Origin of the sequence: Clostridium sp. 1001271st1 H5, assembly GCF_005845215.1 — a bacterium.
Taxonomy (GTDB): Bacteria; Bacillota; Clostridia; order Lachnospirales; family Lachnospiraceae; genus Enterocloster.
On the sequence record NZ_SPHO01000024.1, the window covers coordinates 1 to 57,671 of the forward strand.

The 57,671-nt window shown below is 49.0% G+C and carries 51 protein-coding genes, 2 pseudogenes and 1 riboswitch (1 of these 54 running past the window's edge); of the genes and pseudogenes, 4 read left to right on the plus strand and 49 right to left on the minus strand.

Annotation, left to right across the window (positions count from 1 at the left end):
- Nucleotides 1–211: 211 nt before the first annotated feature.
- From FGS84_RS31670 to FGS84_RS25795, 35 genes and pseudogenes are all read right to left on the minus strand, one after another.
- Nucleotides 212–400, minus strand: a pseudogene (locus tag FGS84_RS31670) (DUF4241 domain-containing protein); the annotation flags it as partial.
- Nucleotides 401–636: 236 nt separating this feature from the next.
- Entirely contained in the window at nucleotides 637–1,044 is a 408-nt protein-coding gene (locus tag FGS84_RS25625) for an ASCH domain-containing protein (protein ID WP_138311071.1), read from the minus strand.
- A 68-nt stretch (nucleotides 1,045–1,112) separates the two neighbouring features.
- On the minus strand, nucleotides 1,113–1,760 hold the full coding sequence (locus tag FGS84_RS25630; protein ID WP_138311072.1) for a phosphatase PAP2 family protein: 648 nt from the start codon (nucleotides 1,758–1,760) through the stop codon (nucleotides 1,113–1,115).
- A 109-nt stretch (nucleotides 1,761–1,869) separates the two neighbouring features.
- The gene (locus FGS84_RS25635; protein ID WP_138311073.1) at nucleotides 1,870–2,475 is read right to left on the minus strand and encodes a helix-turn-helix transcriptional regulator; all 606 of its coding nucleotides are present in this window, start codon (nucleotides 2,473–2,475) and stop codon (nucleotides 1,870–1,872) included.
- 53 nt (nucleotides 2,476–2,528) lie between these two features.
- Nucleotides 2,529–2,747 carry a DUF6199 family natural product biosynthesis protein gene (locus FGS84_RS32025; protein WP_240305483.1) on the minus strand — a complete coding sequence of 73 codons (219 nt, stop codon included), beginning with the start codon at nucleotides 2,745–2,747 and terminating at the stop codon, nucleotides 2,529–2,531.
- A gap of 53 nt (nucleotides 2,748–2,800) precedes the next feature.
- Complete coding sequence (locus tag FGS84_RS25645; protein WP_138311075.1) at nucleotides 2,801–3,295, minus strand: AAA family ATPase; 495 nt, start codon at nucleotides 3,293–3,295, stop codon at nucleotides 2,801–2,803.
- Between the two features lie 45 nt (nucleotides 3,296–3,340).
- Complete coding sequence (locus tag FGS84_RS25650) at nucleotides 3,341–4,057, minus strand: GNAT family N-acetyltransferase (RefSeq protein WP_243130081.1); 717 nt, start codon at nucleotides 4,055–4,057, stop codon at nucleotides 3,341–3,343.
- Nucleotides 3,987–5,024 (minus strand): GGDEF domain-containing protein, encoded by a 1,038-nt coding sequence (locus FGS84_RS25655; RefSeq protein ID WP_138311076.1) that lies wholly within the window; start codon nucleotides 5,022–5,024, stop codon nucleotides 3,987–3,989. The genes FGS84_RS25650 and FGS84_RS25655 overlap by 71 nt, the downstream gene beginning before the upstream one ends.
- 78 nt (nucleotides 5,025–5,102) lie before the next feature.
- Nucleotides 5,103–5,622 (minus strand): annotated as a pseudogene (locus FGS84_RS25660) (MBL fold metallo-hydrolase); the annotation flags it as partial.
- A 7-nt stretch (nucleotides 5,623–5,629) separates the two neighbouring features.
- Nucleotides 5,630–6,214, minus strand: a complete 585-nt coding sequence (locus FGS84_RS25665) for a flavodoxin family protein (protein WP_138311077.1) — start codon at nucleotides 6,212–6,214, stop codon at nucleotides 5,630–5,632.
- Between the two features lie 77 nt (nucleotides 6,215–6,291).
- Entirely contained in the window at nucleotides 6,292–6,840 is a 549-nt protein-coding gene (locus FGS84_RS25670; protein ID WP_138311078.1) for a CD3072 family TudS-related putative desulfidase, read from the minus strand.
- Nucleotides 6,841–7,077: 237 nt separating this feature from the next.
- Nucleotides 7,078–7,545 (minus strand): immunity 22 family protein, encoded by a 468-nt coding sequence (locus FGS84_RS25675; RefSeq protein ID WP_138311079.1) that lies wholly within the window; start codon nucleotides 7,543–7,545, stop codon nucleotides 7,078–7,080.
- A 945-nt stretch (nucleotides 7,546–8,490) separates the two neighbouring features.
- Nucleotides 8,491–9,426, minus strand: a complete 936-nt coding sequence (gene tsf, locus FGS84_RS25685; protein WP_138311081.1) for a translation elongation factor Ts — start codon at nucleotides 9,424–9,426, stop codon at nucleotides 8,491–8,493.
- Between the two features lie 29 nt (nucleotides 9,427–9,455).
- The gene (gene rpsB / locus FGS84_RS25690; RefSeq protein ID WP_171042715.1) at nucleotides 9,456–10,208 is read right to left on the minus strand and encodes a 30S ribosomal protein S2; all 753 of its coding nucleotides are present in this window, start codon (nucleotides 10,206–10,208) and stop codon (nucleotides 9,456–9,458) included.
- A gap of 279 nt (nucleotides 10,209–10,487) precedes the next feature.
- Nucleotides 10,488–11,276 carry a GTP-sensing pleiotropic transcriptional regulator CodY gene (gene codY, locus FGS84_RS25695; protein WP_138311083.1) on the minus strand — a complete coding sequence of 263 codons (789 nt, stop codon included), beginning with the start codon at nucleotides 11,274–11,276 and terminating at the stop codon, nucleotides 10,488–10,490.
- 155 nt (nucleotides 11,277–11,431) lie between these two features.
- Nucleotides 11,432–13,519, minus strand: a complete 2,088-nt coding sequence (topA, locus tag FGS84_RS25700; protein ID WP_138311084.1) for a type I DNA topoisomerase — start codon at nucleotides 13,517–13,519, stop codon at nucleotides 11,432–11,434.
- 86 nt (nucleotides 13,520–13,605) lie between these two features.
- Nucleotides 13,606–14,778, minus strand: a complete 1,173-nt coding sequence (gene dprA / locus FGS84_RS25705; RefSeq protein ID WP_138311085.1) for a DNA-processing protein DprA — start codon at nucleotides 14,776–14,778, stop codon at nucleotides 13,606–13,608.
- Complete coding sequence (locus FGS84_RS25710; protein WP_138311086.1) at nucleotides 14,769–16,304, minus strand: YifB family Mg chelatase-like AAA ATPase; 1,536 nt, start codon at nucleotides 16,302–16,304, stop codon at nucleotides 14,769–14,771. The genes dprA and FGS84_RS25710 overlap by 10 nt, the downstream gene beginning before the upstream one ends.
- A gap of 237 nt (nucleotides 16,305–16,541) precedes the next feature.
- Entirely contained in the window at nucleotides 16,542–17,327 is a 786-nt protein-coding gene (locus FGS84_RS25715; protein ID WP_138311087.1) for a TIGR03915 family putative DNA repair protein, read from the minus strand.
- A 19-nt stretch (nucleotides 17,328–17,346) separates the two neighbouring features.
- On the minus strand, nucleotides 17,347–18,894 hold the full coding sequence (locus tag FGS84_RS25720; protein WP_138311088.1) for a putative DNA modification/repair radical SAM protein: 1,548 nt from the start codon (nucleotides 18,892–18,894) through the stop codon (nucleotides 17,347–17,349).
- A gap of 285 nt (nucleotides 18,895–19,179) precedes the next feature.
- Nucleotides 19,180–20,196, minus strand: a complete 1,017-nt coding sequence (galE, locus tag FGS84_RS25725) for a UDP-glucose 4-epimerase GalE (RefSeq protein ID WP_138311089.1) — start codon at nucleotides 20,194–20,196, stop codon at nucleotides 19,180–19,182.
- A gap of 149 nt (nucleotides 20,197–20,345) precedes the next feature.
- Nucleotides 20,346–20,975, minus strand: coding sequence for an RNA polymerase sporulation sigma factor SigK (gene sigK / locus FGS84_RS25730; protein WP_002564498.1), 630 nt, complete (start codon nucleotides 20,973–20,975; stop codon nucleotides 20,346–20,348).
- 70 nt (nucleotides 20,976–21,045) lie between these two features.
- Nucleotides 21,046–22,938, minus strand: coding sequence for an LTA synthase family protein (locus tag FGS84_RS25735; RefSeq protein WP_347563891.1), 1,893 nt, complete (start codon nucleotides 22,936–22,938; stop codon nucleotides 21,046–21,048).
- A 136-nt stretch (nucleotides 22,939–23,074) separates the two neighbouring features.
- On the minus strand, nucleotides 23,075–24,415 hold the full coding sequence (locus FGS84_RS25740) for an MATE family efflux transporter (RefSeq protein WP_138311091.1): 1,341 nt from the start codon (nucleotides 24,413–24,415) through the stop codon (nucleotides 23,075–23,077).
- 185 nt (nucleotides 24,416–24,600) lie between these two features.
- Nucleotides 24,601–25,779, minus strand: a complete 1,179-nt coding sequence (locus FGS84_RS25745; protein ID WP_138311092.1) for a phosphoribosylaminoimidazolecarboxamide formyltransferase — start codon at nucleotides 25,777–25,779, stop codon at nucleotides 24,601–24,603.
- A 16-nt stretch (nucleotides 25,780–25,795) separates the two neighbouring features.
- Nucleotides 25,796–26,509, minus strand: coding sequence for an IMP cyclohydrolase (locus FGS84_RS25750; protein WP_138311093.1), 714 nt, complete (start codon nucleotides 26,507–26,509; stop codon nucleotides 25,796–25,798).
- Nucleotides 26,510–26,579: 70 nt separating this feature from the next.
- Nucleotides 26,580–26,669: riboswitch (ZMP/ZTP riboswitch) on the minus strand.
- Between the two features lie 100 nt (nucleotides 26,670–26,769).
- On the minus strand, nucleotides 26,770–28,158 hold the full coding sequence (locus tag FGS84_RS25755) for an ABC transporter permease (protein ID WP_138311094.1): 1,389 nt from the start codon (nucleotides 28,156–28,158) through the stop codon (nucleotides 26,770–26,772).
- Nucleotides 28,145–29,983 carry a CARDB domain-containing protein gene (locus FGS84_RS25760; RefSeq protein WP_138311095.1) on the minus strand — a complete coding sequence of 613 codons (1,839 nt, stop codon included), beginning with the start codon at nucleotides 29,981–29,983 and terminating at the stop codon, nucleotides 28,145–28,147. Before FGS84_RS25760 ends, FGS84_RS25755 begins: the two co-directional genes overlap by 14 nt.
- Nucleotides 29,970–30,743 carry an ABC transporter ATP-binding protein gene (locus FGS84_RS25765; RefSeq protein ID WP_227146591.1) on the minus strand — a complete coding sequence of 258 codons (774 nt, stop codon included), beginning with the start codon at nucleotides 30,741–30,743 and terminating at the stop codon, nucleotides 29,970–29,972. Before FGS84_RS25765 ends, FGS84_RS25760 begins: the two co-directional genes overlap by 14 nt.
- 291 nt (nucleotides 30,744–31,034) lie before the next feature.
- The gene (locus FGS84_RS25770; RefSeq protein WP_227146594.1) at nucleotides 31,035–32,162 is read right to left on the minus strand and encodes a mandelate racemase/muconate lactonizing enzyme family protein; all 1,128 of its coding nucleotides are present in this window, start codon (nucleotides 32,160–32,162) and stop codon (nucleotides 31,035–31,037) included.
- Entirely contained in the window at nucleotides 32,163–33,563 is a 1,401-nt protein-coding gene (locus FGS84_RS25775; RefSeq protein WP_138311097.1) for an alpha-glucosidase/alpha-galactosidase, read from the minus strand.
- Between the two features lie 30 nt (nucleotides 33,564–33,593).
- A complete protein-coding gene (locus FGS84_RS25780) occupies nucleotides 33,594–34,514 on the minus strand; it encodes an amidohydrolase family protein (protein WP_171042716.1) in 921 nt (306 codons plus the stop codon).
- 5 nt (nucleotides 34,515–34,519) lie between these two features.
- Nucleotides 34,520–35,365 carry a carbohydrate ABC transporter permease gene (locus FGS84_RS25785; RefSeq protein WP_138311099.1) on the minus strand — a complete coding sequence of 282 codons (846 nt, stop codon included), beginning with the start codon at nucleotides 35,363–35,365 and terminating at the stop codon, nucleotides 34,520–34,522.
- 2 nt (nucleotides 35,366–35,367) lie between these two features.
- Nucleotides 35,368–36,261, minus strand: a complete 894-nt coding sequence (locus FGS84_RS25790; RefSeq protein WP_138311100.1) for a sugar ABC transporter permease — start codon at nucleotides 36,259–36,261, stop codon at nucleotides 35,368–35,370.
- A 53-nt stretch (nucleotides 36,262–36,314) separates the two neighbouring features.
- Nucleotides 36,315–37,670: an extracellular solute-binding protein gene (locus tag FGS84_RS25795; RefSeq protein WP_138311101.1), complete on the minus strand. Its 1,356-nt coding sequence runs from the start codon at nucleotides 37,668–37,670 to the stop codon at nucleotides 36,315–36,317.
- A gap of 210 nt (nucleotides 37,671–37,880) precedes the next feature.
- Here FGS84_RS25795 and FGS84_RS25800 point away from each other — a divergent pair, with 210 nt between their 5' ends.
- The 4 genes from FGS84_RS25800 to FGS84_RS25815 all read left to right on the plus strand — a co-directional run bounded on the left by FGS84_RS25800 (nucleotide 37,881) and on the right by FGS84_RS25815 (nucleotide 42,719).
- On the plus strand, nucleotides 37,881–39,653 hold the full coding sequence (locus tag FGS84_RS25800) for a sensor histidine kinase (RefSeq protein ID WP_138311102.1): 1,773 nt from the start codon (nucleotides 37,881–37,883) through the stop codon (nucleotides 39,651–39,653).
- Nucleotides 39,646–41,163, plus strand: a complete 1,518-nt coding sequence (locus FGS84_RS25805; RefSeq protein ID WP_138311103.1) for a response regulator — start codon at nucleotides 39,646–39,648, stop codon at nucleotides 41,161–41,163. Before FGS84_RS25800 ends, FGS84_RS25805 begins: the two co-directional genes overlap by 8 nt.
- 207 nt (nucleotides 41,164–41,370) lie before the next feature.
- On the plus strand, nucleotides 41,371–42,294 hold the full coding sequence (gene pyrB / locus FGS84_RS25810; protein WP_138311104.1) for an aspartate carbamoyltransferase: 924 nt from the start codon (nucleotides 41,371–41,373) through the stop codon (nucleotides 42,292–42,294).
- Nucleotides 42,288–42,719 carry an aspartate carbamoyltransferase regulatory subunit gene (locus FGS84_RS25815; RefSeq protein WP_138311105.1) on the plus strand — a complete coding sequence of 144 codons (432 nt, stop codon included), beginning with the start codon at nucleotides 42,288–42,290 and terminating at the stop codon, nucleotides 42,717–42,719. Before pyrB ends, FGS84_RS25815 begins: the two co-directional genes overlap by 7 nt.
- A gap of 98 nt (nucleotides 42,720–42,817) precedes the next feature.
- Here FGS84_RS25815 and FGS84_RS25820 read toward each other — a convergent pair whose 3' ends face one another.
- The 14 genes from FGS84_RS25820 to FGS84_RS25885 form a co-directional block, all read right to left on the minus strand.
- Nucleotides 42,818–43,192 carry a VOC family protein gene (locus tag FGS84_RS25820; RefSeq protein WP_138311106.1) on the minus strand — a complete coding sequence of 125 codons (375 nt, stop codon included), beginning with the start codon at nucleotides 43,190–43,192 and terminating at the stop codon, nucleotides 42,818–42,820.
- Between the two features lie 67 nt (nucleotides 43,193–43,259).
- Nucleotides 43,260–44,549: a serine--tRNA ligase gene (gene serS, locus FGS84_RS25825; protein WP_138311107.1), complete on the minus strand. Its 1,290-nt coding sequence runs from the start codon at nucleotides 44,547–44,549 to the stop codon at nucleotides 43,260–43,262.
- Nucleotides 44,550–44,612: 63 nt separating this feature from the next.
- The gene (locus tag FGS84_RS25830; RefSeq protein WP_138311108.1) at nucleotides 44,613–46,304 is read right to left on the minus strand and encodes an amidohydrolase; all 1,692 of its coding nucleotides are present in this window, start codon (nucleotides 46,302–46,304) and stop codon (nucleotides 44,613–44,615) included.
- Between the two features lie 46 nt (nucleotides 46,305–46,350).
- Nucleotides 46,351–47,268, minus strand: coding sequence for a hypothetical protein (locus FGS84_RS25835; protein WP_138311109.1), 918 nt, complete (start codon nucleotides 47,266–47,268; stop codon nucleotides 46,351–46,353).
- Between the two features lie 398 nt (nucleotides 47,269–47,666).
- Nucleotides 47,667–48,533 carry a pyridoxamine kinase gene (locus FGS84_RS25840; RefSeq protein ID WP_138311110.1) on the minus strand — a complete coding sequence of 289 codons (867 nt, stop codon included), beginning with the start codon at nucleotides 48,531–48,533 and terminating at the stop codon, nucleotides 47,667–47,669.
- Nucleotides 48,534–48,546: 13 nt separating this feature from the next.
- Nucleotides 48,547–49,170, minus strand: a complete 624-nt coding sequence (locus tag FGS84_RS25845; protein WP_138311111.1) for an ECF transporter S component — start codon at nucleotides 49,168–49,170, stop codon at nucleotides 48,547–48,549.
- 165 nt (nucleotides 49,171–49,335) lie between these two features.
- A complete protein-coding gene (locus FGS84_RS25850) occupies nucleotides 49,336–49,986 on the minus strand; it encodes a thiamine diphosphokinase (protein ID WP_138311112.1) in 651 nt (216 codons plus the stop codon).
- On the minus strand, nucleotides 49,983–50,648 hold the full coding sequence (gene rpe / locus FGS84_RS25855) for a ribulose-phosphate 3-epimerase (protein ID WP_138311113.1): 666 nt from the start codon (nucleotides 50,646–50,648) through the stop codon (nucleotides 49,983–49,985). The genes FGS84_RS25850 and rpe overlap by 4 nt, the downstream gene beginning before the upstream one ends.
- A 2-nt stretch (nucleotides 50,649–50,650) precedes the next feature.
- A complete protein-coding gene (gene rsgA, locus FGS84_RS25860) occupies nucleotides 50,651–51,529 on the minus strand; it encodes a ribosome small subunit-dependent GTPase A (protein ID WP_138311114.1) in 879 nt (292 codons plus the stop codon).
- A gap of 9 nt (nucleotides 51,530–51,538) precedes the next feature.
- Nucleotides 51,539–53,707 carry a Stk1 family PASTA domain-containing Ser/Thr kinase gene (pknB, locus tag FGS84_RS25865; protein WP_138311115.1) on the minus strand — a complete coding sequence of 723 codons (2,169 nt, stop codon included), beginning with the start codon at nucleotides 53,705–53,707 and terminating at the stop codon, nucleotides 51,539–51,541.
- Entirely contained in the window at nucleotides 53,701–54,447 is a 747-nt protein-coding gene (locus FGS84_RS25870) for a Stp1/IreP family PP2C-type Ser/Thr phosphatase (protein ID WP_138311116.1), read from the minus strand. Before FGS84_RS25870 ends, pknB begins: the two co-directional genes overlap by 7 nt.
- Before the next feature lie 2 nt (nucleotides 54,448–54,449).
- Entirely contained in the window at nucleotides 54,450–55,538 is a 1,089-nt protein-coding gene (rlmN, locus tag FGS84_RS25875) for a 23S rRNA (adenine(2503)-C(2))-methyltransferase RlmN (protein ID WP_138311117.1), read from the minus strand.
- Between the two features lie 23 nt (nucleotides 55,539–55,561).
- Nucleotides 55,562–56,929, minus strand: coding sequence for a 16S rRNA (cytosine(967)-C(5))-methyltransferase RsmB (rsmB, locus tag FGS84_RS25880; protein ID WP_138311118.1), 1,368 nt, complete (start codon nucleotides 56,927–56,929; stop codon nucleotides 55,562–55,564).
- Between the two features lie 66 nt (nucleotides 56,930–56,995).
- Nucleotides 56,996–57,671: the 3' portion of a zinc metallopeptidase gene (locus FGS84_RS25885; protein ID WP_330641157.1), read on the minus strand. It continues 26 nt past the right edge of the window; 676 of the gene's 702 nt are visible here — the last part of the coding sequence; its start codon lies off the right edge, out of view — the gene reads right to left on this strand; the stop codon is at nucleotides 56,996–56,998.

Sequence of the window (57,671 nt, forward strand, 5' to 3'; positions counted from 1 at the left end):
GTTTTTTGCATTTTTTCAAGTGTGCCATAAAACTCATCAGAAAGAAAGGCGGATGTTTTGACGTTTACATTTGACGCTTACGTATTGACTCCATAACATAAAAAATAATTCCATATAAGTAAAGGGTGCCAGATAATTAACATCCGGCGCCCTTTTAACTATTTGCCTCTGCAAACTGAAATTTGTCAATTTAATCGTTGTGGTTTAGATACTTTATATATTCACTTTGACTTCCGTCCCAATAACAATATATACATCTCCCATTTTTGAAAGTATGGATACAATTTTGGTAGCCATACAGAACATGCGTACATTTAGGGCACAACGCCGCCATTTTAGAACTTGATTTTATAAATTCACTTCCACATTCGTCACAAATAGAAACAGCATCTTCTCCCACTTCAAATGCTCGAACCGACTTTGCTAGAATATTTAAAACCAAATCATCATTCGCATTAAAAAAAGCCCGCTTCAAGTATAATTCCAATTTTCCAAGCATAAGTTTGTAATTCGTTTTTGACCATATAAACTTTTCTATAAACAACACCTCCTACGCAGATTCAAATTTTTCTACCCGACAACCTGGGAGTTGACATTCCTAAAGGCTTTTGTGCAGAGTGTTACCTCTTTTATTCGTTATAGCACCTCAACAACTTCAAAACGCTCAAACGTAATAGGTGTTTGATTGGTAAAAGTATAACCGCGCCTGGCAGCGTCTCGTGTCCAATAACGTATATTGCCCGACTTCCATTGTTCAAAGTTTTCGTCCTCACCCTCAAGTTTGACCATATTCCAGGTTAAATCGCAAAACTTGACCGTATCAAGATACACCGTCTTTATCACACAGGCTGGATTGCCGCGCCCATCGAGTACAAGCGATAAATCGCCAACACTTGGGGTCTGTTCGTCCTCCAATACAACGGAGACTGTTGCAGTTTTCTTTCCGGTAAGTACCAGCGCCAAAAGTTCATCCGCCATTTCGGGACTATCGCCAAAAGCAAAGCATTCAAAATAGCTTTTATTTGTATTTTCTATCGAATCCATTTCTTATTTAATCTCCCTAAAATTCAAATTTTCTACCTATCAAACTGGGATTTGAGCATTTAGCACCTTTAATGCTTAAATTCCGTAATTAATGTCCTATATAACATAACTAATGATATACTCAATAATATTCCACCAATAATATCGGTCATCCAATGAACCCCTGATATGGTTCTTCCTACCACCATAAATAATGTGAACACCGAAATCACTAAAACTATTATATTTTTAACTACTACACTTTTAATGCGATTTTTTAACTGAAGGATTGCTGTCGGCATTACACAAAGTATTAACAACGTTGTTGATGATGGATAAGAAGACTCTAGCCTGCCTTCGATGATAACTGGTCTATAATTAATAGCAAACTCTTCAAAAACCACATACCCAATTATTACAAGAATATAAAAGACCCCAAGTATTATTATATCTGAATCTACCTTGAACAAATTTCTACGTCTTATCAATTGAATTAATCCTAATACTCCAAATCCAAGTACAAATACAATAGCAACAAGCCCTAACCAATCTGTAACCTCATAAAGCCACAAATGCACCCCAGTCATTTTATGGAATGCATCATTTAATGTTGCAAATCCAACAACAGTTCCTCTTGGTCCAATTGCTTGCAAATCAATTTTTGTGATTGCCACCGTCCATAATACAAATGCAATAAAAGCAGTTAAAGTGATTCGTACATTTTTCTTTGTTTTCATTTTGTTACTTCCTTTTCGTTTTTATTTTGGCTCAGCACCTAAACTAACACTAACAAAAGAAGTTAAAAAACAAAAGAATTGCTTTGTCACATACAAGATACGATTCGTGTCATTCCCATTTTATCAGCATTATCGCCTTTATAATCAAGAAAAGTAATGTGAATCCAGCAGCATATGGCTGCGTACTCATGATAAAGAAAAAAGCTAATACCGTACTTAGTATCAATGATAATTTAGAATTATTCTTAACCCATATCACCTTATTGCAGTTCTGTAACGCCAATGTAAATATTCCTAAAACTACAATAGCAACAATTCCAATTATATAAGGGACTTTTATATATGAATTAACTTCGATAAAATTTAAAAGTGAAACCTCCTGTATCACACCATTTATGTTCTGTCCAAAAAAAGGCAAGAAGAAAAACATAATCAAACTGCAATCCAATGTCCCATAAATAATATCTCTATTTTTCTGTTCCTTTACTTTCTGCTCGTTTTCGGCCACGTCCAGCAGTTCCTCATTGGAAAGCAACTCATCCAATGATACGGAAAAATATTTCGAGATTACCTTCAAAGAATCAATATTCGGATAGCCTTTTCCAGACTCCCATTTTGAAATTGCGGTTCTTGATACATATAAATCGTTTGCAAGTTCTTCTTGCGTCAGTCCTCTATTCTTTCTAAGTTCTTTTAATTTTTCACTAAATTCCAAGTATTTTACTCCTTTACAACTTCCAATTTTTCTGCCCGATAAGCTTGAAGTTGTCACTCCAAAATCAACGGTAGCATAATCATTATGGCTCCTAACAGAGCAAACAAAATACCGCCAAATTTTGTACTTTTTAAATAGATGTCAGACGGTTCATCTGCACGATAAGATTTCCATTCTTCTGTTAATTTCCAAACCAAATGTGGCTTCAAAAAGATAAACATTCCTAACCCAAGGAATATTATTCCGCCACAAACACACTCCAACACATTCACACGCTCCTTTACAAATTCATATTTTTAGTTCTACAACCTGGAAGTTGTCGGTATTAAAGCGCCATTATTTTATCCACTATTTCACGAACGGTTTTATTGCTTGTTTCAATTTTTATCGTATCAAGAACTTGATACATAGAAATTCTTGCAACACTTCTATCAATAACATCAGCGGTGCGAACCTCTCGTGCCACATCTGCCCTTAATCTGTTTTGCAGATTCATTTCATCGACAGTCAGTGAGATTATCTTAACCATGCAATTTTCTGTATCAAGTTCGTTTAAAATGCTGTCAATAATAGATTGCTCGTGCATTACCCAACAAAAAATGACATTTTCATAAACAGAACAGTGAATAAAACTATTCAGCAAATAACAAATATTGCGTACTACCATCGCTTTAGTTTCATCGGTCACTTGAAATGGACTGGCATCCCAACACCAATCACCATCAAGGAATACGCTTTTATTCAAATCTCTTTTTAACTGTTGGCTTACTGTTGTTTTGCCAACTCCCATCGTTCCGCCAATTAAATAAAGTGTTTTCATAGATAGCCTCACAAATTCAAATTTTTCTACCCGACAAGCTGGGATTTAATGCATGGCATAATTTATCTTTACCATGTGGATATGGTCTTCCCAAACGCCATTGATATTTAAATAATATCTTGAAATTCCCTCGTTGATAAAATTATTTTTTTCCAACACGCTTAAAGAGGCTTTATTTTTCGGCATCACATTTGCTTCTATTCGATGTAAGCCCAATTCTTCAAAGGCATATTTTGTCAACATTTCTACCGCAATAGACATATATCCCTTGTTGACAAAATCCTTGTCTAATTTATATCCCAGGAAAGCAGAACAAAAGGCTCCCCATACCACGTTGTTCAATCCAATGATACCTATAACTTTTACGGGTTGTTCCACAGGCATAATATAAAAGCGAAAAGATGTTCTTTCCTCATATTCAGACATTTCCTTTTTTAATACTGCCTGCTGATATTCGAGAGAGAAAAACTCCTCGTTTCGTGTAGGCTCAAAGGCTTCTAAAAACGTCCGGTTTCTCTTATAATAATCAACCACTTGTTCCGCAAGAGATATATTTGTTGGAACAAGCTGTATATATTGGTTTTTCATGATACATTCACCTCTGCAACTTCCAATTTTTCTACCTGACAAGCTGGAATTCGCTTTGTTCAACCTCAAAACTACCCATTGGGCACGACTGTCTGCCATAGCATTATCTAGCGTGTTTATCCATTTGTGGTTCATAAAAACTGCAGCCACTTTTTCCGTTTCTTTTTGTTTCATACAACGCACAATCCGCATGATGAAACAGTTCCTTTGAATATCCATGTGTAGAAAAAGCGACTCCTACTGATAATGATACGGGCGGCAGCTTATCAATCGGGTTTTTCAATCTATCGTTTATCTGTTTGATTTTTCTTGTTATGAAGTCTTTCTTATCGTATGTTAAATTATTCAATATTATGGCAAACTCATCTCCTCCGATTCTGGACACGATATCAGATGAACGGAATGAACTGCTTAGAATCTTTGACGTTTTAAATAGTATTTTATCTCCGATTTCATGTCCATAGGTATCATTAACGGATTTGAAAGAATCCACATCCACAAGAGCAAAGGCCAGCGGAAACTGCTCATTTTCAAGAAGATACGTCACGTTATCAAAGCCGCTTCTATTTAGAACGCCAGTCAGAGCATCGTGTTCTGCTTTATACTTCATCACCTCTCCTGCACGCAAAGATTCAAACAAATTATCATTGAGTTCACTTGCCAATTCTTTATTGAAAATAAGCCCATACACTCGCCCTAGCTTGATTAACGCCTCTTTTTCCTCTTCAGACCATATATGCTTTTTGAATTGCTGAAAACCAATGGAACCATCATATATCTGATTATTGCATCGGACATATCCATAATGGAGTACATTATCTGAAATGGCATACTGCTCTGAATCCTTAACATTATAACCACATACACGCTGATTATCGTACATATGGATTGCATCTTCATATGCGTCCGGAGGAAGCTGAATTACCTGTCCTACCGTATTATATTCTGGTTTACTAACACTCATAAATCGAAATACAAATTCTCTTTCAAGAGAAATCTTCTCTAGTGTATACACAACATCTAACTGAAAACTCTCCCTGATATTATTCAATAATTCCTGAAATGCACTTCCATTTAGTTTATCCTCTTCCATCAATGTACTCATAAATTTCTTTATAAACTCGTCTATTCTAGTCACCATAAGCTCTCCCCCCAATTCATGTTTCCATCTCGGCAAATTCCAATTCAAAAACTTGACCAACAAGGATTTGACTTACAGTCAGATTGACCAATCACCATAGCTGAAAGTTCCGCTACCATGATGAAGTTGTCCGCCTGTCTTGAGTTTTCTAAAAGCGTCTCGTATACGAATTACAATTTCCGGTTGAATGGCAAGCGAATGATGTACGGGGAATATCCGCTTTGCATGTAATTTTGCAATCTTTTCAAGCGATTGCAAATAGGCATTGGGGTCAGTGGACGGAAACCACGCTGTTAGTGTGTCTTTGTTAACCAAATCACCCGTATTGAGATAGCCCTTTTCTTTTCCCCAAAAGCACATATGCCCTGGCGCGTGTCCGGGCGTATGCAATACATCAATCTTCCTACCGCCAATATCTATACATTCATTACCATACAATATTTTAGTAGGTATTCCTTGAAAAAGGTCGTACGTATTTACATCATAGCCGTCTGGCAAATTACAACGGTCAACCACATTACTCCTTTATTGTTTCTAACGGTTGCGGAAAACCGCCAGTAAGCCACTCAAGCTCTGCCTCGTGTGCATAAAAATCGGGAACTATACTATTCCTTATAAATGTTTTTTCCAAAATCGTAGGCCTCTATAAGATGGTTTGTTTTATCAATTTGTGGTTTTCCATTTGTGTCACCACATCCACCAGCAAGTAGCATCCCTTTATCATTAAAACCAATATAATTTATGATTGCAAATTTGTAATACGATACTGCTTGTTCATATGTCCAAAAGAAATTGTCGGCTGATGTCATCAATAAAGCAGCATCTTTTATTGGATATCTTTCATATCTTCCTAAAGGCGGATTAGAATCTTCTTCTGCGATACAATAAAATCTCTCAATAAATGCCTTGATTTTAGAAGATAGTGTCCAAAATAATAATGGAGATGCAAACACAATTAAATCTGCAGATTTAATTTTAGGTACAAGTTCATTGAATCCATCCTTTTGCACACAAGGTTTTCCATAACGACAAGCATTACAACCAATACAACCTTTCACTTCCGTTTTATTAAGGGGAATTTTTTCTACAGAATGTCCAGCTTCTTTTGCCCCTCGAATAAAAGCGTCTACCAATTGACTGGTATTACCATTAGCTCGTCCTCCACCTTGTATAACTAATATATTCTTCATTTTTTATATTTCCTCATCAACTTCAAATTTTTCTGCCCAACAAGTTGGAAGTTGTGCAATATCGCTCTATCCATTTTCTACCATTCTGTAGTCATAAACCGTTGAAGTTTTTCTTGTATATTGTCAGTTCCTTTTATACCTATCATCGGAATAGAAATTTTTTCTTGTAAAAGCTGGTAAGAAATTCTTTCTACAAACAGTCCCATTCCATTGATTTCTGCATTGTTGTCAGATGTTGTTTCTACACCACAATTTGGAGAACGATTTGCTCCAATAATGCCAATAATTTCAAATCCATATTTTTTATATTCTATGATTTGTTGTACTACATAATCAGCCAGCCTTGTTAGTTTTGCATTCGAGCTGTCACTTTTCATTGCCGAACGTATTCGTGTATTCTCTACCACTACAGGACTATCAACGCCATGAATATTCCCCCTATCAAGTCCTAAGCAGCAAAACTCTGGGCAGGGCATTTGGATAATACCAATATTAGCATTTAAGAAAAAATCTATAACATCTCTAAATACTGCCGGATAAACCGCCGTTCCATCAGAAATAGAGTTTTGATTTAAAAAGCAATGTGCGATAAAAATAACTTTTTTACTTCTTCCATCATTAAACATATTACATCCTCACAAAATTCCAATTTAAAAGCTTGACAAACAAGGATTTGACATTTCAATTAAAACTGTCCATAATGATTCTCCTTGAAAACACCTTCATCGCAGCTTCAAACTTTCCAGCACCACCAACCTATCGTTTTTCGGGGTCATTCGAGCCGCTGCAAAATTTTTTATTCAAGTATAGCTGAAACACGTTGTTTAGGCCTATGTATCCTTTTGTAATGTGATGTCGTAAAGTCACATAGGACAAGGAGCTTCTAAAACGCCGCCATCATATTTGAAATTATATAAAGCAACTGCCGTATTACACTCCAAAAAACGGCAGCTCGCCAAGCCTTTTACTTTATCCTGGAACAATTCACAATCAGAAAATCCGTCAAATAATTTTTCAAAATCCTTTGTGTCGTAGTCCAGGACGCACGCTTCTCGAAAATCTTCATCAAATGATAATCCAAAATCGTATTCAAATTGATTAAAAAACTCATAATTAAACAGTTCCTTCCGTTCATTTTCACAATCTCTATGCCGATTGGCAGGAATAAACAGATTCTTCCATATATCACTCTGTTCTGCTCTTTCCATGTCCCCATTAAAGTCATCGTCAAAATATACCGTTGACAGGTATTCATCAACCATATTGTAATTTTTACATTTACCTATCCAAAGCGAAACATACCCCTCCTTTTCACTGTAATCATAAATCATAAGTCAGTCTCCTTTACTACTTTGATTTGTTTTCCAGCATTTTATATAGACGCACAAAAAGATTATCCCGACTTTTAGAGGAACTGGAGATAACCACTGTTTTTATGCCTATATTCTACCATAAAGCCAATCCCCCGTCTATCTCATTGCCTGCCAGTCATGTTTTCCTTCATAATAGTCTTATGAATATACTACAAACGATTTTTACTGACCATTTCGAAGAAATGATTTATCTCCAACACCCTCGTGACTCTGTTATCGAGAATGTAGAAAAAATGATTCTCTGCGGTAATCCTGCCTTTGGTGGTGCCATGTATACCTGTCCTTTCTGTGGGAATTTCAAATATGTTCCTTTTCGATGCCATTCCCGCTTCTGCCCTTCCTGCGGTAACATGTATTCCATTGACAAGACTACTTCTATGTCCTTTAAAATCATTGATGTCCCGCACCGGCACTGCGTCTTTACAATCGCCTGTGAACTACGCCCCCTTTTCCTTCAAGACCGTACTCTTTTAAACTGCCTGTTTTCTTCTGTCAACAGCGTCATCACTCGCTTGTTTCATAAAGATAATAAATCAGAACGTTTTACTCCCGGCTTCATTTGTGTCCTCCATACTTTTGGCAGGGATTTGAAATGGAATCCTCATATCCATTGCTTAGTCTCGAAAGGCTGCGTTGGTACCTCGCTCCTGTGGCGTCACAAAACGCACTTTAATTACAAGCTCGCATACAATCTATTCAAAATCCTCCGGAAGGGATGACCTCTGATGAAGTTCATGACATGAGTGATGAGGACCTTTTGGATATGGATAACTTTTTACAGTAAAAAAAGACCCAAAGCATGCAAAAAACATACTTTAGGTCTCTATTTTTTCTTTTTATTTCCCAAAAACGGTCTGTTTTACGGGAGAATCAGTCGATTTCCAATGGGAGAACAACAACAGATTACATTCCCATCTGCTTAGCTACCTCAGCAGCAAAGTCTTCGTTCTTCTTCTCTAAACCTTCGCCGGTCTCGAAACGTACGAACTTCTTTACCTTGATGGAAGCGCCGTTAGCCTTAGCCACAGATGCAACGTACTGTGCAACGCTCTGCTTGCCGTCTTCTGCCTTTACATATACCTGGTCTAACAGACAGGTTTCCTTCAGCTCTTTGTTGATACGGCCCTTTACCATTCCCTCGATAATCTTATCATTGGCATCCGGCTTCTCATTCTTAGCTGCAGCGGTAAGGATTTCAGTCTCCTTTGCAATGTAATCAGCGCTTACTTCGTCTCTGCTGGTGAACATTGGCTTTAAGGCTGCTGCCTGCATAGCCACGTTCTTAGCCATATCCTTGATATCGTCATTGACAACATCGGTCTCTACGTCTACCAGTACGCCAATCTTTCCGCCTGCATGGATATAGGATGCAACAAAGCCGTTTGCCTCCACAACCTGCTCAAAGCGGCGGATGTTCATGTTCTCGCCGATGATTGCAATCTGGGAAGCAAGAGCTTCCTTTACGGACAATGACTCGTCCTTAGCCCATCTCTCCTCCATGAATGCATCTAAGTCCTTAGCGGAAGTGGCAAGTGCCTGTGCTGCAACGTCTGCAACATAGGTCTGGAACTTCTCGTTCTTGGCAACAAAGTCAGTCTCAGCGTTAACCTCTACGATAACAGCCTTCTTCTCATCATCAGCTAATGCGGTAGCTACGATGCCTTCAGCTGCAATACGTCCGGCCTTCTTGGCTGCTCCGGCAAGACCTTTTTCCCTTAAGAACTCTACTGCCTTATCCATATCGCCGTCAGTAGCTGCAAGAGCTTTCTTACAGTCCATCATTCCGGCACCGGTCATCTCTCTTAACTCTTTTACCATTGCTGCGGTTACTGCTGCCATTTCATCTTCCTCCAATTTTAAAGTTTTAATTAAGCCTCAACAGCCTCTGTCTCGAAAGCCTGGGCAGGAATCTCGATTTCCATTGCGCCCTCTAAAACTTCACCCTGCTTTGCCTCGATGACAGCATCAGCCATCTTGGAAACAATCAGCTTAACGGCTCTGATGGCATCATCATTGCCAGGAATTACATAATCCAGTTCTTCCGGGTCACAGTTAGTATCAACAATACCGATTAACGGTATACCCAGTGTGTGAGCTTCCTGTACGCAGATGTGCTCCTTCTTTGGGTCAACGATGAAGATTGCATCAGGCAGTCTCTTCATATCCTTGATTCCGCCAAGGTTTCTCTCTAACTTGTCCCACTCCTTCTTCAGGGCGATTACTTCCTTCTTAGGAAGAACATCGAAGGTTCCGTCCTGAGACATGGTCTCGATTTCTTTCAGTCTGTCGATACGGCTCTGGATGGTCTTGAAGTTGGTCAGCATGCCGCCCAGCCATCTCTCGTTTACATAGTACATTCCGCAGCGCTCTGCCTCAGCCTTGATGGCTTCCTGGGCCTGCTTCTTGGTGCCTACGAACAGGATGGTGCCGCCGTCTGCGGCAATGTCGGATACGGCCTTGTAAGCCTCATCTACCTTGCCTACGGACTTCTGTAAGTCAATGATATAGATACCGTTTCTCTCGGTATAGATGTATGGAGCCATCTTAGGGTTCCATCTCCTTGTCTGGTGACCGAAATGTACACCAGCTTCCAGTAACTGCTTCATAGAAATTACGCTCATGTTATTTACCTCCATTTGGTTTTTAGCCTGCTCCGTCGCGTATGGGAGTTCAGACTCTTCCGCCTGCTTCTGACACTTCCCGGAAGACCTGCCAAACTACTGGTCAGGCACCGTCCCGCAGAATCCACAGACGTGTTTTTTGTCAGCCTTTCAAATATATCACAAAATATGGCAGCTTGCAAGCACTTTTAATAAGTTTTCCTGCAAACTGCCCTATATATTATCTGACATTATCTATACGGCTGCTTTCCGGCCGTCCCTTAGCTGTTTCAGATTTACCTATTTCAGATTTGAGTTGGACGCCTTGATTGTCTTCAGCTCGTCAAACACCACGTCATTCAGGACCTTGATATAGGTTCCCTTCATGCCCGAGGAGCGGGATTCAATGACACCGGCGCTTTCAAACTTGCGGAGCGCATTGACAATCACGGAACGGGTAATGCCCACGCGGTCGGCAATCTTACTGGCTACCAGAATACCCTCGTTTCCGTCCAGTTCCTCAAAGATGTGGATGATGGCCTCCAGTTCGGAGAAGGACAATGTGCTGATGGCTGATTTTACAATCTGCACCTTTCTTGTCTCCTCTGCATTCTCCTCATTGACAGAACGCATCATCTCCAGGCCCACCACAGTGGTTCCGTATTCACTTAAAATGATATCGTCGATATCATACTGGGAATCAGACTTGTAGATGAAGAGCGTGCCCAGTCTCTCTCCCGCTATATCAATAGGGGTAATGATGGCCTGGTACTTCTTCACATTCTCCTCAGCAAAGCCAAGGGTGGCGAGGTTTACGTTCTCCTTGGTGGACAATACGCTTAAAAGACGTTCGTTCAGCATCTTATCCACGTAACCGCCGACCTGGTCTTCGATGAGTTCCTCTATCTCATCTACTCCAGGACAGATGCTCACCCCCAGGACCTTGCCCTTTTTGCTGATTACCAGGATATTGGATAACAATATCTCACTTAGTACTTTACAGATGTCATTAAAAACAACTTTATGAGAATTATTGTTATGCAATAGCTTGTTGATTTTTCTTGTTTTGTCCAACAATTGAACACTCATCTCCGAAAACCTCCTTATCCAAATTGTATATCGCCCAAAAATACTCTACCAATAATAGAATTTTAACACAATTTTTAAGCAATAACAAGAGTTTTTTGAAGTTTTCGATTATTTTAAGATTTTGATAATTTTCCTTTTTGTATTTACAAATTTTTCTATTTTTCAGCCTTATCCATACGGTAGCCGCAGGTCTCGCTGGCGCATAAAAGCTTATTTCCCTTCTCTACCATATAAGAACCGCAGACCGGACATTTCTGGGTGGAAGGTTTCTGCCAGGACATAAAATCGCAGTCAGGACTGGCCTCACAACCATAGTAAAGGCGTCCCTTCTTTGTCTTTCTTCGCACCAGCTCCTTGCCGCACTTTGGACAGGGAATCCCGATTTTCTCAAGGTAGGGCTTGGTGTTCTTACACTCCGGGAATCCGGGGCATGCCAGGAACTTGCCGTGAGGTCCGTACTTAATCACCATCTGGCGTCCGCACAGGTCGCAGACCACATCGGATACCTCATCCGCAATCTTTACGGACTCCAGCTCCTTTTCAGCAGTTTTAACCGCCTCGTCCAGGTCAGGATAGAAGTTGCTGACAACCGTCTTCCAGGCAACGGTACCGTCTGCCACCTTATCCAGAAGGGATTCCATATTGGCTGTAAAGTTGGGGTCCACAATGCTTGGGAAGGAATTCTTCATGATGCGGTTTACCACATCTCCCAGCTCCGTCACGTACAGGTTTTTATTTTCCTTCACCACGTATCTTCTGGCAATGATGGTGGTTATGGTGGGCGCATAGGTACTTGGACGGCCTATGCCCTGCTCCTCCAGCGCCTTTACCAGGGATGCCTCCGTATAATGGGCCGGCGGCTGGGTGAAATGCTGGCTTGGGTCCAGCTGTTCCAGCTTAAGGATGGTTCCCTTTTCCAGGTTGCCAAGCACCTGATTTTTTTCTTCTTCATCATCTGCTTCCACATAAACGGACATGAAGCCTTCAAAATCCAGCTTGGATGCCGATGTGGTGAACAGATGGCTGCCTGCTCCTATCTTCACAGAAGTGGTTTCATATACAGCCGGCGCCATACGGCTGGCTGTAAAGCGTTTCCAAATCAGCTGGTACAGGCGGAACAGGTCTCTCTGAAGCGATTCTTTTACAATGGTGGGAGTCAATGTTATGTCCGTGGGACGGATGGCCTCATGGGCGTCCTGTATCTTAACGCCCTCCTTCTTGGCCTGGCTTCCCTGAGCAACATAGTTCTCGCCGTAATGCTCTTTTACAAATGCCCTGGCTGCTGTGTCGGCTTCGTCTGCGATTCTGGTGGAATCCGTACGCAGGTAGGTGATAAGACCCAGGGTCCCCTTGCCTTTTACCTCCACGCCTTCATAGAGCTGCTGGGCCAGACGCATGGTCTTTTGGGTGGAAAAGTTAAGTACCTTGGAGGCTTCCTGCTGCAGGGTACTGGTTGTAAATGGGATAGGTGCCTTCTTTACCCGCTCCCCTCTCTTTACTTCCTCCACCTCGTAGCCGCATCCCTCCAACTGGCCCAGAATCTGGTCCAGTTCCTCCTTGTTACGGATGACTGCCTTGCCGCCCTTGGAATCCCTGGTCCCATAATACTTTGCAACCAGGGGCTTCTTACTTCCCTTCATGAGAAGGTCTGCCTCCAGATTCCAGTATTCCTCAGGAATGAATGCATTGATTTCATCCTCACGGTCGCAAATCATGCGAAGGGCAACAGACTGCACGCGGCCTGCGCTTAATCCCCTCTTGACCTTTGCCCATAAAAGAGGGCTGATCCGGTAACCCACCATACGGTCCAGCATCCTTCTTGTCTGCTGGGCGTTCACCAGGTTCATATCAAGCTCCCTGGGGGTCTTAAAGGATGTCTTTACCGCGTTCTTTGTAATCTCATTAAAGCTGATACGGTACACATCCTTGCTCTTAAGCTCATCCAGCTTAAGCGCCTTCATCAGGTGCCATGAAATGGCCTCTCCCTCACGGTCAGGGTCCGTTGCCAGATAAATCTTGTCTGCCTTCTTTACTTCCTTGCGCAGCTTGGCCAGAACATCTCCCTTTCCTCTGATTGTAATGTACTTGGGCTCATAATCATGCTCCGCATCAAATCCCAACTGGCTCTTTGGAAGGTCCCTGACATGGCCTCCCGATGCATCCACCTCATAGTTGGCGCCCAGAAACTTCTTGATGGTCTTCACTTTTGCTGGTGACTCCACAATTACCAGATAATTCGCCATTGTAAAACTCCTTACTCCCTGTTCTTTATTTTCACAAAATGGAGATGCCTCCGGCATTTGCCTGAGAATATCCATACTCCTGACACTTATGTGATTGTTTTCATGTAGTGCTGACCCGATGTCCTCACTGCGAATCCTTCCAATTCCAGCTCCAGAAGAGCACTCATACAGTGTCCTGCCGGAAGTCCTGTCCGTACCATAATCTGTTCCAGATGTCTGGGTTCGGAATCCAGGCAACTATACACCATTTTTTCAATCTTGGCAAGTCCCTTCTCGTCTTTTTCACGGTTAATCCCCTTTTTTTCGTGAAAAATGCCCATATAGTCCAGTACATCTTCAGGACAGGTCAAAATCCCTGCCCCTGACTGTATAAGCTCATTGCACCCCGCGCTCAAGGCGTCCGTTATCCGGCCCGGCAGTGCGAATATCTCTTTTCCCTGCTCCAGTCCCAGGCTGGCTGTTATGAGAGAACCGCTTTTTTTCCGGGCCTCCATCACCAGAATTACGTCTGAAAGACCGCTTATGATACGGTTTCGCATGGGAAAATTCCTGGCCAGGGGCTCCTCATCCGGTCCAAACTCGGAGAGAATACCTCCCTGGGACGGAATGGCATCATACAGATGGTAATTGCTTCTGGGATAGCAGATGTTTACCCCGCATCCAAGAACTGCGTATGTCCTTCCATTTCCTTTCATAGCCCCCTCATGCCCTGCTCCGTCAATACCCAGAGCCAGGCCGCTGATAATCTGTACACCGGCTTTCGCCAGCTCCCTGCCCATGTATCCGGCTGCCTGTCTGCCGTAGTCCGTACAGTTCCTGGCTCCAATGATGGCTGCAGTGGGGCGTTTTTCATCCGGCAGTCCACCCTTTACATAAAGTCCCATGGGATAGTCATAAATATGCAGAAGCCGGTTCGGATATTCCCTGTCAAGGGGCGTTATAAAACGGATTCCCTTTTCCTGCAATTGCTCATATTCCTGGGTCATGCAGGAAAACCGTTCCTTCCACCGGTCATAGGTGCGGCATTTTTCCCCGCTTTGTAAGATTCCCAGTTTCCTTAATTCCATTCCTTCTATATAATATGCCCGCTCAAAGCTTCCCGCCAGCTCCCATATGCGCCGCAATGTCACTGCCCCAAAGCCTGGAATACGGGTGAACCAGTACAGGTACTGTTTTTCACGTCTTTGCGCTAAATCCGGTTCCGGGCCGGATGCTGCATTTTGTCTTAATTCCTGCTCCCTTCCGCTCTCTATCCCCATATCTGTTCCTCCAGTCCCCCATACCCCAATGCCTCCGCCAGATGTTCCTTCCTTATATCCCTGCTGTCCTCCAGGTCCGCAATGGTCCGCGCTACCTTCAGTGCCTTATGGTATCTTCTCGCACTGATGCCTCCTGATTCATAAATCCGCTGTGCAAAGGCCCTTTCCTCCGGTTCCAGCCTGCAGTGCTGTTCTACCTCTTTCATCCCCATGCGGCTGTTAAAACGTATCTTTGTACCGGAAAACCTGTGTTCCTGCCGTTTTCTGGCATCTTCCACCCGTTCCCGGATGGATGCCGAATCCTCATTTTCTCCCTGGACCGAATTCAATTCCCCAAAGGTCACCGGGGACGCCTGGGCACAGATATCGAACCGTTCCAAAATAGGCCTGGATATATGCCCCAGGTATCGTTTGATTTGGCTCTCCGAACAGCTGCAGCGGTTCCTGTCCGGATAAAAACCGCAGGGGCATAGATTCATGGCAGCCACCATCATGAAGTCCGCCGGGAATTCATAATTGCCGGACACCCTGGTTACCGTAATTTTCCGTTCCTCCAAAGGCTGTCTCAGCATCTCCACCGCAGAGCGTCCAAAATGGGGCAGTTCATCCAGAAACAGCACGCCCCCTGAAGCCAGTGACAGTTCTCCTGGTCTGGGCGGAATCCCTCCCCCTGCCAGCGCCCTGGCTGTTACGGTGTGGTGAGGACTTCTGAACGGCCGTTCAGACAACAGGGGACGTCCTGCCGGCAGAAGGCCGCATATGCTGTAGATTCTGGATATCTCTATATCCTCCTCCCTTGTCAGGGCAGGCAAGATGGTAGGGATTCTTCTGGCTATCATTGTCTTGCCGGTTCCGGCGCTGCCGGTGAGAAGCAGTCCGTGCATACCGGCTGCCGCCACCTCCGCCGCCCTTCTCAGCAGAGCCTGCCCGTTGACCTCCCTGTAATCCGGGGCAGCCTCCCTGTGACGGCTGTCCGCAGGCCGGTAAGGAGCTGACCGGCAGGGTTTAGCGGAAAACGCGCCCTTAAGAATGCCTGCCATATGGCTCAGGGACTCAACCCCCACCATATCAACTCCCTCCATCACAAGACCCTCTTCTACGTTACCCAAGGGCAGGAAACACCTTCTGATGCCCTCCTCCCTGGCCATGGCTGCCAGGGAAAGCACTCCGCTTACAGGCTTTACCCTGCCGTCCAGTCCCAGTTCTCCAATCACCATACTGTCCTTCAGCACATCGGCCCTCACCATTTGGAATGCCCCCAATATGGCCACAGCAATTGGAAGGTCATAGGCAGTACCGCCTTTACGTATGCCCGCCGGAGACAGGTTAACGGTTATCTTTTTAGCCGGAAGCCGAAACCCCGAATTCTTAAGGGCGGTCCTGACCCTTTCCTGGGACTCCCTTACCTCCGAAGCCAGCTGTCCTGATATGGAAAACCCAGGAAGGCCGTCAGACACATCTGCCTCCACAGAAACCAGGACGCCTTCCACAGCCCGTATTCCTCCGCTGTTAATTTGTGTAAACATCCATCCGCCCCTTTCAACTTGTACTCTTCATGTAATATACTTTCATAAATCAAACGGAACTTTGGCACGATACCGTACCGGATTAAAACATAAGACAGGATAGGAAGAACCCTATCCTCCTGAATGAAAGATATAATCACTATACTAAAAGAAGCTCGGAATTACAAGGGCAATATGGACTATTTTTCGTAAAGCCAATTCATGAAACCCGGCTATGGGTCCCGGCTATGAACCATGCTATTTTTTAAACTCCGTCATATAAGGCCGGAAACGCAGGGGCAGATGGGCTCTCTGACATGCCGGATTATGCCGTTCCCTGATGGCAATGGTATCGCAGAACATGCGCCACATGTCCCCATAGGTTTCCTCGTCTGTCCGCTCTTTAAGCCAGCAGCTCCACCCCTGGTCGCTGTGCTCCTGTTCCGGTTCAAGGGGCTGGTTTGCCAGAAACCAGGAACAGCCTGCGGGATGGACTGCCGCCCTTTTATGGTTCTCATCGTAAATGACCCAGTTTTCCTCCGGAAGCCTGTCTGCAAAATGAGGCGCCAGAAGGGTCATAACATCGTTTTTCGGTCCAATGCGTGACACCAGTATGCCCCCCTGTGTCTCTGAAAAGCGCAGAAATTCCGTGAGGAGATGATTTTCATTGTAAACATTCCGGCACAGCTCAAATATGTCATAACAGGCCGGCAGCTGAAGCATGTCCAGCACAGAGGGACCATACCGGAAAGCCTCTATCAGAAACCTGTATATCTTATCCGCCCGGTCTTTGTCCTGGCTCAGGGAGGCAGTATACACCTTCCTGTATATCTCCTGGGAAAGCTTTCTGCACACGGAACGGATAACCTTCTCTGCCTTCTCCGGGCAGACCGGCACATCCCTGTACTCTGCAAAAAGCTCCAATTCCTCATACTCACCCTTTACGGCCAGCCGGACATTTCCATGACCAGCCGGGTCCGCCCAGGCATCGTATACGCCGCATAGAATCCCTTCAAGCCAGTCCTCGCACATATAAACCGTCATATCGTCACCTCCTGTATCCTTACAAGCTTCCTGTCACCGCAGCATACTGGTCATCGCCTGTCACAGGCATCTCCAGATGCATGTCGTCAAACAGGGATAACTGGCGGAAGCTGTCCCTGTTCTCAATGTCCCAGGCTTTGCGCCTCTCATCTCCCACAAGACAGGCCGTGATATAGTCCTGGTCCAGTCTGGCGCCTTCCATCATGCGTCCTTTGCAGGTGATGAAATACCTGGCCCGTTTCAGGACCACCCCCATCTTCTTTAAATCCTCAAACTGCAGCCCGCCCTGCTTCCTGGCGTTTATAATCCTCTGGGCCGACTTCACCCCCATGCCTGGAACCCTGAGAAGCTCACCATAGGAGGCCCTGTTGATTTCCACCGGAAACTGCTCCAGGTGGCGCAGGGCCCAGTCGCACTTGGGGTCCAGAAATACATTGAAATTGGGCTGTTCCTCAGATAATAGCTCTTCTGCCTTAAATCCATAGAACCGCAGCAGCCAGTCCGCCTGGTAAAGCCTGTGTTCCCTTAACAGGGGAGGTCTTGCAGTCACGGAAGGAAGACAGCTGTCGTCGTTGACCGGCACATAGGCGGAATAGAATACCCGTTTAAGGCCGTAATTCTCATACAGGGCCTGGGTGACAGCCATCATCTGGTAATCGTTCTCCTGGGTGGCTCCCACAATCATCTGGGTACTCTGGCCCGCAGGTACAAAGGGCGTCCTGGCATACTGCCAGTCGGGAAGGTTCCGGCCTCCGCCCCCATCCCCCTGCCTGTCCTTCTCTCCATTACCCGGAAAATAATCTCCCCCGCCGGACATCCCGTGGCTGCCAGACAGCAATTCGCCCGGCTCTGCCAGCTCCGGCCGAATCAGGGCAGCGCCTCCTGCAAAACCAGCCCGTTCCGTGGCATAGGGTTTCTTAAATTCCCTGTCATATCCCAGGAGATGGCCGGACACCGTAATGCCCTGCTGCACCTGGCGCATGGGCTTTAATATCTTATCCCTGGTCTTCCCTGGAGCCAGGTTCTTAAGTCCCTCTGCCGTGGGAAGCTCCAGGTTGATGCTCATACGGTCAGCCAGGAAGCCCATGCGCTCCACCAGCTCAGGGTCAGCCCCAGGTATGGTCTTCACATGGATGTATCCGTTGAAATGCCACTGGTTCCTGAGCTTGTAAAGTGTCTCATAAATCTGTTCCATGGTATGATTGGCAGTATACAGGATGCCTGAACTCAGAAACAGGCCCTCAATGTAATTCCTGCGGTAAAATTCAATGGTAAGCTTGCACACTTCATCCGGTGTGAAGGCAGTCCGCACCACGTCATTGGAACAGCGGTTCACACAATATTTGCAATCATAGATACACTGATTGGTAAACAGAATCTTAAGAAGGGAAATACATCTGCCGTCCGCCGAAAAACTGTGGCAGATTCCGGACTCCGAGGTGTTTCCTATGCTGCCCGCCTTTCCCTTCCTCCTTACTCCGCTGGATGTACAGGCCACATCATACTTGGCTGCATCCGTAAGTATCTTTAACTTTTCCTGTACGCTTAGATTTTCCTGTATCAGCATGTTATCACCATCCAGAACATATGTTTGTTCTGACAGTATAACACAATGCCGGGATAAATGCAACCAAAAAACGAACATTTGTTCTTTTCGGCTGCATCCTTTTATCCTTCCCGGAATTACATACCCGGATATTCTCAGCCCCGTGCAGCGGACACAAAACCATAATAAAAAGGCCCGGAGCCGTTCACGCCGAATCTTTCGACATGAAACCGGCCACAGGCCTTCTATATATTCATAAAATCAATGCATGCATCAATGGAACCTGATTCTGTCCCCGTCCTGTCCTTAATCCCTATACCCATCCGGATTCATGGACTGCCACTTCCAGGAATCAGCACACATATCCTCGATGCCTTTCTCTGCCACCCAGCCCAGCTCGCGCTTTGCCTTGGCTGAATCGGAATAACAGGTGGCCACATCCCCTTCCCGGCGGGGCTGAATCTCATATTTTAAAGTCCTGCCGCAGGCTTTCTCATATGCATGGAGCACATCCAGCACACTGTAGCCAACGCCGGTTCCCAGGTTATAGATGCTGACGCCCTCTTTATCCTTAAGCTTAAGCACTGCCTTTACATGGCCCTTTGCCAGGTCCACCACATGGATGTAATCCCTGACCCCGGTGCCGTCCGGCGTGTCATAATCATCGCCAAATACATTCAGATGATCCAGCTTTCCCACTGCCACCTGGGCAATATAGGGAACCAGATTGTTGGGGATTCCCTTGGGGTCCTCTCCAATCAGTCCGCTCTCATGCGCGCCGATGGGATTGAAATAGCGCAGAAGCACTACGTTCCACTCCGGGTCCGCCGTATGTAAATCGGTCAGTATCTGCTCCAGCATTCCCTTGGTCCGTCCGTAGGGATTGGTAATCTCTCCCTTGGGGCAGTTCTCGGTAATGGGTATCTCAGCCGGGTCCCCATACACGGTGGCCGATGAACTGAATACAATGTTCTTGACTCCATGGCTGCGCATCTCATCGCAGAGAATCAGGGTGCCGGTGATATTGTTGTGGTAATACTCCAGGGGCTTGCGCACAGATTCACCTACTGCCTTAAGGCCTGCAAAATGGATGACCGAATCAATCTCTTCCCTGTCAAACACTTCCTTAAGGGCAGGCTGGTCCAGAAGGTCCGCCTCATAGAATTTTACCTTCCTGCCTGTTATCTTCTCCACTCGTTCCAGTGCCTTCTCGCTGGAGTTATAAAGGTTATCTACTACCACCACATCATAACCCGCTGTCAGCAGTTCCACACAGGTATGGCTTCCGATATAGCCGGCGCCACCAGTCACTAAAATAGCCATGGTATCTCCTCCTTACGAACAATTGATTGCTGCAAAAAGGCGGAACAGGTTAAGCTGCTCCGCCTGCTATGACTAGTATAAAGGGAAAGCTGTCATAAAACAATGCACAATTCTTCTATCTTTTTACAATATTTTTTGAATGGCACCCTTTAACCGTGTTTTGCAAACTCTGTCCGTATCTTCTCTATGGCCTTTTTCTCAATCCGGCTCACATAGGAACGGGAGATGCCCAGTTTACCGGCAATCTCCCGCTGGGTATGTTCCTTACCACGGTACAATCCGTAGCGCATCCCCAGAACTGTCTTCTCCGTCTCTGTCAGACAGGACTCAAAGGCCTCATACAGCTCCTTTACATCCTGTTTTAAAATCATGGTATCCAGCGTCTCTTTATTGTCCATCTCTATCACATCCACCAGACTGACGGTTTCCCCGTCCTTGTCTACTCCGATGGGCTCAAAAAGGGACACTTCCTTGGAATACTTCCTGCTTGCACGCAGAAGCATCAGTATCTCATTTTCCACGCATCTGGCTGCATAGGTGGCCAGTCGTGAGCCTTTATCTACGTTAAATGTATTCACTGCCTTAATAAGGCCTATGGTTCCCACGGACAGCAGGTCCTCCATGTCGTAATCAGAGCCCTGATACTTTTTTACCACATGGGCCACCAGACGCATATTATGCTCAATCAGCATATCCCTGGCAGACTGGTCGCCCTCTTTGCAGCGTTCCAGATACTCTTTTTCCTCTCCTGCTGATAATGGTTTCGGAAAAGTCTTCAAAGAAAGCCACCCTGCATATTCTTAATCTTATTCTATGCGGGGGCAGCTTGCCAAGTGCTTTTACAAGTTTTTATTGGCTGGTACTATTTTCAGGAGCAATGACGAACAACTCCTTTAACTTCTTCCGGTCCAGGCTGTGGTTGTACACAAGGGCCTCATAATCCAGTATCATGTCCTGATAGGGACAGCGCTCCGACTCTGCCTTGGCCCAGTAATAATAGATTCCCTCCCTGTCATAGCAGCCCAGGAAATGAACCACGGGAAGGTCCTCCTTCATGGCAAGGAGGAACCGGTTGTATGGCGTCAGCTCCAGATTGGCCCTGAGCAGGACCTCAGAGGACAGGTAGACCGCCCCAAGGCGCCCCATGTCCTCAGAAGGCATGCTGTAATTGGTCCATATGATGAAAGGAGTCTCATACCACATGAGATGGTCCTGTACCGGAACCTCGGAACTGGACATACCGGCTATGTCATCGTAAAATTCATCCTCAATGCTGGGCTGGTGGTCCCCGAACATGACAATCATAGTGGGCTCATCCAGCCCGCTGAAATACTCCACCAGGTACTGGAAAGCCTGGTCTGACCGCTTCATAAGGGACAGGTATTGGTCTGTCTTGGGATATTTACCCTGGTACCCTCCGGTAAGCCATACCTCCTGCTCAAAGTTTTCATAGGTTCCCTCATATCCGCCGTGGTTCTGCATGGTCACATTGAATATAAACAGCTTGTCCTCAGGATGTTCCTTTGCCTCCACCATCTGGACCAGCTTCTCGTAATCCGCCTGGTCGCTTACATAATTGCGCAGTTCCCCGCTGCCTTCATAGAAGTCCTGGTCCAGGAACTGGTCAAATCCCATATTCTGATAGCATTCCACCCGGTTCCAGTTCTCCCCGGGATAAGGGTGCATGGCAACGCTGTAATACCCCTGGTCCTTCAGGGTGCTGACCAGGGAATAGGTTCCCGGCTTTACATTGAACTGGTAGGCAATGGAGTTGGCAGGCAGCAGGGCCATGGAGTCCCCTGTGAGGAACTCAAACTCGGAATTGCTTGTCATGGACCCAAACACAGGCATACACAGGCTTCCCCTGACCGTATTTTCCTCAAGGCTGTCCATAAAAGGGAAATATTCTGTATTGGTGGTAAAATCGCCTGCTGTTTTCAGCTCTGACAGACTCTCGTTCATGATGCATATCAGATTGACCGGCGTCACCGGCTGTTCGTCCTCCGGCTGGTTTTCCGTATATGTCCGGGCATTTCTCCGGCCCGCATATGCGGTTTCCTCCTCCAGGCGGCTGTATATCTCCTTAAGCCTGGCGCTGCTGTATCCCTGGGGCGGCTTCTTTACCACATACTGGAGTGAAACCGCTGTGGACAGCACATAACCGTATTCCTGGTATGTCCCATTGATGGCCCACATGTTGATGCCAAGGCCCCAGGAAGGAACCAGGAAGGCAAAGAACCAGGCCCCATAACCTGCTATGGCTGCGGCCATGCCTCCTCCCACAGCCAGGCGGAGCTTCCAGCCCCTGACCCGGCGCGGCGCAAACCACAGAAACACGTTCATGGCCAGGAGCAGGACAAAGGCAGTCTTCATCTGGTGAGTGATAAAAAACTCATAGTTGCCCGATACGGTCATGGCTGTCCTGAATGCCATCACATCCCAGAGCATGATGGGGCGTCCCCTGAAGGCCACCACAAAGGTCTCTGCCAGGGAAATGACATAGAGAGCACAGGAGGCTGCAGGCACAGCGATTCTGGTCCTCCCTGTGACGGCAAATAAAGCCAGGTACAGCACGTAATTCCAACCTATATTCAGAGCCGCCATATAAGAAGGAACCGTGGTCAGGTTCCCCGTGACGTACTCAAACATGAAGTATGACGCCGCTGGGGCCATTAACAGACACACGGTTCCCGCTATATACCATATATTTTTTATAATCTTAATCTTATTTTCCTTTGTCACTATTGTCGCCTTTTTGTCAGAATTTTGTTCATAAATCTTAATAAACTTATCCTAACATAAAGGATTTGATGATTCAAGAGTCAAATGCTTCCAAGAAAGACATTTCACAAAACCTTCACATTTTCCGTCTTAATATTCATCCGATACGTATACGGAATTTTCCCGTTACAATCCTTCTGTAAAATATCACGGTCAGCAAAGTCGCCGCAATCCATCCAAAGGGCCAGGCCATCCAGATACCCGTGCTTGCGAAATGTTCCGTAAGGATATTTGCCACGATAATGCGGAGAATCAAATCCGGCACAGTGGCCAGCACAAAATAGGTCATGGCTCCGGAACCCCGTATAATGCCGTCTGTCATGAGTTTAATGGAAATCATAAAATACATGGGACTTACAATGCGCAGGAACTCCATGCCGGACTGTATGGCCTTGGTGCTTTCCGCCCCCAGGAACAGTCCCATCATCTGGCGGCTGAACACAAAATACAGCAGGAAAAACGGAACCGTGGCATACAAGGACAGTTTGACGCCTGTCTTAAAGCCCATGGGAATCCTCTCCCTCTTTCCCGCTCCCAGATTCTGGGCCGTATAGCTGGACAGGCAGCCTCCCAGGGACATAAATGCATTAATGGCAAAGGTATTGAGCTTGATGGCGCCGGAATAGCCTGCTATGACAGCGGAGCCGTACCGGTTCACGATTTCCTGGACAAACATGTTTCCCACAGACAGCACACTCTGCTGCATGATGCTGGGCACTGCGATGGCTGCTATCTGCCCCAGCAGAACAGCGCTGAAGAGCACTGTCCTTCGGCCGGTCTTAAGAGCGCCCAGACGCCTGGACAGGGTACCCAGAGCCAGGATGGCGGAAACGCCCTGGGCAATAAAAGTAGCCCATGCCACTCCGGCCACTCCCAGGCCCAGCCGGGCCACGAACCAGTAATCCAGCGCTATATTTCCCAGGGATGAGCCGATAAGGAAATAAAGGGGCGTCCTCGAATCCCCCAGGGCTGTGAAAATGCCTGTACATACATTGTAGAGGAACAGGAATGTCAGCCCGTATACGTAAATCTTAAGATACAGCTCCCCGTCCTGGAATATGTTGTCCGGGGTATGGATTACCCGCATCATATCCCCGCAGAAGGCATATCCCAGCACAGTCAGAACCAGGCTCATGGCGCCGCAGGCAATAAATGCTGTGTAGACGGCTGTCTTCATCCTGCCTATGTCCTTTGCCCCAAAGAGCCTGGACACCACCACGGAAGCACCCAGATTGCTTCCCACCGCAAATGCCATGAATATCACCGTGATGGGATAGGATGCCCCCACGGCCGCCAGTGCATCCTCACCTGCAAACCGGCCCGCAATGCTGCTGTCCGCGATATTGTAAAACTGCTGGAACATGACGCTTATGAACATGGGCAGCGCAAACCGCCACAGCGTCTTTTTCGGATGCTCCGCCGTCAAATCTGTAATCATGATACCCTCTTTCCTCCCAATGACAATTTATGTTCCATTATACCCTTGGTCCGCCATTAGGGCAACCGGAAATATAGAGGGACTGCAAAGAAAAATACGGCAGAAAATTGGTAAAAGAAAAGCGCCCGGGGCTTTCCCTTTTAGGGGATTTGCCGCAGGCGCAGTATTTTTACCTGATAAAACCATTAGTGGTGGAACAGACGGATTCCCGTAAATGCCATCACCATTCCGTACTGGTTGCAGGTCTCGATGACCTGGTCGTCACGGACAGAACCTCCGGGCTGCGCCACGTATTTCACGCCGCTCTTGCTGGCCCTGTCAATGTTGTCACCAAAGGGGAAAAAGGCGTCGGAACCCAGGGCCACGTCTGTCATGGTGTCCAGCCAGGCCCTCTTTTCTTCAGCGGTGAATACAGGAGGCTTTACCTTGAAAATCTTTTCCCATCTTCCGTCAGCCAGTACATCCATGTAATCATCCCCCATATACACATCAATGGCATTGTCCCTGTCAGCTCTCTTGATGCTGTCCGCAAACGGAAGGTTCATTACCTGGGGAGCCTGGCGCAGATACCAGTTGTCCGCCTTGCTGCCTGCCAGGCGCGTACAGTGTACCCTGGACTGCTGCCCCGCGCCGATGCCGATGGCCTGTCCGCCCTTTACATAGCATACGGAGTTGGACTGTGTGTATTTCAGGGTGATGAGGGAAATCATCAGGTCAATCTTGGCAGAATCCGGAAGGTCCCTGTTCTCAGTGACTATATCCTCCAAAAGGTCCCTGTTGATTTCCAGGTTGTTGTGTCCCTGCTCAAAGGTAATACCGAATATCTGCTTGCGCTCCAGGGCCTCCGGCTCATAATCCGGGTCAATCCGGATGACATTGTAATTACCGTTTTTCTTGGACTTGAGGATTTCCAGGGCTTCCGGTTCATATCCCGGAGCAATAACGCCGTCAGACACCTCGCGCTTAATGATTCTTGCCGTGTCAGCGTCGCACACATCGGACAGGGAGATAAAGTCCCCGAAGGAGGACATGCGGTCCGCTCCCCTTGCCCTTGCATAGGCGCTGGCCAGAGGTGAGAGTTCACCCATGTCATCCACCCAGTAAATCTTCCTCAGCGTCCCGTCAAGAGGCAGGCCCACTGCTGCCCCTGCAGGAGATACATGCTTGAAAGAAGCCGCTGCCGGAAGTCCTGTGGCTGCCTTCAGCTCTTTCACCAGCTGCCAGCCGTTTAACGCGTCCATGAAATTGATATAGCCAGGTCTGCCGCTCAGTACTGTGATGGGCAGTTCCCTGTCACCTTCCATGAAGATTCTGGAAGGCTTCTGATTTGGGTTACAGCCGTATTTAAGTGCCAGTTCTTTCATAATGATACCTCTCTCCTTATTTGTTTTTATTTACGATTCTTGTCTCGTACGTACCGTCGGAAATATTGATAAAGCGCACGAACAGTGACACCTTATTATCCTGGTTCAGGCTGTTCCAGACCAAATCCGTAAAGGCGCCGATATCCCCGCTTATACCCACCTTCTTAGGTTCTCCCTCAAAGCTGGGGAGGGGATTGCCGTCATGCATATAGGTGTGGATAAAACGTCCCTCTCCCGCTGCCGGCGACTCGTAGGCATAGGTAAAACGCAGGCAGGAATCCGGATTTCCGTTATCGCTCTTTAAAATGGACATGGCATAGTTATAATTGCTGTTTTCAATGTGCATGATACCGGAGATTCGCGGTGTATAGTTAGGCGCATCAGGCTCGAATTCCCTGCATCTTAAGGACTGCTCAAAGGTCATCTGGCGGTCCATTCCGCCGTAGATGGTGTCGGTCTGGTCTCCGTTGGTCACAATGGTCTTGTTTCCAAGGACCCGTACAGGGGCATATATAATCAGGCTTGGATCCTCCAGCTTGGCGGGATCGAATGCCTGGGTGCGGATTCCTTCCCCGTCCTCCACAAATACGCGGTTGCGGCTGTTGGCGCTTCTGCCCATGATAAAATAAGCGGTTACTGCCTTTGTTCCATCATCAGAGCGCCCGATGACGATTCCCCGTCCGGGATACGCATTGCCTTTCAGTTCCTGTTCCAGTGACATCTGATTCATACTGATTCCTCCATTCGGCTTAATAGGCTGCTGAAACTCAAAAGAGCCGGCTCCCGGACACGCAAAAAAATATGCATGCCCAGGCGGTCGGCTCAAACTAGTTCATGGTACTGCGTGCTCCCTGTGGTTGCTCCACTATCCGCCAGTCACACGCCCTACCATTAATATATATCTTTTTTTCTAATATTGCAACCCTTTTTTAGAAGTTTTACTAATCAAGAGTGTTGAGGAAAGCAGTCTCCGGTGCCGGCATATTTCCCCTATTCATTCCGGATGGCTGCCAGGGGACTCAGCTTCATAGCGCGCATGGCCGGCATGAATCCGGCTGCCATGCCCACAAATATGGCAAAGACCACGGCTGCAACGGAAAGCCAGGGCGGTATTCTGGACAGATTGCCTGTCAGGCCGTTCATTTCCTCCAGGTTGACAAACCGGTTAATGACCACCGAAATACCGTAACTGAGCAGGATTCCCACAACGCCTCCCATGAAACCTATAAAGCCGGATTCAATGAGGAACATGTTCCGGATATTTCCCATATCGCAGCCCAGCACCTTCATAACTCCGATTTCCTTGGTCCGCTCATAGATGGACATCATCATGGTGTTGGCAATACCGATAGCCGCCACAAACAGGGATACGGCTCCGATTCCGCCGAGAACAGCCTGTATCATGCTGGACTGCTGTTTCGTGCTCTCCATCCAGTCTGCCTGGCTGCTGACCTGGAATCCCATGTCCGCTATCTGCTTCTGGACCTCCTGGACATATTCCATATCCTCCACAAATATCTGGGCCCGGTTGTAGGTCAGATAGTTCAGGGGCTTTCCCTTTTTGTTGGTGGGCTGGCCCGGTATAACGGTTCCCTTTTTAAACACCTTGCGCAGCTGGGCCTTCAGGCCGTCGATATCCGTGTACACGTTATAGGAATAGGAATTCCAGTCATCCGGACCGCCCTCCACCATTCCGGTTGCATTCATCATATACTTTTTCGGCGGTTTCACCGGAGTCTGGCCGTCCTCCGAGGAACTAACGGAACCATTTCTGGTCTGGAAATAGGCATCCACGTCAAAAATTACGAAAAGGGGCTTATTCATAAAGTCCACATCCGGCATCTCGCCTGTGTCCCAGTATCCGCGGCCTGTCTTGGAATTGTAAAAATTCTGCTGGACCGTGTTGCCCACCACCATGCCCATCTCCCCCGGTTCAGGAAGCCTGCCCTCCCCCAGGGGTATCTGTTCCAGAAAGGACTGGCTTACGCCCATAAGGGACAGATACTGGGCCTCATAGGCTCCCTGGCGCATAACCACATTGATTTCCAGGACCGGTGATACGCCGGACACATGGGGCAGACGGCTAAATTGTTCTATGACATCGTCCGTGATGTAGGTGGGGTCCGAGGATTTACTGCTCCCGCCCCCTCCAATCATCACTGCATTGCCATAGGAGGAACCGGAGTACACATTGATGGTGGTCAGGCTTCCCCAGGAGGAAATCTGTTCCATGAACATCTGGTCCAGTCCGATTCCCAGGGATACCATGACCACGATGGATGCCGTACCGATAATAACGCCCAGCACGGTCAGTACTGTCCTCAGCTTCCTGCGTCTTAGGTTGTTAATGCTCATGATTACGAGGTCATGAAATCTCATCGTCCCCATCCTCTTCCCTTGCTGCCTTGCGTTTCTTCCTGATTCGGAGGACAACTGCAGCTGCAATACCGGCTGCCGCCACCGCACCGGCAATTATCAGGAACTTATATCTGCCCCAGAAGGAAGGGGCCGCCTCCGCGTCCATGCTGCCTGCATCCATAGCCATTCCCATGTCATCCCAGTCCTGTTCCATCTCCTCCATAACCATGAGGGTCAGCTCCTTTTCCACCGGTTCAGCGGGCACGCCGTTTTCATCCTCATATTCAATGCGGATGCGGACGGTTCCCTCATCCTGGGTGGGAGCCACTCCTGTCAGCATGGTATCCACGTTGCCTGTTTCACCTGGCTTGATGTTTCCCACATAGGCGTCCGTGGTCTTGATGGAATCCGCCTCAAAGGTTACGGTCACATTGTAAAGGATGACCTTTCCCGTGTTGTTGATTCCGAACATGACATTGGACTCAGACCCAACGGTCATGCTGTCGGGCATAACGTCAATAGTGCTGGTGCTCAGACGGGCATACTGTTTCACAGGTATGTCCACCACAATGCTTTCCTCTGCGTTCTTGAACTCAGGGCTGTCATACTTCTCCTTCACCGTGATGGCGTAGGAGCGCTGGTCCACTCCTGCCCTGGCCGTGAATCTGGCCCTGACCTCGGTGGTCTGGCCGGGAGCCATATTGTCCACCACCAGGGAGGATGTTCCTGACTCCGTGGTAAACACAGCGCTGTCCGATACCTTTTCCGACTCCAGGTTAAAGAGGATATTGCTGGCAGGAACCGAGGTGGATGCATTTTTCATGTTGAGAATCAGTTCAAACTCGTCCCCTGCATAGATTTCCTCCGGAACCGTGTGATAGCTCTCCACAATCAGCCTGGCCCTGGTCCTGTCATTGGCGTTAAAATCTCCCAGGTCGTCCTCTTTATCCTTGGACACAATATGTACATAAAAAGTTCCCTCCTCCGTGTGCAGGTCTCCCTCTGAGCTCAGGCGGAAGGTAATGGTGTATTTGATTGGATAATAGCCTGTGTAGGAATCCTTGCGGATAGCCATGCTGTAAGGAGCGGACACAGTCTCTCCGGGCTGCACCCGTTCAAAAGTGCGGTCATAGTTGCCGTCATTGATTTCAAAGGGGAACTTGGCGTCGTCCTCTGACAGCTGCATGCTGACCGTCACATCCTGGGCAGTGGTCTCCCTCTTGTTGCGGAAATTCACGCTGTAATCCATGACATTGGGATAGACGCCCCTGGGCGTGGGCTGGCCCTCACCCACCACAAAATAATTGCCCTCCTTCTTATCCTCCTCATCATCTGCACCGGAGGTGGATGAGGTGGAAATCCATACATTGATGTAGTCCGTGTCGGAACCGCCGTCCCATTCAAGCAGCACAGGGATGCTGTAATATCCCTGAAGGGCGTCGCGGCGCACTCTGGCTGACAGGGACACACTCTTTACATTTCCTTTCTTGATGGTCCCCACGCTCTTGGCCACAAAGGTGGTCTCCATGATTTCAAAGGGGTAATAGTCCACAGAGTAATCCCCGTTTCCCCTCTCCTCTATCTGCTGGAACTCATTGGTCTCCAGGAGACTGATGCGCAGGTTCTCCATGTCCTCGTCCGTTGCCCTGATACGGAAAGGAATGGACATGGATTTTCCTATGGTTCCTTTCGGTGATTTTGTAGTAAATACATAGTCATTTTCACTGGCATTGGTGTTATAGCCCAGTTTATAATCGCTGGCCGCTGCGCTGGACGGAGACATCCCGGCCAGCATACAGGCCGCCATAAACGCCGTCAAGCCTTTGCACCACTTATTTGCTCTCATTCTCATTGCACTCCTTTTTCTCTGCATTCCCCTCATCTGACGCTTCCCTGCCGCCTGTCTCGATTCCCACAATCCGGCCGTCCATAATCCGGATTCTCCGGTCCGCATAGGAGGCCAGATTGTTGTCATGGGTTACCATAACCAGCGTCTGGTTCTGCTCCCTGACAATCTTCTGCATCAGGCGCAGCACCTCCATGGTAGTCTTGGAATCCAGGTTTCCTGTGGGCTCGTCGGCAAATATAATCTGAGGGTTCACAACCAGGGCTCTGGCAATCCCCACCCGCTGCTGCTGTCCGCCGGACATCTGGTTGGGCATATGCTTAGCCTGTCCCCCCACTCCTACCAGGTCCATGAATTTTCTGGCTTCCTTAAGACGCAGTCTCCTGGAAACACCCCGAAAGGAAAGGGGGAGGGCCACATTTTCCAGGGCATTCATGGTATTGAGAAGGTTGTATGCCTGGAAGATGAATCCCACCTTTTCACGGCGGAAGCTGACCAGCTGCCGCTCCGTCATCTTCTCTATATGGACCTTACCAATCTCAATCTCTCCCTTAGTCGGCTTCTCCAGCCCGGCCAGCATGTTGAGAAGGGTGGATTTGCCGGAACCGGAGGCGCCTACTATGGCAACGAACTCACCCTTATATATGTCAAAATCCAGTCCGTCCAGGGCCCGGACCTTGATATCTCCTACCTTGTATATCTTATATAAATTCTTGACCCGTATGACCACGGGCCGGTTTTCCAGCTGTTCCTCTGCCAAACCCAGGCTCCTTTCCGGGGCGTAAACGCGCTCCAATCTGGATAACAGCCCCTATGGACAGACTGTTACTAATTTTGTTCAGTATAGCACAGAGACGGTGTTTTGTTCTTCTGTTTTTCTTTAATCTTCCTTTAATAATTCCTTACACCCCACCTGTTTTCAGTAGCAAATGTAACACGAAAACAGGTAATTGTAAAGTAAATCAGACCAGAGTACGGCAAAAAGACCGGACTCCCGCTGCTTTTCAGCCGGGGTCCGGTCCTGGATGTTTCCAGTGTTTTAAAATATGATTTAAGCGTACCTGACATAGGACAAAAGATATCCCTTTTTCTTCAGCCATTTCATATCCAGCCGGAAGGGAAGGCCCGGAATGTCCGGCAGGTAAAAGCGTCCCTCCCTGCGCTCCACGGTCACTTCCATGCAGTCCAATACAGGCTGGTTGCATACCTCCAGGAATTCCTCCATGGCCTCATCCCCTGCCGTGGCAATCAGCGGGCAGGCAAGAAGTGGCAGGCCGCCTGAAGAAAAACGTATGTTGTTTTGGACCGCCATGTCCCGCACCTGCATCCATTCCCTTACTCCTGCAAAGGAGGAGGGAACCGGCTGGAAATGGCGGACTCCTGCATCCAGATAAGGTGTGAACATATAGTGGTTGCGCACCGACTCACCGGCGGCCACGGGAATGGGACAGCTTTCTGCCAATTCACCGTAGCCCTTAAAATCAAAACCGTGAATGGGTTCCTCAAACCATGCAATATCATATTTCTGAACCTTATCCGCAAATACAAGTGCCTCCCGTACCGTAAAGGAATGGTTGCCGTCAATGGCCAGCTCCGCATCCGGACCAATGGTCTCCCTCACCAGCCGGACGCGCTCCACGTCATACTCCTGCTTCGTGGCAAAATCCGTGCCCACCTTCATCTTCACCGTCTTATGTCCGCAGCCCATGAAATGCTCCATTTCCCTGGCAAGACCGGCGCCGCTTAGGTGTGTGCTTCCGCCGCTTCCGTATACCGCAACGCTGTCCTTCAGAGCTCCCAGGAACCGGTGGAAGGGCATCCCTGCGCGCTTTGCCAGGATGTCGGTGAGAAGGTACTCAAGCTTTCCCACCTCCCCGGCTGTCTCGCCGTCAAAACCGGAATTGCGGCACGCCCAGTATACCTTGTGCATCCATTGGCCGAAGCTCTTTTCCTCCCCGGTCATGATGAGGGGAAGTATGGTCTTTTCCATGATGGATGAGCAGGGACACACGCCCCTCACCCCGTCCTTCGTATAAAGCTCCACATATTTACTTATCTTGGAATGGGTAAAGGGCCCTCCGGTTGCATCGTAAAATGGCTCCTTCTGGGGTACCGGCGCAAGGTTGATGATAAATGCATCTGTGAAGGCAAGCAGTTGGCTGTCATACTCCATGTCCATCTATTCCCATCCTTTTGGAAGATATGCAAGCGTGTTCTTCAGCATGTCGTCCACCAGAAGCCTGACATCCTCTTCCCTGCAGTTCTTTCCCTTTACAAGCGGGTCGTTCATAAATGCCCTGACCACCTTCTCCTTATCCGGCTTAAGGGCTGCTTCCATAATCAGCTCATGGTTTTCCAGATGGGGCATCAGAAGTTCCTTTACTTGTTCAGGCACAGCTCCTGCAACCACCGGGTAAATGTGGTCCTTTTCAAAGACAGCATTGGTCTCCACCAGGGCGTCTGACGGCAGGTTGGTAATCTGGCAGGCCGTATTGGGGATATTTACATTGCTGACAACCCTTGTAAGGCCGCAGAGGGCCTTGATTAAAAGAATCCCCTCTTCACCGGTGGGCTCCAGCTTCACTTCCTCACTGCCGGAAGCCAGTCTGCTGCTTCTCTCCAGCCTTTCCTTCAGGTCATTCTTCCTCCACTGCACCGTGGTCAGCCCGAATTTCCAGGATGCAACTGTCTCCGGGTCATTCAGGTACTCATTTCCAGGCATGAACTCAGCCAGATGCCGGTCGCCTGCAGCAGCAATGAGGCCGTACCTCTTAAACAGGTCCATTTTAACCCGGTTGGCGCATTTAAAGGAGGAATTCATCCAGTTTTCCCCTTCCACCTCATACCCCTGGTCAAAATGCCTGTCAATATAATCCCTGTACACAGGGAATAAATCAATTCCCTTATAGGATGCGCTTGAAAACCAGGTGAAATGGTTGATACCCAGCACATTCACATGGATGTCATGCCAGTCAATATCTGTCTCTCCGCAGCTTTCCTCGCAGATTCCTTTAAGGACCTTCTGTGTGCCAAATACCTCATGGCAGCACCCGAATGCCTTAATTTCCGGAAATACATGATACAATGTCTTTACGCACAGCGACATCGGGTTGGTATAATTGATTACCCATGCCTTTGGCGCGTACTCCTTTATGGCCTCGGCAATGTCCACGAACATGGGAATGGTGCGCAGGGCCCGGACCATTCCGCCTGGTCCCGCCGTATCGCCTACCGACTGGTAGATTCCCAGGCGCTCCGGAAGATGGACGTCGGACTCCATCTCATCAAAGGTACCCGGAAGAATGGAGATGACAACGAAATCACAGCCGGTCAGGGCGTCCTTAAGGCTTAAGCTGGTCTCAAATTTCCAGTCTCCCTTGGCGTCATCCCTCTGCATCAGGCGGTTGCCGATAATCTCATTGTTCTTTGCCGCCTCACTGTCAATATCATACAGCCTTATGGTGCCGCTGATTTGGTCCTCCAGGGCCAGGTCTGTCATAAAGGTCCAGGCCCATCCCCTGGAACCGCCTCCAATGTATGCAATCTGAATATCCGTCACCTTATTATCACTATACTTCATATTATCCTCCTTGTTATGAGCACTTTATTCTTACTGAAAATACACCTTCTCAGCATTTCTGTACATGATTTGTTCTTTTTCCTCCCTGGAAAATGCATCACTGCAGGTAATATACTGAATCAGATGCTGATAGCTGTCCTCCTTCAGCACCGAAGGTATATCTGTTCCAAAGATGAGACGGTCTGCCCCTGCTATCTCGATTCCATGCCTCAGATACCGCACCGCGTTGGGATAGGGGTAGGCGTCAGGGCCGCAGTTATGGGGCAGGGCCGCCAAATCAAACCACACATTGGGCAGGGCCAGCTTCCTGAGCCCTTCCACCAGCTTATCCTCATCCCTCATGGACACGGCCAGCAGATGGCAGACCACAAACTTCATGCCCGGATGCTCCATTATCACAGTTCTGAGCCGGTCAGTCTGCCAGCTCTCGCTGCCGCATTTGCCGATGTCAATGACAAACACCAGACCATGCTCGTCCGCATAATCATATTCAGCCTTCATGATATCCCCGTCCAGGGGCAGCGTAAAGTGACTGGCCATGAGCCCGGAACCCGTGCTGACCTCAAACTTTACAATGGAAAAACCCAGTTCTTCAAACAGGTGTCTGCGTATCTGTTCCCTGTTCCGGCAAAAGGGGTCGTAGGAGGCGGCTGCCCGGAACCGGTCCGGATATTTTTTAACCGCATCCATGGAATAAAGATTCTGGAAACCAAAGTAATTTCCCTGCAGCAGCACTGCCTTCTCCACTCCGTTCTCATCCATCTTCCGCAGAATATCCCCGGCCGTCACCACTCCGCCGGAGAATTCATCCGGAAGCATCCTGAACCGTTCTCCCGAAGCATATTCCGCCATGCCGTCTCCGGCATAACGCAGCTCCCCGCCTGCCCCTGTTCCGGCTATGTACTGTACCAGATGGACGTGTCCGTCTATTATCTTCATTTCATGTTCCATATGTATTATCCTTTCAGGCCGGAAGTACTGATGCCCTCAACCAGATATTTCTGGAAAAACAGGAATATAAGGATGGACGGCAGGATGGATAGGGTAGCCATGGCGAACATGGCGCCGTAATCCGATGATGAGCCCGGGTCGCAGAAAAGCTTAAGCGCAAGGCTGACCGGGTACATGCTGGATTTGCTGACATACAGCAGGGCCGACAGGAAATCATCCCATCTCCACATGAAGGAGAATATACAGGCCGTAACCAATGCCGGCTTAATAAGAGGCAGCATAATGCGTGTAAAAATACCTGCATAGGAACATCCGTCAATCTTGGCCGCCTCATCCAGCTCCGTGGGAATGCCGCTGATGAAGTTGGAAATCAGGTACACGAAGAATCCCTGTATGGCAAAGAAATACGGAACAGTCAAAGGCATGTAGGAACCCACCCAGCCCAGCTTCTGATACCACAGATACTGGGGAATCATCAGCACCTGGGCGGGAAGCATCATGGACAGCAGCATGGCTGCAAACAGAATGCCCCTGCCCCTGAACTTGAACCTGGCAAACCCGTAGGCCACCAGGGCGGATGAGGCTACGGTTCCCAGGGTGGCTACCACTGAGATAAAGATGGAATTCTTAAAGAACGTGGCAAAGGAAATCTTTCCAAACCCTTTCCATCCCGTGGAATAATTGCTGACTATGAATTTCTCCGGTATCAGGCTGCCTGCTGTGGAGAATATGGTGCTGTTCTCCTTAAAGGAACTCATGACCATCCATATGAGGGGATAAATCATGATAATTCCGATGACGAAAACAATCACATGGTATACTGCTTTTTTCACCACTCGCTTCTCTTTCATGATTAAAGACCTCCTTCATATACCCAGAACCGTTTTGTGGCAAACAGGAACAGGGTTATCAGGCCAATCACAGCCAGCATGACCCATGCCAGGGCTGCACCGTATCCTGTGTTGTAGAATTCAAAGGACTGCTTATACATATACACGGTATAGAGCAGGGTGGAATTCATGGGTTTTCCCTGGGTAATGATATAGCACTGGGTAAAAGCCAGGAATCCGTTAATCATCTGCATGACCAGGTTGAAAAATATGGTAGGTGTCAGCAGGGGCAGGGTAATCTTAAAGAACTTTGCCGGAGCGCTGGCGCCGTCCACCTCAGCAGCCTCATACAGGGACTGGGGAACCTGCTTTAAGGATGAGAGGAAGATAAGCATGGATGAACCAAACTGCCAGACCACCAGTAATATAAGAACCCATATGGCTGTCCTGGTATCGCCCAGCCATGAAAAGCTGGTCTGGATTCCCATCATTCCCAGAAGCTTGTTTACCACGCCGTCCATGGCAAACATCCTCTTCCATAAGATGGATACTGCCACGGAACCGCCGATGATGGAAGGAAGGTAATAGGCGGCCCTGTAAAAACCGGACATTTTGGAATTTTCCAGCAAAAGCATGGCCACAATCAAAGCAAACAGAAGTTTGAGCGGTACAGACACAAATGCAAAGAAAAACGTCACCTTCAGTGTTTTAAAAAACGTCTCGTCCTGGAACATGGAAATAAAATTCTTAAGGCCTGTAAAAACAGGCGGCGACAGGATATCGTAGTCGCAGAACGAATAATACAATGAAATTCCCATTGGAACAATCATGAACAGCAGGAATCCAATGGTAAAGGGCAGTGTAAACAGGACACCGGCCACACTTTCCTTGCTGAGCTGCTGCTTTAATTCCTTCATAGCCTCTCCTCCTGGTAAAAGAGCGGCCGCCAGCAGCCGCTCTTTTTAATTTGTTAATTTTTCTTGGACTCCATGATTTTTGAACCCTCTGTAAACAGCTGCTGTCCGGCATCCTCAGCCGTCATCTGGCCGTAGCACACCTGCTCCTCCAGCTTGTTGAGAAGGTCGTTTACCTCGCTGGAGCCGTCGGCTGCCGGCGGGTTAATCTGGGAAGAATTATCGGATACAACTTCATTGATAAACTTAATTACTTCCTGGCTGGTCTCATCCATCTTAGGCGCAATGGAATCAGCTACGGATGAAGACAGAGGAATACCTCTCTCGCCTAAAAGGATTTCATTACACTCAACTGAATTGGTGATAAAGTTCAGGACCTTGGCTGCCTCGTCCGGATTTGCACTGTCCTTTGTAACTGCGAAGAACTGGCTTGGCTTCAGATAATCGGACTTAACAGGGTCTGCTGACGGCCAGGTGGTCATGGCAATCTCCACGCCTTCAGGCGCAGCGCTTCGGATGGCTGTAAGCTGGTTGGTATAGTTGAATGCGCACCAGGACATTGTCTCAGGATTGGAACCATATACCATTGGGTCCTGCTCCACGGAGCCGATGGTTCTCTCTGCAAATATGGAAGGATCCACAACCCATCCGTCCCTAATGCCTTCCTCGTAGAGCTTGAAATAGGACACATAATCCTCTGCTGTTCCGCCCAGCTTTCCTTCCTCGAACATGACTACATCATTGGCACGGAGGAAATATTCGATGAAGTTCTCGCCGTTGTTATATGCGATGTTGGTCTTATACCCTGTCTTTTCCCTGATTTCCTTGCAGAGGGCAATGAACTCGTCCATGGTCATGTTGTCTTTTACCGTGATGCCTGCCTCATCCAGGGCTGTCTTGTTGTACAGCAGGGCCGGCGCGTTGATGCCGTTGCAGATAGCGTAAAGCCCCTCTCCCACCTTACCGGAGTTCAGTACATCCTCATTGCAGTTTGACACGTCGATGGTGCCGTCTTCAATATAAGGTGTCAAGTCCACCAGCAAATCATTGTTCACATACTGCTGGATGTATTTGTAATCCATCTGGACAATGTCAGGCATGGAATGTCCGGCAGCAGCGGTTGCCAGCTTGTTCCAGTAATCTGCCCACTCTGAGAACTGCCCGTCAAATGTAACGCCTGGATTCTGTTCCGAGTACAGCTCCAGAATGGCCTGAGTGCGCTCATTTCTTACCTGGTTGCCCCACCAGGCAACCACCATTTCAGAACTGTCTCCGGCTGCGGCTGTTTCCCCGGAAGCCCCCTCTGCCTGTGAACCGGCTGCCTTGGTATCTGTTGTACCGGAACCGCCGCATGCTGTCAGGCTTGCTGCTGCCAGGGCAGCTGTGAGCACCAATGCTAATTTCTTTTTCATGATTAAAACCTCCCTCGTTCTTCAATTGCTTTTGATGAACTGATTATACCTGCTTTTTTCTTCCAAACCAATCAATAAAACCGATGTCCATGATTAATTTTCCGACTTTTTTACACCATTTATACAGATGAAACTTTCCCTTGTCCTGTTGGAGGATATGGTATATATTAAATTAAGACAGGAAATTTCCACTGAAAACAGGAGAAACTTATGAAATACCTGAAACGGATAAAACATGACTTTGAAAATCTATCCATGAAAAACAAGCTGCTGGCCGTTGTATTGTCCAATGTGGTGCTGATTCTGATTATAGCGCTGGCAGGACTGCGGATTTCCTCCAATGCATACAATGAACAGCTCTACAAGGCCATTGCCGGAAATCTGTCCTTTTCATCCCGGACCATTTCCAGCAACTTAAAGAGCATCGAGACCCTTTCCTCTGTCATTATCTCCTCCTCTGTGATTCAGGATTCCTTAAACAGCATTGACAGTACGGATGACCCTCTTGTATGGTCTGACAACAACCCGCTCATCAGCACAGCCATCAACAATTACCAGCAGGCATATAAAAATAACGGCGTATCCGCGATTGCCTTAAACAACCGGTATTTCCAGAACCTGACGAACTTCGTGGTCATAAACAATGCAGATGGGGACACGGTGCAGGACGCGGTGGACAGGGCCAGGCAGCGTGAGGGAGCCATCACCTGGACCATCGACTATGACCACGGCCTGTATATACTCAGCCGCAGTGTCAGGAAGGTGTACAACCTGGAGCTGGACCACCTGGGCGATCTGCTGGTATTTGTGGACCTGGACCGGATTGTAAGGGATGCCAACCGGGCGGTGACCACCTATGATGATTCCAGCTATATCCTCTTTGACGGGGACCAGCTCATTTACACCTCTGCCGGAATCGACCCTGAAACCGCCAATGGCTTTATGAAACAGACGGGCCAGCCCTACAGCATTGTGCACCATGACGGGCACAGCTATTTTGCAGTTAAGAACACCATTCCCCATTACAACTGGACTTACATAAACCTGGTCCCATATGACCAGATTGCCAATTCCACAGGCATGGCCTACCGGCTTATCCTGGCCATGCTCATTGTGGGCTTCATCATTGCCATGGCATTTTCCAGACGGCTGACCCGTTACATCTTAAAGGACTTCAATCTTTTAATCAAAAAGATGGAATTCTTCAGCAGCACGGAGCTTAAAATGCCTGAGGTGGAGGTGGATTACAGTAAACGGACCGATGAAATCAGCCGGCTGCACCAGCATTTTGACACCATGGCGGGGCGCATCCAGTACCTGGTCCAGAACAATTATGTGAATCAGATTTTAAGCCGGGACGCCAAGCTTAAGGCGCTGGAATCCCAAATCAATCCCCACTTTTTATACAACACCCTGGAAACCATTAACTGGAGGGCCAAGGCGCTGAAGGACCAGCAGATTTCCTCCATGGTGGAATCCCTGGGAACCCTGCTCCGCGCCACCCTCAGCAACAAAAAACCCCTGGTGACCCTGGACTATGAGATTGGGCTGGCCGGAAGCTACATGACCATCCAGAAAATACGCTTTGAGGACCGCCTTCTCTTCCATGTGGAGTGTCCCGAAGAACTGGGCAGGGCCCTTATCCTGCCCCTTACCATCCAGCCCCTTCTGGAAAATGCCATCCGCTACGGCATGGAAGAAATGATGGATACCTGCGAAATCAGCATACGGACCTATCGGGAAGGGGAGCTGCTGATTGTGGAGGTGTCAAATGAAGGCTCTGTATTTGAGGACGGACTCCTTGAAAAGCTTCAGGACGGCACCAAAAATGCCCATGGCTTTGGCATCGGCCTGGTCAATATCCACCAGCGCATCCAGATGTTTTTTGGGGAATCCTACGGGCTGTCCTTTAAGAACCTGAATGAAAAGGCCATTGCAGTCATCACAATACCATACAGAACAGAGGAAGAAGACTATGCTTAAATTAATCATTGCAGACGATGAACGCATCATACGAGAAACCATATCCACCATCATCAACTGGAAGGAGTACGACATCGAGGTGGTGGGCCTGTGCAAAAACGGCATGGAAACATATGACATGATAATGGACGAAACGCCGGATATCGTGCTGACCGACATCCGGATGCCCGGCATGGACGGCCTGGAGCTGATTCGCAGGATTTCAGGCACGGATTTAAATGTACAGTTCATCATCCTCTCCGGCTACGGGGAGTTTGAGTACGCCAAGGAAGCCATGAAAAACGGGGTCAAGTACTATCTCCTTAAGCCCTGCAATGAACTGCAGATTATTGACTGTATTGAGCAGTGCAAAAAGGACTGTTACCAGCAGAAAATCATGGAGCGGATAGTGTCAGACCGCTTCATGGCAATCAACAGCATGAACCACAATGTCATTTTCAGTATTATCAATGACAGCATATGCCAGAACCGCAGTTTTCCCGACATCATACGGTCCTATGAATCCTACATCGACTTTAAATTCACAGGCTACAGGCTGTATTACGTGTATTTCCTGTCCTTTGAACACCTGGAGGAGTTTCTGGATGATTTAAGGCTGTACTGCGGGGAAAACATCTCCTCGGTCATCATCCACGGCATATACGTAAATAATACCCTGCTTCTGTTCTTTAAGGACTTTGCCGCAAACTACCGGGACCTGGAACGTTTCATCTGCCAAAGGCACTACCAGGGCCAGGCCGTTACCCTGGAAACCGAATCCACCCTGTATTCCAACCTGGAACAGCTTCTGGTGGTGGTCCTTAAGAAAATCAGGCGGTTTGGGATGATTTACTATATCAATAATTTCCATCTGCTCTACACCTGCAATTACAACACCCATATAAATGAACTGGAGCAGCTGTGCCAGTCCATCCTGAACAGGCACCAGGATTCCATGCAGAAGCTGACCGAGCTTATTAAGGATATAAATGACATCACCTTTTTAAAACAGATTGCCAGCAACCTGTTTATGAAGCTTACCCTGAACATCCCTTCCCTCTCATCCACCCAGCTGACCGAACTGCTGGTCCGGATTGAAAATGAACAGAGTCTGACAGACCTTAAAAACCTTGCCATTGAACGGGTGGAGGATATACTGAGGGAGCCGGACAGCGGCCAGTCCGTCAGCACCATGACCCAGCAGATATTTGATTATGTAAGCCGGAACCTGCAGGATGACAACCTGACCCTTAAATATATTGCCAAAAACTATCTCTTTATGAATGTGGACTATGTCAGCAAAAAATTCCTGAAGGAAACAGGCACCAAGTTTTCCACCTACCTGGCTGACATGCGGATTAAGACCGCCAAACAGCTGCTGGCATCCAGAGGACTTGATAAGATACAGGACGTGGCCCAGGAAGTGGGACTCGGAAACAATCCACAGTATTTTTCCCAGCTATTCAAGAAAAAAACAGGTATGACCCCCAGCGCCTACATCACACAGGTCTGCGGAAGACCAGGCAGATAAAGGGCAATCCCCTTTGCCCCAGGCAATCTCCGCAGACAATTTTTTAAAAAGCCTGTAATTTTTACTTGACTTATACCACATTCTATGTAAGAATATGACGAGGCACAAATCAGTGCCATATCTGGCTGGTCCGGCTATCGCACTGGTAGAGTGTGAACTATTTCCCAAAATCAATATTTTACAATATAATGCGCAAAGGAGACTCCCATGAGACATTTATTGAATCCCTTAGACTTCTCTGTGGAAGAAATTGATGACCTTCTGGCCCTTGCAAGGGACATTGAACAGAATCTTCCAGGATATGCCCATGTATGTGACGGCAAGAAACTGGCCACCCTTTTCTACGAGCCAAGTACACGGACACGTTTAAGTTTTGAAGCTGCCATGCTGAACCTGGGCGGCAGTGTATTAGGTTTTTCATCCGCCAATTCCAGTTCTGCTGCAAAAGGCGAAAGCGTAGCCGATACCATCCGCATGATTTCCTGTTATGCTGATATCTGTGCCATGAGGCATCCAAAAGAAGGCGCTGCATTCGTAGCCGCCCAGAAGGCCCAGATTCCAGTCATTAATGCCGGGGATGGCGGCCACCAACATCCCACCCAGACCTTAACTGACCTTATGACCATACGCTCCATGAAGGGACGTCTGGACAATCTGACGGTCGGCTTCTGCGGAGACCTGAAATTCGGCCGTACCGTACATTCCTTAATCAACGCCATGGTCCGTTATCCCAACATCAAATTTATACTGATTTCCCCTCCTGAGCTGCGTATCCCGGACAATATCCGCGACGACGTGCTCATTGCCAACCATGTGCCTTTTGAGGAGGTGGGCAACCTGGACGACGCTCTGGGGCAGTTAGACATCCTTTACATGACACGCGTACAGAAGGAGCGCTTCTTCAATGAGGAAGATTACATCCGTTTGAAAGACTGTTACATTTTAGATAAGAAGAAAATGAAGCTTGCCAAGGAAGACATGTATGTGCTCCATCCTCTTCCCAGGGTAAATGAAATATCCGTGGAAGTGGATGACGACCCAAGGGCTGCCTATTTCAAGCAGGCACAGTACGGCGTATACGTGCGTATGGCATTAATCATGAGATTACTGGAGGTGCAGAAGCCATGTTAAACATCAGCGGATTAAAAGAAGGCATTGTCCTGGACCACATTGAGGCAGGAAAAAGCCTGGACATCTACTATCACCTGGGCCTGGACAAGCTGGAATGCCAGGTAGCCATCATCAAGAATGCCCGCAGCAACAAGATGGGACGCAAGGATATCATTAAAATCGAGGGCGGACTGGATACGGTTGACTTAAAGGTACTGGGCTACATTGACCACAACATTACGGTGAACATCATCCGCGGGGACAAGATTGCCGAAAAACGGGCATTAAAGCTTCCCAAGAAAATCACCAATGTGATTCAGTGCAAGAACCCCCGCTGCATCACATCCATTGAGCAGGAGCTTCCCCATATCTTCTACCTGGCAGACGAGAAGGCAGAGGTTTACCGCTGCCAGTACTGCGAAGAGAAATACAGCGAATTTAAATAAAAAGGTTGTGGGACATTCCCATAAATACATGAAAAGGCAGCCCGGCGTCAATTCCCTTTGGAATTCGCCGGACTGCCTTATCTTTTTTCCCAGACCCATTATCTCTGCTTATCAGCCGGCACGATTTCCAGCCAGTAACCGTCCGGATCCTTGATGAAATAAATGCCCATGCCCGGATTCTCGTAGCAGATGCATCCCATCTCCTCATGGTGCTTATGGCAGCTCTCAAAATCATCCACATGGAATGCCAGGTGGAATTCGCACTCTCCCAGGTCATAGGCTTCCTGCCGGTCCCGCAGCCATGTCAGCTCCAGGGTAAAGCCAGTTACGCCGTCTCCCAGATATACCAGCTTAAAGGAGCCGTCCGAAGCATTTTTCTCTCTCACCGGTTCCAGGTCCAGCGCCTCCTTATAAAAGGCCAGGCTCTTTTCCAAATCCAATACATTAAAATTAAAATGGTTAAATGTAATCATAGTTCTCTCCTTTCTTTGTACAAAACCGGCCTGCACCGCAGGATGCAGACCGGTACATGAAACATGTTTAATTCTTGGGAACCATCACTTCCATGCCGCCCATGTAAGGACGCAGCACTTCCGGAATCTTCACGCTGCCGTCCGCCTGAAGGTTGTTCTCCAGGAAAGCGATCAGCATACGCGGAGGAGCCACCACAGTATTGTTCAGGGTGTGGGCCAGGTACTTGCCTCCGTCCTCCCCCTGTACGCGGATTCTCAGACGGCGGGCCTGGGCATCTCCCAGGTTGGAGCAGCTTCCCACCTCAAAATACTTCTTCTGTCTTGGGGACCATGCCTCCACATCCACGGACTTCACCTTAAGGTCAGCCAGGTCGCCGGAGCAGCACTCCAGTGTGCGGACCGGAACATCCAGGGAACGGAATAAATCCACGGTGTTCTGCCACAGCTTGTCATACCACATAGGGCTTTCCTCAGGCCTGCAGACCACAATCATCTCCTGCTTTTCAAACTGGTGGATACGGTAAACGCCTCTCTCCTCAATGCCGTGGGCGCCCTTCTCCTTGCGAAAACAGGGAGAATAGCTGGTCAGGGTCAGGGGAAGCTGCTGCTCCGGCGTGATGGTGTCGATGAATTTGCCAATCATGGAGTGCTCGCTGGTACCAATCAGGTACAGGTCCTCCCCCTCAATCTTATACATCATGGCATCCATCTCGGCAAAGCTCATAACGCCTGTTACCACGTTGCTGCGAATCATGAAAGGAGGCACGCAGTAGGTAAATCCGCGGTTAATCATAAAATCCCTTGCATAGGAAATCACTGCTGAATGAAGCCTTGCAATATCTCCCATCAGATAATAGAAGCCATTGCCCGCCACTCTTCTGGCCGCGTCCAGGTCAATGCCGTTAAACCGCTCCATAATGTCTGTGTGATAGGGAATCTCAAAATCCGGTACCACGGGCTCGCCAAACCGCTCCACTTCCACGTTTTCACTGTCATCCCTGCCAATGGGTACGGTTGGGTCGATGATATTGGGAATGGTCATCATAATCTTTGTAATCTTCTCAGAAAGCTGTCCTTCTTTTTCCTCCAGCTCCGCCAGACGTGCTGAATTGGCGCTGACCTCCTGCTTCACGGCCTCTGCCTCGTCCTTCCTGCCCTGGCCCATGAGCATGCCAATCTGCTTGGACAGTTTATTGCGGCTGGCCCTTAAATCATCGGCCTCCTTCTGTGTAGTCCTTGCCTCTGTGTCCAGTGAAATCACTTCGTCCACCAGCGGCAGCTTGCTGTCCTGGAATTTATTCTTAATGTTCTGCTTTACAATCTCCGGGTTCTCTCTAACAAATCTTAAATCTAACATGGTATTCCTCCTGGATTTCCTTGATATACTATCTTCCATTTCTGGACAGGTATTCCTGTACTGTTAAAGAGTATATAACATTTTCCCAGGAAATAAAAGCCCTTTTTCTGTTTTTTCCTGCTGCCGTTTTCCTTCTGTCTGTCTGCTGTACCGGCATACGCCGTCCACATAAGTGGCTTCCACCGGAATGCAGGCCAGCTCCTCCGGGGCGGTTTCAAAAGGATTTGCCCCCAGTATCACAAAATCCGCCAGCATTCCCGGAGCAATCCGTCCCTTTACCCTCTCCTCAAAGGAAGCCCAGGCGCCTTCTGCGGTATAGGAATCCAGGGCCTGCTTTATATCCAGGGCCTGTTCCGGAAGATAGGGGCCTGTATGGTCACTCACCGTTGTCCTGGTAACCGCGCATTGTATTCCCTTCATCACATCCGGCAGCTCCACCGGACAGTCTGAGCCATTGGAGGTACGGGTAATCTCATAGAGGGTCCGGAAATGATAGCTGGATGCAGCCCTCTCCTTTCCAATGCGTTCCTCCACAATGTGGATGTCATAATCAAGAAAAATGGACTGGATGTATGCATGGAGGGACAGCCTTCCAAACTGCTCCAGCTGGTCCGGCCGTGTAATCTGGCAGTGGACAATGCCGTGGCGGTGGTCCTCTCTGGGATTCTGTGCAAGGGCCGTTTCATAGGCTGCCAGGACATCATCCAGAATGCCGTCCCCAATGGCATGGACAGCCACCTGCATTCCCTGGGAATTGGCATAGCCCACCATATCCTTAAGCTGCTGTCTGGTAAAAATAGGGATTCCCCGGGTGGATGCGTCGTCCGCGTAGGGCTGGCTGAGATAGGCGCTCCTGGCTCCCAGGGAACCGTCTCCCAGCATTTTAAGGGGGCCAATCTTAAACCATTGGCTGCCCCAGCCCGTATTATACCCCTTTTCCACAAATCCCTTAAGCTCCTCCAGGGTGGTGAACTGGGACTGCTCACAGACCCGGACCGTCATCCTTCCCTCTGCTTCCAGTTCCCTGTATGCCTCCAGCACCCTCTCATAAGGCACGTTGTTAAAGGCCAGCAAATCATCTGTCTGGGAGGAGGTGACACCGTAACGGTTCAGCGCTTTGGACGCTGTCCGTATCATTTCCTTTATATCCTCCTTTGCCGGCTCAGGCAGGCATCCATAGATTAGGTCCATTGCATTTTCCCGGAATATTCCGTTGGGCATCCCGTTTTCATCCACCTCATAGAGGCCGCCTTCCGCCTGGGGCGTATTCCCAGTGACGCCTGCCAGATTAAGGGCCATGGTATTCACCACACAGGCGTGGCCGCATGTCCTTGTAAGACAGATGGGGTGGTCCGTGGATATCATATCCAGGTCATGGCGGTCCGGAAACCGCTTTTCGTCCTGAAAATAATCATGGTTCCATCCCCTTCCCATTACCCAGGTACCGGGCTTTACGGACTGTTCCCGGATAAATTCCTTCATATACTCCTTCATTCCGGCCAGGGACCGGGTGTGCAGGGATAAATCCGCTGCGCGGAGGGCGTTTCCATAGCTCAGAATATGCATGTGGGAATCATTAAATCCGGCGCACACAAACCTTCCCTTTAAATCCTTCACCTCATCCCCTGCATCCCCCATGGCCAGGGCGCCTTCATCAGTGCCTGCATAAATAAACTTACCCTCCTCCACCACAAAGGCCCGGCACAGGGGAAACTCCCCTGTGTACACAACGCCATTCCGATAGATTGTTCTCATGCCGTCCCTCCCCTTATTCAGTCTTATCCTGCCCCGCTTACAGCTGTCACAGACCAAACTCATGAAATAACCGGTCCTGATACTGCCGGTCCGTGGCCGCCCGAATAATATCATCTGTCCTGCCAGCCTCTGCCAGCCTTGCATTCAGGGTGTTTACACGCTCAAGCGCCTGTACGGCCCCTTCTCTTTTGCCTTCCCTCATACCCTTCTCAATACCTTTCTCAATACCTTGCTCAATACCTTGCTCCAACAGCATTTCACCTAGAACAGTCATTCCAATCCTCTCCTTTATCTGACCTAATTCCTCCCGGTTCAAGAACTTGACTGCCAGTGCATACAGCACTGACTGCATCTTTTTTCTCTCGTCATCGTCTATATCAAGTTCCTTCCTCTGTAAAAACTCCATCCCCTGATAAATGCGTTTCGCCATGCCCATGGTTCCCGACATGAACGGAGCCAACAGCAGCGGAAACACATCGCGGCGTTTCAGCGCCTTACCCTTGCGAATCTTCCGCCCCAGCTTTTCAAAAACCTTATCCCCACTCCTGTCTCTCAGACGCACCAGTTTTATTCTGTAGACACTATCACCATTCATCAGTTCCCTCATCAGGACCTTTACCTTTGATGTGCACAATACCACGGTCGTAACCTGGACATCATACGCAAATCCTATGTAGGCCTCGTATTCACGGAACCGCCTCAAGTCTTTCTGCGTAATGCTGTCGCTCTCAAACTCCAGATGCCTCCATGAACCGTCTGTCATGATGAAATTAAAGTCCTCCTCCAGCCTGCGCATCTCCAGATGAATGTGTTCAGTAGGCGCAATTCCGGCTATCCTGCCCTCTACTCCCACATACGGCAGTAAATCCTCGCCAAAAAACTGGGCCGCCATCTTCATCACCCGGTCCTCTATCTGGCTAAAGCCCATGTTTTCCGCCCGGTCAGACTGGTTTCTTTTTCCCATACAGCCTCCTGTTCCGGCAAGCCATATAAGACCCTATCCCCATTATAGCGTTTTCTCATAAACCAGACAATAGTTCCTTTGCCTTTCGTGTACTAAAACGATACTTAATAATGGAATAATTGCCCGACGTATATGTATACTGGGCTGAATAATTAGATGAAAGCTAAAAAACAGATACATTCAGATTTCTTAAAATAGGATAATGAGCGATAGATGCTTATATTTCCCTATTGTCTGGTTTCTATAATATAACACCATCCCGGGAAAAACGCAATGGATAAGCTTTTTTATTCTGCCGCCTGAACTGTGGCCTGCATACAATCCAGGCGGCCTTTCCGCCTCATGTCAGCGTCCCCGCCTTATGCCGGTTTTCCCGCGCCGCATCAAGCTTCCCCGCTTTATACCGGTTTTCCCGGTTCATGCCTGCTGTCCACTGCACGGACAAGCACCTCCATCAGTTCCTCAAAGCACACGCCGTTGGCTATGGGTATTTCCAGCTCCTCGGACCTGGCAATGCAGGCTTTTACGAAAGAGGCCGCCAGGCGCACCGCGCGGTCCAGACTCCATCCCCTTACGGCGGCAGCCGACACCACGGAGGAGAACACATCCCCGGTTCCCGGCCTCTCATGGCCCACACGCCTGGTTCTAGGGAAGGCGGTCCGCTCTCCCTCAGCCACCACATTCATAATAAAACCGCCCTGGTTCACACCTGTGATAACCACGCATCTGGGTCCCATGGCCTGGATTTCCCCTGCCAGCTCCTTAAGTTCCGTCCTGCTCCAGCCATCCCTGCGGTAAGTCCTGCCGGTCAGGATACACGCTTCTGTCAGATTGGGGGTAACAATATCCCCCATGGACACCAGCTCCTTCATGCGGCTGCACATGGCCGGCGTATAGGTCGCATAAGTCTCCCCGTGGTCCCCCATAATTGGGTCTATAATTACCTTGGTATCTTCCTGGCCGAACTGCCGTATCACATCCATCACAATCTCAATCTGCGCCTCGGAACCCAGAAAACCGCTGACAATGCCGTCAAAGGTCAGCTCCAGCTCCTTCCACTTGCGGATGAACTCTCCCATCTTCGCCGTGTAATCGTCAAAGAAATAGACGGGAAACCCTGTGTGGTTGGACAAGATGGAGGTGGGTATGGGGCAGCACTGGACCTTCATGGCGGATAAAATGGGAATAGCCACTGTCAGGGAACAGCGGCCGTATCCGGATAAATCATTAATCATGGCAATCTTTTTCTGTCGGTAAGCACTCATGTCAAATCTCCTGTCATCTGAGCCGGTCAAAGAGCCCGGTCCTTATAAGTGTGCTGCGAAGGGGCATGTAGATGGCCACCGCCGCAATGGCAGATGTAACCGCATTGATGGAGGTGGAGGCAATGTTCCAGGCCAGCACCAGCTCTGCCGCAGGCTTGCCCAGAATGGCCAGCTTATAATAATATCCCACCAATGGGTCAAAAATAACATTGAACAGCAGCCCGCAGACAGAGGCAGCCACCACAAAACGGAATACATGGCGCTTATCGGAGCTCTCATTAATCCTGCCAAGCCTGTGGGCCACCAGACCGGTTATCAGGCCGATGCAGAGTTTTAACAGAAAGGTTTTCGGCGCATACACAACATAAACAGGGTCGAACAAATCCCCGATGGTCATGCCCAGAGCACCCCCTAATCCGCCGTAAAAACCTCCTAACATCAGGGCTCCCAGGACACAGACCGCATTGCCCAGATGGATGGAGGTGGCATCGCCTCCCGGAAGGGTAATCTTTATCTGCAAAAATGTAAAAACCACATAGGATAATGCCGCAAACAGGCCGGTCAGGGCCAGCTTGTAGATACGGCTGTCTTCCAGGCCCCTGTTATGACCTGCTGTCACTGCACTGGATGTCTTCATACTAACACTCTCCTCATATTGTATATTTCTTACTGCATGGAATGCATCCATTCATGTCACCTATGGTATCACTAAGGTGGAATGTTTTAAATATCCAGTTTGATAAGTTTTGACCAGGCCAGTTTTGTAAGAATTCATGAAAACAAACATCCGGAATCAATTTTGTCAATCATGGGATTCCACCACAATCAGCACCCCGTCCGTAAAGGTAATGGTCCCTTCCTCCCCCACAAGTTCATTGCTGATACAGAGGCTGGTGCCTATTTCTATGTCCTTCTCATGGAGCGGGTACTTAAAGCCGGTAAGGGTAATGCCCCTGACCTCCCCGGTAAGCGGAAGGAAGGAAATGTATTTCCCCCAGGTCTCATTCCTCTTAAAGGTCCTCTCCCCGTCTATCAGGTAAATACGGTTCTGGCTGTCCAGGATATATGCCTCCATTCCCTTTTGCAGGCATGGAAACAGCAGATGGATATTGCCCAGCATATGGTCCATGCGTCCGCCTGTGGCACCCAGCACCACCACCTGGGTGCATCCCGTTGCCTGGGCTTTTAAAAGGGCCAGCTCTGTGTCCGTTTCATCCTTTTCCGGCTGATGGGTATCCCAGACAATATGTTCCATTCTCCTGTAATATGCCAGTACCTCCGGCCGCACCGTGTCAAAATCACCTACAATCATATCCGGCTCCAGGCCCAGGGCCTTTACGGCCTCCAGTCCTGCATCCACTGCAATGACTTTATCAAATGTTTCCTGTCCCAAAAAAGAACCGGCGAAGGACAGGTCCAGTTTTCCGCCGGTTATAATCAGACAACGCTTCATTTCTCATATTCCTTTAAAATATCCATGAATTCCCTGGTTCTGGCAGAGGGGTCCTGGCCAAAGACAGCAGAGCCAGCCACAAATATATTGGCGCCCGCCTCAATGATTTCCCGGACATTGCCTGCATTTACACCGCCGTCCACCTGAATGTCCGTCTTAAGCCCCTGGTCATTCAGCATGTCTCTGAGCCGGCGTATCTTGTTCAGGGTATAAGGAATAAACTTCTGGCCTCCGAAACCAGGATTCACGGTCATTATAAGCACCATATCCAGAGCACCGAGGATACACTCCAGGGATTCCACGGGTGTGGCCGGATTCAAAGCCACGCCTGCCTTCAGACCGGCTTCCTTAATCTGGTTCACCACACGGTCCAGATGGGTACAGGCCTCAGCCTGGACTGTTATAATATCCGCTCCGCAGTCCTTCATATCCTCCACATAGCGTCCCGGCTCCTCCACCATCATGTGCACATCAAAAACAGCCCTTGTACATGGGCGCAGGCTCTTGATTACCGGCATGCCAAAGGAGATGCTGGGCACAAAAGCCCCGTCCATCACGTCCAGGTGAAGATACTCGGCCCCTGCCCCGTACACCTCCTTCACCTGTTCTCCCAGGCGGGTAAAATCAGCCGCAAGAATCGACGGCGCTAATTTATAATACATGTCTAGTACCTCCTTTTATTTTTCAGGTCCTCATACATGAGGATGTAATTGTCATACCGGCTGGCGCTCAGCTCACCCCGTTTCAGGGCCTCCTTCACACCGCAGACCCGCTCGCCCACGTGGAGGCATCCCAGGAATTTGCACTCGTCCTCATATGGCCCGAACTCAGGAAAATAATCCTTCAACGCTCCCGGCTCCAGGGTATCAATGAACATGGAGCTGAATCCCGGCGTATCCATCATGTAGGTGTCCTCTTCCACATAAAACAGTTCGGAATGCCGGGTGGTATGGCGTCCCCTCTCAATCTTATGGCTGATATCCCCTGTCTCCATGGCTGCCTGAGGCTGGATGCAGTTAGTCAGTGAGGATTTTCCCACGCCCGACGGCCCGGCCAGTACTGAGGTTTTTCCTCTGAGGATTTTTCTCATTTCCCCCAGCCCTGTGTCGTCGTAGGTACTGACAAAATGGACCTCATACCCTGCCCTCTCATAGATAGCCCGGTACTTATCCACAAGACCTGCCTCCCCCAAATCAACCTTGTTAAAGCAGATGATGACCGGCACCCCCTGAATCCCCATCATCACCAGAAAACGGTCCAGAAGGTTCAGATTCGGTTCCGGATGCGTGACGGCAAACACGACCAGAGCCTGGTCCACATTTGCCACGGCCGGACGGATAAGGGCGTTCTCCCGGGGAAGGATGGCGTCGATATTCCCCTCCTTCTCCCCCTCATCCAAAACAGAGAACTCCACATTGTCCCCCACCAGGGGCTTAATCTTGCGGTTGCGGAACACGCCCTTAGCCTTGCACTGGTACACATGGTTCCTGCCGTCATTGACATAATAAAAGCCTGCAATTCCTTTGATTATCTTACCTGTCATATACTCCTCTTATCCCACCGGGAAAAATGACACCGGATAGGACTTGATTACTGTTAAATTATCTGCATCCACCACTTCCACCATACCGCTGTCCACACCGTAGGCCCCCTTGATTCTGGGGAATACCACGGGCACGGTCTGGGCTCCCACTACCAGCCTTGGACTCATTAGGGTGGTGTAAACAGAAGCACCCTCATCGTTGGTCTGGTTGAGGCGAATCAGCACGCGCACGCTGCTGGTCTGGGAAGCCGGTCCTATATAGTTGCTCAGGGAACATGCCTCGTCAATAGAGCCGATATAATACCTCTCATCCTCCGCCTGGGTCTGTGCAGGCTTGCCGCTGACCACATAATCCACTGCTGAGCCCGGAGGAAGAATGGTTCCCGGCGACTCTGACTGATTGATAATCAGGCCCTCCTCCACCGTATCGCTGGCCTCCATGGTCACATTTCCTGTTAAAAGGCCTGCGCCTGCCAGCAGGGCGTCTGCTGATGTGGGCGGCTGTCCCAGAAGATTGGGGACCCGTCCCTCCACATTCTGGGAGCCCTTGCTTACATAGAGGCTGACACTCTCGCCCACCTTCACCACCTGGGGGCTGAACCGAATCACATTGCCCTTTATGACAGTGTCGCTGTTCTCCTCTGCAACCTCCACAGCCAGCCCTTTCTGCTCCAGCAGAAGCTTGGCGTCCTCTCCGGTCATCTGGGTCAGGTCCATGGCATTCAGGTCCACCTTATCGCTGCCCTTGCTGATTGTCACTCCCACGGTACTCCACTTCTTGACCACGGTGCCTGCCAGAATATCCTGGCCCATGACCTGTCCTTCCGTATAGTTATCAGAGTACTCGCTGCCCATGACCTCCATCACCAGGCTGCTCTCCTTCAGCTTTTCCCTGGCCATATCCTGGGGCAGCCCCAGAACACTGGGCATATTTATCTGGTCCTCTGTGTTAATGTCCACAATGGTGGGGGCGCCTTCGGTGGTCACGGCAACTGTCTCTGTGGACGGCTTATTGCTGCCCTGCCTGAAGAGCCCTGTAAGGCGTGAAAATACAAACAGCACCACCGCCACAATAATGATTGCCGCCACAATACCGAAGGCCGTAATGATGCGCTCAAACTGAGTGCTCACATCGTCTCCGTCGTTCTTTTTCCTGGTATGGAGGCGGCCTTCTTTTTTGTGCTGTTTCGGCTTGTTCCTGCCCTGGGGTTCAGTCTTTTCTTCCTCCGGTTCATCCAGAACCTCCTCGGGATAGTTTTTCCTGCCGCCCTGGATGCTGTTCAGTTCTTCCCTTGTAATGGACCTGGTCTTGCCAAGCTCATCCTCTTCCCCGTCCTTGCGGGCATAGATATCCCCCTCCGGGTCCATCAGAGCCTTACGAAGGTCCTCAATCACATCCGCCACACAGGAATAACGGCGGTCAGGACGTTTTTGCGTACATTTTAATATAATCTGTTCCAGCGCATGGGACATGTCAGGCACATACTGGCTGGGCGGCGTAACCGGCTCCTCCAGATGGGCCAGAGCCACAGTGACCGTGTTGTCCCCCTCAAAGGGCACACGCCCTGTGACCATCTCATACATGGTGATGCCAAAGGAATAGATGTCGCTGCGCTCATCGCAGTAGCCGCCCCTGGCCTGTTCCGGTGAGATATAATGGACAGAGCCCACTGCCGTGGCGTTCATGGTCTGGGAGGACACGGCCCTGGCAATGCCGAAGTCAGCTACCTTCACCTTGCCGTCCCTGGATATAATCATGTTCTGGGGCTTGATGTCACGGTGTATGATGTGCTGTTCATGGGCCGCCGCTATGCCCTGTCCCACCTGGAGTGCGATTCCGATGGCTTCCTTGCTCTCCAGATACCCTTTATTCTCGATATAATTTTTAAGAGTGATGCCCTCAATCAGCTCCATGACAATATAATGGTATACATCCTCATCCACAACATCATAGACACTGACAATATTGGGATGGGACAAACGAGCTGCTGACTGGGCCTCCATCTTGAATTTACTCACAAAATTCTCGTCAAAGGCAAATTCCTCTTTTAATACCTTGATGGCAACCAGACGGTCCAGGGTATGGCACCGCGCCTTGTACACCACGGACATGCCGCCAGAGCCAATCCGTTCCAAAATCTCATAGCGGTTCTGAAGATATGTTCCGGGAGTTAACATATGCCCGCCTCCCTTCCCGACGGATTCACAAGAACCACCGCAATATTGTCAATGCCGCCCTGACGGTTGGCTTCCTCTATCAAAAGGGCTGCCTTTTCCTTAAGACTTCCCTCTCCTGTGACGATTTCATACATGGCCTGGTCCTCCAGCATATTGCTGAGGCCGTCGGAGCAGAGCAGGATATAATCCCCGTCCTCCAAATCCACTTCAAAGAAATCCGGCTCCACTTCCCTGCCGATTCCCAGGGCCCTGGTGATGATGTTCTTGCGCCTGTTATAATCCTCGCTTCCCCTTTTCATCTGTCCGATGGCCACCATCTCCTCCACATAGGAATGGTCCCTGGTAACCTGCCGGATGGAATCACCGTGTATGAGATAGAGACGGCTGTCGCCCACATTGGCCACATAGAGGATGTTGTCCTCCACCACGCCGGCCACCAGAGTACATCCCATCCCTTTCAGTTCTTCCCTTTTTAATGATTCTTCATACAGCATTCCATTCACTGCCTCAATGCCCTTTTTTAACTGCATCACAGGAGAGCCGTCCCCTGCCCTGTTTATGTATATCACCAGATTCTCCACCGCAAACCGTGAGGCATAATCACCGGCCCTGTGGCCGCCCATGCCGTCTGCCACCAGAAACAGGTTTGGCAGGGAGCCCACCTTTTCCGGTGAGGCATAAATATAGTCCTGGTTCATGGTCCTGACCCGGCCAATGTCTGTCAAAGCATATGCTTCCATGGTCATCCCTCTCCTTCCGTGCATTGTGGTGCCGCAGAAGCTTCCTTATAGCTTCTGCGCAGCTGGCCGCAGGCTCCGCCTATATCCCGGCCCATTTCTCTTCTAATAGTAACATTTATACCGTTTTTTTCAAGAAGATTTTTGAAATCCTGTATGGCCTTCTGGCCGGACTGGACGTAATCCCGTTCCTTGATGGGATTCACCGGAATCAGGTTCACATGGCCGTGCTGGTCCTTTATAAGCTTTGCCAAAGCCCTGGCCTCATCCAGATTGTCATTGACCCCCCGCACCAGACTGTACTCAAAGGTAAGACGGCGTCCGGTCGTTTCGTAGTAATAACGGCATGCCTCCAGCACGTCCTGTAATTGATAGCTGTTGGCTATGGGCATCAGGGTTTTTCTTACCTCGTCATTGGGAGCATGAAGGGAGAGCGCCAGTGTCACTGCCATGCCCTCCTGTGCAAACTTTTGAATACCCGGAACAATGCCGCAGGTGGAGATGGTAAGATTCCGCTGGCTGATATTCAGCCCCTTGTCATGGGAAATAAGCCGCAGGAAACGGATGACATTGTCATAGTTATCCATGGGTTCTCCTGAACCCATAACCACCACATTGGAGACACGCTCCCCTGTAATGGACTGAATCCTGTATACCTGTTCCAGCATCTCGGAGGGACGCAGGTTCCGTTCCAGGCCGTCCAGGGTGGAAGCGCAGAACCTGCAGCCCATGCGGCAGCCCACCTGGGAGGAGATGCAGACGGAATTGCCGTGGCGGTACTGCATCCACACGCTTTCAATCACATGGCCGTCCTCCAGGCCGAACAGATACTTCCTGGTACCGTCCACCTGGGAAATGCGCTCTTCCACCATCTTAAGGCAGGTAAGTCTGTACTGCTCCTTCAGTTTCTGCCGCAATTCCTTAGAAAGGCTGCTCATATCGTCAAATCCTTCCGCCAGCTTCACATGCATCCAGTCATAAAGCTGTTTTGCCCTGAAAGATTTCTCTCCCAGGGCCGCCATCTCCGCTGTCACTTCTTCCAGTGTCATGGATTTTATATCTTTCTTTCCATTGCAGTCCAATAAATCCAGCATAAAAACTCCTTCCAAAACCACCTCTAAATACCATCCCGGCCCGGTTCACTGTCCATGCGTCTGAATACGCTGATAAAGAACCCGTCATAGGGATGCACTCCCGGAAGAAACTGAACCCATCCCTCCTTTAATGAGGGCTCCTTGGGCAGTCCGTCAAACCGGTCCGTCAAATCCACCGGTTCAAGAGGGAACTGTTCTCTTAACCAGGCAGCATTGTCCTGGTTTTCCAGCCTGTCAATGGTACAGGTGCTGTAACAGAGAAGCCCTCCCGGCTTTACATACTGCCAGACAACAGACAGAATCTGCCGCTGGAGTCCTGCCAGCTCCTCCAGCTTTTCCGGCGTCATATTGTACTTAATGTCCGGCTTTCTCCCTATGATGCCCAATCCGGAACAGGGCAGGTCGGCTATGACAATATCCGCCTTTTTAACAGCCGACAAATCCGGCTCCAGGGCATCCCATACCAGGGTCTTCATGTTGGTCACGCCGCAGCGGGCCATGTTTTCCTCAATCAGGGCTGTTTTCTGATATGTAAGGTCCCTGGCTTCCACCATCCCGGTGCCCCTAAGCTTATCTGCCAGATGAAGGCTTTTGCCTCCCGGGGCAGCGCATACGTCTATGATATAATTTCCTTTTTCAGGGGATGCAATCTCCCCCACAAAGGCTGAGGTCACATCCTGTACCTGTATCCAGCCCTTTCTGAAGGCATCCAGTCCCTCCAGGTAATCATACCCGTCAATGGCTATCATGGACTCCATGAAGGGCAGCTCCGAGACCAATGTTCCCTGGTCCCTTAGGGAGGCCAGGATACGCTCCCTGTCCGCCCGGTGCAGGTTGCATCTGACCCAGGTTGGCTTATCCTCAAGAAAAGAGGCGGCAATCTTCTCCGCCTTCTCCTTTCCAAACTCCTTTTCCCACATGCCGTACATCCACTGAGGGATACTGTAGCGCAGGGAGGGAGTGTCAAAGGACAAATTCTCCTTTTCCCTGGAAATGGTCCGCAGTACGCCGTTCACAAAGCCCTTAAGCCCGGAAAAGTGACGTTTCACCGCCAGCTTCACCGCCTCATTGCAGACAGCGGAATCCGGTACGCGGTCCATATATAAAATCTGATACACGCTCATCCGCAGAAGACTGCGGATAAAGGGTTTCATCTTATTAATCTTAGTCTTGGAGTACCTGTTTATGACCTCATCAATCTGAATCAGGTATTCCAGGGTTCCTTCCACGGCACGGGTGATAAAGGACCGGTCCGCCTTGCCCAGGTACTGGTACTTCTGCAGTGCCTGGTTTAAGACCAGATGGACAAAAGCCCCCTGTTCCAGCACCTCCGTCAATATGTCCAGGACAATTTCCCGGTTTTCCAGTCCTCTGTCTAAGGTCTTTGCCATCTGAATTTTCTCCTCTCAGGGCCTGTCTGAATATAAATCCCCATAAATTCTCCCGGACCCTGCGCCTTAATCATTCCTGCGGTTGCCGAATAATATGAGCAGGCGGAGAAGCTGGAGAACGGATGCCGCCGCTGCCGCCACATAGGTAAGGGCCGCTGCGTTCAGTACCTTCCTGGTCTGTCCCACTTCCTGCCCGGCCAATATTCCTGTGGAATCCAGAAGAGCCACCGCCCTGTGGGAAGCATTATACTCCACCGGCAGAGTCACCAGCTGGAACAGCACTGCCAGGCAAAACAAAAGGATACCCAGATTCAAAAGAACAGAGCTTCCTCCCAGCAAAAGGCCGATGATAATCAGGGGCCAGCTCAGCTGGGCGCCCAGGTTGGCTGCCGGCACCAGGGCCGCGCGTATCCTCAGCGGAGAATAGTCATTGGCATCCTGCATGGCATGGCCGCACTCATGAGCCGCCACTCCGATGGCCGCGATGGATGTGGAATTATACACTGCATCGGACAGGTTCACCGTCTTGCTTCTGGGGTCATAGTGGTCTGTCAGGTTGCCTGCCACACGGCGCACGGTCACGTCATAGATTCCCTGATTGGCCAGAAGCCGTTTGGCGGCTTCAGCGCCTGTCATGCCGCACATGCTCCTGACGGAGCTGTAACGCTGATACGTGGAGTTAAGCTTGGCAGAGGCTGCCATGGATATGATAACGCCAATCAATATCAGCACATAGGTGGGG

Coding starts and splice junctions, on each gene's coding strand:
- FGS84_RS25820 (WP_138311106.1), bottom strand. CDS start 43,192: ATGATTACATTTAACCATTTTAATTTTAATGTATTGGATTTGGAAAAG.
- FGS84_RS25770 (WP_227146594.1), bottom strand. CDS start 32,162: ATGGACATGGAGTATGACAGCCAACTGCTTGCCTTCACAGATGCATTT.
- FGS84_RS25800 (WP_138311102.1), top strand. CDS start 37,881: ATGAAATACCTGAAACGGATAAAACATGACTTTGAAAATCTATCCATG.
- galE (WP_138311089.1), bottom strand. CDS start 20,196: ATGGCTATTTTAGTGACTGGTGGCGCCGGCTATATCGGAAGCCATACC.
- serS (WP_138311107.1), bottom strand. CDS start 44,549: ATGTTAGATTTAAGATTTGTTAGAGAGAACCCGGAGATTGTAAAGCAG.
- pknB (WP_138311115.1), bottom strand. CDS start 53,707: ATGTTAACTCCCGGAACATATCTTCAGAACCGCTATGAGATTTTGGAA.
- rlmN (WP_138311117.1), bottom strand. CDS start 55,538: ATGCTGGATTTATTGGACTGCAATGGAAAGAAAGATATAAAATCCATG.
- FGS84_RS25760 (WP_138311095.1), bottom strand. CDS start 29,983: ATGAGAGCAAATAAGTGGTGCAAAGGCTTGACGGCGTTTATGGCGGCC.
- FGS84_RS25655 (WP_138311076.1), bottom strand. CDS start 5,024: ATGGTGACTAGAATAGACGAGTTTATAAAGAAATTTATGAGTACATTG.
- FGS84_RS25845 (WP_138311111.1), bottom strand. CDS start 49,170: ATGAAGACATCCAGTGCAGTGACAGCAGGTCATAACAGGGGCCTGGAA.
- rpsB (WP_171042715.1), bottom strand. CDS start 10,208: ATGAGCGTAATTTCTATGAAGCAGTTACTGGAAGCTGGTGTACATTTC.
- FGS84_RS25740 (WP_138311091.1), bottom strand. CDS start 24,415: ATGATTACAGATTTGACGGCGGAGCATCCGAAAAAGACGCTGTGGCGG.
- FGS84_RS25870 (WP_138311116.1), bottom strand. CDS start 54,447: ATGGAAGCATATGCTTTGACAGACATTGGCCGGGTCAGGACCATGAAC.
- rpe (WP_138311113.1), bottom strand. CDS start 50,648: ATGTATTATAAATTAGCGCCGTCGATTCTTGCGGCTGATTTTACCCGC.
- FGS84_RS25715 (WP_138311087.1), bottom strand. CDS start 17,327: ATGACGGTTTATATGTGCGAGGACTGGCTTGAAGGGATTCTATGCGGC.
- tsf (WP_138311081.1), bottom strand. CDS start 9,426: ATGGCAGCAGTAACCGCAGCAATGGTAAAAGAGTTAAGAGAGATGACC.
- FGS84_RS25750 (WP_138311093.1), bottom strand. CDS start 26,509: ATGAATCAGATGTCACTGGAACAGGAACTGAAAGGCAATGCGTATCCC.
- FGS84_RS25805 (WP_138311103.1), top strand. CDS start 39,646: ATGCTTAAATTAATCATTGCAGACGATGAACGCATCATACGAGAAACC.
- FGS84_RS25720 (WP_138311088.1), bottom strand. CDS start 18,894: ATGCTGATACAGGAAAATCTAAGCGTACAGGAAAAGTTAAAGATACTT.
- FGS84_RS25745 (WP_138311092.1), bottom strand. CDS start 25,779: ATGAAAGAACTGGCACTTAAATACGGCTGTAACCCAAATCAGAAGCCT.
- FGS84_RS25675 (WP_138311079.1), bottom strand. CDS start 7,545: ATGATTTATGATTACAGTGAAAAGGAGGGGTATGTTTCGCTTTGGATA.
- FGS84_RS25835 (WP_138311109.1), bottom strand. CDS start 47,268: ATGGGAAAAAGAAACCAGTCTGACCGGGCGGAAAACATGGGCTTTAGC.
- FGS84_RS25775 (WP_138311097.1), bottom strand. CDS start 33,563: ATGAAGTATAGTGATAATAAGGTGACGGATATTCAGATTGCATACATT.
- FGS84_RS25630 (WP_138311072.1), bottom strand. CDS start 1,760: ATGAAAACAAAGAAAAATGTACGAATCACTTTAACTGCTTTTATTGCA.
- FGS84_RS25710 (WP_138311086.1), bottom strand. CDS start 16,304: ATGTTTACACAAATTAACAGCGGAGGAATACGGGCTGTGGAAGGCGTC.
- FGS84_RS25795 (WP_138311101.1), bottom strand. CDS start 37,670: ATGAAAAAGAAATTAGCATTGGTGCTCACAGCTGCCCTGGCAGCAGCA.
- FGS84_RS25780 (WP_171042716.1), bottom strand. CDS start 34,514: ATGGAACATGAAATGAAGATAATAGACGGACACGTCCATCTGGTACAG.
- rsgA (WP_138311114.1), bottom strand. CDS start 51,529: ATGACAGGTAAGATAATCAAAGGAATTGCAGGCTTTTATTATGTCAAT.
- topA (WP_138311084.1), bottom strand. CDS start 13,519: ATGGCGAATTATCTGGTAATTGTGGAGTCACCAGCAAAAGTGAAGACC.
- pyrB (WP_138311104.1), top strand. CDS start 41,371: ATGAGACATTTATTGAATCCCTTAGACTTCTCTGTGGAAGAAATTGAT.
- FGS84_RS25815 (WP_138311105.1), top strand. CDS start 42,288: ATGTTAAACATCAGCGGATTAAAAGAAGGCATTGTCCTGGACCACATT.
- FGS84_RS25785 (WP_138311099.1), bottom strand. CDS start 35,365: ATGAAAGAGAAGCGAGTGGTGAAAAAAGCAGTATACCATGTGATTGTT.
- FGS84_RS25755 (WP_138311094.1), bottom strand. CDS start 28,158: ATGAGATTTCATGACCTCGTAATCATGAGCATTAACAACCTAAGACGC.
- FGS84_RS25850 (WP_138311112.1), bottom strand. CDS start 49,986: ATGAAGCGTTGTCTGATTATAACCGGCGGAAAACTGGACCTGTCCTTC.
- FGS84_RS25830 (WP_138311108.1), bottom strand. CDS start 46,304: ATGAGAACAATCTATCGGAATGGCGTTGTGTACACAGGGGAGTTTCCC.
- FGS84_RS25625 (WP_138311071.1), bottom strand. CDS start 1,044: ATGGATTCGATAGAAAATACAAATAAAAGCTATTTTGAATGCTTTGCT.
- rsmB (WP_138311118.1), bottom strand. CDS start 56,929: ATGGCAAAGACCTTAGACAGAGGACTGGAAAACCGGGAAATTGTCCTG.
- dprA (WP_138311085.1), bottom strand. CDS start 14,778: ATGGGGATAGAGAGCGGAAGGGAGCAGGAATTAAGACAAAATGCAGCA.
- FGS84_RS25840 (WP_138311110.1), bottom strand. CDS start 48,533: ATGAGTGCTTACCGACAGAAAAAGATTGCCATGATTAATGATTTATCC.
- FGS84_RS25670 (WP_138311078.1), bottom strand. CDS start 6,840: ATGTTTAATGATGGAAGAAGTAAAAAAGTTATTTTTATCGCACATTGC.
- FGS84_RS25650 (WP_243130081.1), bottom strand. CDS start 4,057: ATGAAACAAAAAGAAACGGAAAAAGTGGCTGCAGTTTTTATGAACCAC.
- codY (WP_138311083.1), bottom strand. CDS start 11,276: ATGAGTGTTCAATTGTTGGACAAAACAAGAAAAATCAACAAGCTATTG.
- FGS84_RS25645 (WP_138311075.1), bottom strand. CDS start 3,295: ATGAAAACACTTTATTTAATTGGCGGAACGATGGGAGTTGGCAAAACA.
- FGS84_RS25790 (WP_138311100.1), bottom strand. CDS start 36,261: ATGAAGGAATTAAAGCAGCAGCTCAGCAAGGAAAGTGTGGCCGGTGTC.
- FGS84_RS25665 (WP_138311077.1), bottom strand. CDS start 6,214: ATGAAGAATATATTAGTTATACAAGGTGGAGGACGAGCTAATGGTAAT.